Source organism: Actinomadura sp. 21ATH (assembly GCF_041951345.1).
In the GTDB taxonomy this organism is placed as follows: domain Bacteria; phylum Actinomycetota; class Actinomycetes; order Streptosporangiales; family Streptosporangiaceae; genus Spirillospora.
Genome location: NZ_JBGNUR010000007.1, coordinates 222805 through 278259, shown reverse-complemented (window position 1 = coordinate 278259; position 55455 = coordinate 222805). Strand labels below are relative to the sequence as shown.

The window sequence follows — 55455 nt, the reverse complement described above, 5'->3', positions numbered from 1 at the left end:
CGCCAGGTCGACGGCGCCGACCGCGAGCGGCTGCTGCCCGCCGTCGCCGACGTCGACGCGCTGATCGTGCGCAGCGCGACCAAGGTCACCGCCGAGGTGTTCCAGCACGCCAAGCGGCTGCGCGTGGTCGCGCGGGCCGGCGTCGGCCTGGACAACGTCGACGTCGAGGCCGCCACCAAGGCCGGCGTCATGGTCGTGAACGCCCCGACCTCCAACATCGTCACCGCCGCCGAGCACGCGATCGCGCTGCTGCTGGCCACCGCCCGCAACGTGCCGCAGGGCCACGCGGCGCTCAAGCAGGGCGAGTGGAAGCGCTCCAAGTACACCGGCGTCGAGCTCCAGGGCAAGACGGTCGGCGTGCTGGGCCTCGGCCGGATCGGCGTCCTGGTCGCGCAGCGGCTGGCCGCCTTCGACATGAACGTGGTCGCCTTCGACCCCTACGTGCAGGCCGCCCGCGCCGCCCAGCTGGGCGTGAGACTCGTCACGCTGGACGAGCTGCTGGCGCAGAGCGACTTCATCACCGTGCACCTGCCCAAGACGGCCGAGACGCTCGGCCTCATCGGCGACAAGGAGCTGCACAAGGTCAAGCCGGAGGTGCGGATCGTCAACGCCGCCCGCGGCGGCATCGTCGACGAGGCGGCGCTCGACCTGGCGATCAAGGACGGCCGGGTGGCCGGCGCCGGCATCGACGTGTTCAGCACCGAGCCGTGCACCGACAGCCCGCTGTTCGTCCACGACAACGTGGTGGTCACCCCGCACCTGGGCGCCAGCACGCACGAGGCGCAGGAGAAGGCCGGCACGCAGGTGGCCCGCTCGGTCAAGCTGGCGCTGTCGGGCGAGTTCGTCCCGGACGCGGTGAACGTCCAGGGCGGCGCGGTCGCCGAGGACGTCAAGCCGGGCCTGCCGCTCGCGGAGAAGCTCGGCCGCATCTTCACCGCGCTGGCCGGCGGCGTGCCGGTCCGGCTGGAGGTCGTGGTCCGCGGCGAGATCGCCGAGCACGACGTCAAGGTGCTGGAGCTGGCCGCGCTCAAGGGCGTGTTCGTGGACGTGATCGAGGAGGCGGTGACGTTCGTCAACGCCCCGCTGCTGGCCCGCGACCGCGGTGTCGAGGTCACCCTGTCCACCACCGAGGACAGCCCCGACTGGCGCAACGTCGTCCAGGTGCGCGGCACGATGGCGGACGGCTCGGTGGTGTCGGTGTCCGGCACCCTCACCGGCCCCAAGCACATCGAGCGGATCATCGAGGTCAACGGCTACCAGATGGAGCTGGTGCCGACCGAGCACATGGCGTTCTTCGTCTACTCCGACCGGCCCGGCATCGTCGGCGTGGTCGGGCGGCTGCTCGGCGACGCCGGGGTCAACATCGCCAGCATGCAGGTCGGCCGGGACGCCAAGGGCGGCCGCGCGCTGATCGCGCTGACCGTCGACTCGCCGGTGCCCGCCGACCTGGTGGACGCCATCAAGGCCGAGGTGGGCGCCGAGAGCGGCCGCCGGGTCGACCTGGAGGGCTGACGCCCCGCCCGCTGTGATCCGCTTCGCCGCCGCCGTGGTCCCGTCCGGGGCCACGGCGGTGGCGTCTCACCATGTGGGAAGTTCGGCCACGGGTCAAGACAGGCGCCTTGACATGCGGGTAACGTGGCCGGTGACATGCGGCGCTTCGTAGTGATCCTTCGCTGCCGCGACGGGGCCTGACAGGCGGGCCACCCCCGTCGCGGAGTCAGCGCTCGGCCGTAAGCCCTTCGATCTTCTCGCTTCCGCGAAGCCTTGGAGTACGCATGAACACCCACGTTTCCGCCACGCCCGACGACGCCGCCGAAGAGGCCGCCCGGGCGCTGCAGACCGCCCTGGACCGCCGCGACAACGGCGGCCGCCCCGCCAAGTGACCCCCGGGTCGACTCGTGGCGTGTCGCCCCGCGGCGCCCCCTCCGCGGGGGCAACACGCCACGAGTGAACGGCTAGGGTGGCGCGGTGGCCGGAGTCGAACGGATCGGGACGCGGGACGTCGCCGGGGTGCTGGGCGAGGTCGCCGCGCTCGGGGCGTTCTTCGAGATCAGGACCGATCCGGCCGAGGAGGCCGATCCGACCTGGCGGCCGCTGCCCGAGCCCGACACCGCCCGGCTGGACGGGCTCGTGGACGCCTACGGGCGGCGGCTCGGCACCGGTGAGCGGCGCGTCGCGGCGTCGATCCTCTTCCAGGGGCTCGCGTCGCGGCTCTGGTCGCCGGTGATCGCGGCCGCCGCGCTCGGGACCGTACCGGACCTGTCGGGCCTGCACTGGCGGTGGGCGCCGGGCGCGCCGATCGCGCTGTGGCTGGCCGATCCCGCGGGCCGTCAGGCCGCCGGTCCGGCCGCGCTCGCCGATCTCGTCCACGCGGAGGTCGTGCGGCGGCACCTCGAACCGCTCCGCGCGGCCCTGTGCGAGGTCGTCCGGCTGGCGGACGGGCTGATGTGGGGGAACGCCGCGTCCGCCCTGGCCGGCAGCCTGCGCCCCGGCGTCGCCGCGCCGGCCGCCGCCCTCGTCCGCGAGCTGCTCGCGCGCGAGCCGCTGAAGGGTACGGGGGAGTTCGGCCGGCACGGCTTCGTCCGGCGCAGCTGCTGCCTCTACTACCGGGTGCCGCCCGGCGGCGAGATGTGCGGCGACTGCGCCCTGCTACGCCGCTAGCGGCTCCTTCCGCGAAGCCGCCTCCCGGCGGTGCGACCGTTCCGTCAGGGCGCCGAACAGCAGGCCCAGCGTGGCCCACAGGACGACCTGGACGCCGAGCGAGGCGATCCGGAAGTCCCACAGCACCGTGCCGGGGAACCCGTCGGCGACCGCGTCCGGCCGCGGCGTGAGCCGGAAGACGGCCGCGACCACGACCGCGAACCCGGCGGCCGTGGCGGTCGCCGCGTTCCAGCCGCCCAGCCGCGGCGCCAGCCGGGTGAAGACGACCACCGCGGCGGCGGTGGCGAGCACGCCCAGCGCGACCATGCCGAAGTACAGCGCGGTACGGCCCCCGATCGTCTCGGGCGCGCCCACGGCGGGCGGCGTCGGCGGATACTTCAGGAACGGCACCAGCACGAGAGCCGTGAAGCCGCCCAGCGCGACCAGGGCCGCCGTGGCGCGGGCGCCGAGCGCGCCGATCCGGCCGTACGCGAAGGCGAACGCGATCGAGAACAGCCCGCCGACCGCCACGCCGTAGAACGCCATGGCCGTGATGAGGCCGCTCGTCCGCTGGACGGTGCGGCTCACCACCACCTCCTCCTCGGCGCCGTGCCCCGCGTGCGCGTGCGCGGCCCGCGCCTCCTCGAACGCGATCGCCTTGTCCGCCTGCGGCTCGCCGTAGATCCAGGCGACCAGGAGGCCCGCCGCGGCGGCGGCCAGGCCGGCGAGCAGGCCGCGGATGAGAAGCGCCCGCATCAGTGGCAGGGGAAGCCGAGCAGGTGCCGGCCGTCGTGCGTGAACTCGTGCACCCACGTGCCGCCGAAGAGGGAGGTGGCGCCCTGCTCGGCGCCGGTGAAGTAGAGCAGCGCGGCGCCCAGGACCAGGGCGAGGACCGCCCAGGGAAGGATCTCGCGCACGGGTACGCGCCGTACGGGCGGCGCCTCGGGAACGGCCTGCCGTGCCATGTCGGCCTGCGACATCGGGGTCTCCTCACGGGGTGCACTCGCCCCGGTAGCGGGAGGACGACGGGTCAGTCTCCTGACTCCCAGATCATCGCCACCCTCCGACCTTCCAGCCGGGTACGGCCGTGGTCGCGTGCGGGGGAGGCTCCCTGGTCACAGTGGCGGGACCGTCCTGGAATCGCACCAGGTTCCTGCGCACCGTCGCCTCGAATGTGAACTTGTCGCCCCGAGGTTCCCTTCGCCGGGCTTCCAAGTCAAGCGCGGTGCGCACAGGTGAGACATATGTGGGAGGGGGCGCCACCCGTATCTCCCCCCGCTGGAGATGCGGACGGTGCCCCCTCCCGCCCCGGCGGCGGCGTTGTTTCGGCCGGCCGCCGCCGGTGCCTCGCGCGGCCGTTCCGGAAGCTCCCACGTCCCGGAAAGGTCCCGCACCATCGAGAGTGCCGCGACGGCGCCGGGTGTGCATGAGTAGCCCCTACTCAATTCCCTGAGCGATTCCCCGGGCGGTCCCGCGCGCATCGTCTGGTGGCGCGCGGTGAGCGTCCGTACGATCCCTGTTGTGCGGACCTCATGGCCGTTCACCGGCCGTACGTCGACGCTCGACGAGATGGGCGCCCTGCTGAGCGCGCGCGAGGCGCGGGGCGTGGTCGTCGCGGGGGACGCCGGGGTGGGCAAGACCCGGCTGGCCGGCGAGGCGCTGCGGCGCCTTGAGCCGGCCCGGTTCACCGTGCTGCGGCTCGGCGGGAGCACTGCGGAGGCGGCGATCCCGTTCGGGGCGTTCGGGCACGTCCTGGCCGTGGAGGCGCTGGACCTGGCGGTCAACCCGATGCGGCGGGCCGCGGAGGCGGTGCGCGCGCTCGCCGGCGGCCGCCCGCTGCTGGTGGCGGTCGACGACGCGCACCTGCTCGACCCGGCGTCGGCGGCGCTGGTGCACCACCTGGTGCTCCAGCGGGACGCGCGGGTGCTGGCGACGGTGCGCGCCGGCGAGCCGGCCCCCGACCCCGTGACGGCGCTCTGGAAGGACGATCTGGCCCGCCGGCTGGACCTGGTCCCGCTGACCCTGGCCGAGAGCCAGGCGGTCGTGGAGGCCGCGCTGGGCGGCCAGCTCGCCGAGTCGACCGCGCGGCGGCTCCACCACAGCACCCGCGGCAACCTGCTGTTCCTGCGCGAGCTGGTGCAGGCGGGCCTGGACCAGGGGCGGCTGGAGGCGGCCGGCGGGGTCTGGCGGTGGCACGGCGACCTGCCGCTGAGCCCCCGGCTGCGCGGGCTGGTGGAGGAACGGCTCGGCACCCTGGCCGCCGCCGAGCGCGACGTCCTGGAGTACGCGGCGCTCGGCGAGCCGCTGGGCGCCGCCACGCTGGCCGCGCTGACGTCCGAGGAGGCGATCGAGCGGGCCGAGGCGCGGCACCTGGTCACCTCGGCCGCCGCCGGCCACCGGCTGGAGGTGCGCCCGGCGCACCCGCTGTACGGGGAGGTTGCGCGGCAGCGGGCGGACCCGGCGCGGATCCGGGACCGGAAGGCCGCGCTCGCGTCCGCGGTGGAGGCGACCGGCATGCGGCGGCACGGGGACGTGCTCAAGGTCGCGCTGTGGCGGCTGGACGCCGGCGTGCCCGCCGATCCCGGCCTGCTGCTGGCCGGCTGCCGCCAGGCGTGGAGCCTGCACGACATCGACCTGGCCGTGCGGTGCGCCGAGGCGGTGCTGGCCGCGGGCGCCGACCCGGCGGTCACCGTCCTGGTCGCGCCCGTGCTGCTCATGGCGGGCCGGCACCGGCAGGCCGAGGAGCGGCTGGCCCGGGTGGCGGACGCGCCGATGGACGAGGCGACCCGGGCGTCGCACGCCGCCGTCCGGGCGTTCAACCTGGGCATGGGCCTGGGCGAGCCGGACCGCGCGGACGCGCTCCTGGCGGAGGGCCTGGCGCGGACGGCCGCCGCCGAGCACCGCCAGGAGATCATCGCCTACCGGTCGCTGGCGCGCGTCTACTCCGCGCGGTTCGGCGAGGCGGAGCGCGAGGAGGCCGCCGCGGGCGGCGAGCCGGTCCAGCGGGCGGCGCAGCTGATCGCGGCGGGCCGGGCGCTGCGGCTGATGCTGACCGGGGCGTACGGCGAGGCCGTCGCGCTGTCGAACGCGATGCTCCGGGAGCCCTCCGCGCTGCTGCGGGAGATGCCCACGCTCGTGGCGGCCTTCGGCGACGCGCGCGCGGGCGCGTCGCTGTTCGCGGGCTACCTGGACGCGGCCGACGCGTTCATCGCCTACGGCGAGGCCCTGTTCACCGAGGAGCACCTGTCGCCGGTGGCGGCGACGACGTGCCGCTCGCTGCGCGTGGAGTACTGCCTGCTGCGCGGGGACCTCCGCGGCGCCGTGCGGTGGGCGCACGAGGCGGCCGCGCACGGGTCCGGGGCGATCCGGGCGATCTCCGGGCACGGGTACGAGCTGCTGGCGTACGCAGCCGCCGTTGCCGGGGACGCGGCCACGGCGGCCACGGCGATGCGGGAGGCGATGCGGCGCCGTACCCCGGCGGGACGGATCTTCCACTTCCGCGCCGACCTGGCCCGCGCCTGGATCAGGGCGGCGGCGGGCGACCACGCGGGCGCGGCCGGGCTGGCGCTGGACCTGGCCCCCGGCTACCGGGAGCGGTCGCTGCGGGCGTACGAGATGTTCGCGTTGCACGACGCCGTACGGCTGGGCGCGGCCGGGCGGGCCCGCGACGGGCTGGAGCGGCTGGCGGGGGAGACCGGCGGCCGGCTGGCGGGCCTGTTCGCACGGCACGCGGCCGCCGCGGCGGCGGGGGACGGCGCGGGGCTGGACGCGGCCGCGCTCGCGTTCGCCGACCTGGGCATGCCGCTGTACGGGGCGGAGGCGGCCGCGGCCGCGGCGGCGGCGCACGGCCGTGCCGGGCGGGCCCGCGAGGCGAACGCCGCCGCGACCCGCGCCCGCGCGCTGGCGGCGCGCTGCGCGGGCGCCCGCACCCCGGCGCTGGCCGGGCTGGCGGCGCCCGGCCTGACCGCCCGCCAGCTGGAGATCGCCCGGCTGGCCGCCGAGGGCCTCGGCAACCGCGAGATCGCCGACCGGCTCGTCCTGTCGGTCCGCACGGTCGCCAACCACCTGCACGCCGTGTACGACCGCCTCGGCGTCACCGACCGCGACGGCCTCGCCGAACTCCTGCCCGGCCGGCCCCGCTAAGGCCGGTAGAGCTCGGCCAGCTCGTCGCGGCCCGTCACGCCGAGCCGCTCGTAGATCGTCACCAGGTGGTTGCCGACCGTCCGCATCGAGATGTCCAGCCGCGCGGCGATCTCCCGGTTGCTGAGGCCCTGCGCGGCCAGCCGGGCGATCTGCCGCTGGCGGCCGGTCAGCTCGGGCGCCGCCAGCGCGGCCAGCGCCGGGGTGCGGGCGCCCGGGCAGCGGCCGGCGAGGGCGCGGGCGCCGGCCAGGGCGGCGGCGGCCGGGCGGTCCCGTCCCGCGGCCTCGTACGCGCCGGCGGCCTGCGCGGCGGCCTCGGCGGCGTACAGGAGCGTCCCGAGCCGCTCGAACTCCCCGGACACGGCCATGAGGGCGTCGCCGTCGCTGGCGGCGGCCGCGCCGGCGTGCCGGGCGCACAGCGGCGGCAGCGGCCCGTCCATCTCCGCCGCGAGCGCCCGCAGCCGCTCCGGTACGGTCCCCGCCGCGCCCAGCCGCACGGCGTCGTGGAGCGCGAACATCGTGTAGCCGCGCAGCCCGTGCCGCTCGGCGTCCTCGGCCGCCGCCAGCGCGGCGGTCACCGCCGCGGCGTCGTCGCCGCGCGCGGCCAGCACCCAGGGCCGGGCCAGGACCAGCGAGAAGTCCACGCCGTGCCAGGCCGGGCGGGCCAGCGCGGCGGCCCGCTCCAGTGCCTCCTCGGCCGCGGCGGCCCGGCCCAGCTGCGCCTCGGCGCAGGCCAGCTCGCCCAGGCACAGCCCGGCGAACATCGCCGGCCGGCCGGCGAGCTTGGCGACGCCGTCCCGCGACCAGCGCGCCGCCTCGTCCAGCTCGCCGCGCAACCGGTGCAGCTGGGCCCGCCAGCCGCTGAACGAGGCGGCGATCCGGGCCCGGCCGGTCTCCTTGACCAGCTCCAGCCCCCGCTCGGCGGCCTCCAGCCCGGCGCCGGCCCGGCCCGCGAACAGGTGCCCGACCGTCCGCGCGTGGGCGAGCGTGGTCTGCACGATCGGGACCTCGTCCCGCCACGCGTCCACGTCCGCCAGCCGCGCCCGCACGGTCTCCTCGGCCCGGTCGCCGAGCCCGCGGTACGCGTCCAGGAGCGCTCCGGCCGCGTCGGTCTCCGCGGTGATCGCCGGGGGCGCCTCCCCCTGGGCGCGGGCCCGTTCCACGGTCTCCCGGGCCTCGGCGACGCGCCCGGCGAACAGCGACACCCAGGCCGACAGCGCCAGCACGTGCCGCCGCCAGGCGCCGTCGGTGATCGCCGCGGCGGCCCCGGCCAGGACCTCGCCGGCCGCCCGGTCACGGGCCAGGCCCCAGGCGAGCACGAGCCCGCGCGCCCCGGCGTGCAGGGCCCGCTCGCGGTCGTCGCCGAGCCGGCCGGCCACCTCCCGCAGCGCGGCCTCGGCCTCCTCGTCGCGGTCGGCGAAGTGCAGCACGGTCGCGAGCAGCGCCGCGGCCTGCCCCGCGCCGCCGGGCCGCCGGTCCGGGCGGGCCAGGTACCCGTGCAGCGCCGCCCCCGCCAGCCGCGCGGCCAGCTCCAGGTCCAGCGCGGACCAGGCCAGCCAGGCGGCCCGCAGCAGCGGTCCCGGCCCGGTCTCGCCGCCCGAGTCCAGCCGCCAGGTCGCCACCCGCAGGACGTCCTCGCGCCGCCGCCGCCCGGTCGCCTCGACCGCCTCGGCCATCCGGCGCAGCCGGGCGCGGGCGGGCAGCGGGCCCGTGGCCGCGCGCACCACCTCGCCGTACAGGGGGTGGGCCAGCCGCAGCTGCCGGCGCCGGCCGTGCGGGTCGGGCGCGACCGCGACGAGCTGCCGCGCCCGGACCCGGGCCACCGCCTCGGACCCGGCCAGCTCGCGCAGCATGGCCTCGCAGAGCGGCTCGCCGAGGGCCAGGTACTCCAGGACGAGGCGCTCCTCGTCGTCCACCGCCCCGATCCGCGCCTCGATCAGCTCCCGCAGGCGCGGCGTCAGCGGCGGCCCCGCGGCGCAGCGCCACACCCCGCCGCTCTCGGCCAGCATCCCGGCCAGCACCAGCTCGCGCAGGAAGAGCGGGTTGCCGCCGGCGACCCGCCACAGCCGCCGCGCCCCCGCGTCCTCGACCTGCCCGCCGAGCACGGTCTCCAGCAGCCGGACGGTCTGGGCGTGCCCGAGGGGCCCCAGCTCCAGCCGGTGCAGGGTGCCGTTCCCGTGCAGGGCCGCGAGCGGGGCCGGCAGCGCGGACCCGGTACGGGCCGTCGCCAGCAGCCGGGCCTCGCCGCGCTCCAGCAGCTCGCCGACCAGCGCGGCGGACGCGGGATCGAGGCTGTGCGCGTCGTCCAGGGCCAGCACCAGGCGCCGCCGGCCGGCCGCCGCGACCGCGTCGGGCAGCAGCCGCGGGCCGGAGCCGGGGACCCGCTCGGCGGGCAGCAGGTGGGCCAGCGCGCCGTACGGGATCCGCGCGGCGGCCTCGGTCGCCTTGGCACGGACGACCAGGGTGCGCGCCGGGTCGAGGTCGGCGGCCACCTTGGCGGCCAGCCGGGACTTGCCGACCCCGGCGTCGCCGATCACGATCACCCCGGCGGCGTGCGCGTCGAGCAGCGCGGACCGTACCGCCGCCAGCTCGGTGGTCCGGCCGACGAACGGCCACGCGGGCGCGGTCCCGGGCGGGGAGCGGTCAGCGGGCCCGGGCGGGTCGGGGAACGGGCGCGACTCGGCCACGCGCGCATCGTACGAGCGCGTCCCGGCCCCGCCAATCCCGCCACGCGGTGAGGATCGGGTTTCTCAGACGGTCACGTCTGTCAGACGGGCGCCCCCAGGTAGGCCGACACGCGGTGCACGACCGCGCGGTCCGGGCCCGTCAGCAGCGCCGGGTCCTCGCCCGGCAGCAGCTCGGTCGAGTTGACCGCCTTCTCCGCGCGCGCCAGCGCCTCCAGGGACGTTCCGAGCGAGACGACGGCCGAGGAGCGCTCCTCCGGGTCGTACAGCGAGATGCCGCGGACGAGGCCGGAGACGGTCCGCAGCGCGGGCCCGATCCGCTCCCGCTGGGCGAACCTGGCCGATTCCAGCCACGCGTCGTCGTGCGGGCCGTCGAAGAACAGGAGCACCGCGGCGCCGGGCGGCAGCTCCGCGTCCGGGCCCTCCTCGGCCGACTCCACCTCGTAGATCCGGTCGCTGTGCAGGGTGACGGGCCGGGGCCCGCCGCGCGCGGCCTCGGTACGGTCCACCGCCAGCCGGGCGTCCTCGGCCGTCCGCCACAGCGTGAGCAGGGCCCCGGCCGCCGTCTCCTCGACGGCCTCCATCAGGCACAGCCCGGCGAAACCGGGATGGCCCGCGACGATCTCGACCAGCCGGCGCACGGCCCCGGCGGGCGCCGGCATCCCGCCGACGGTCTGCAGCCTGGCGTACAGCATCCTTCCGCTTCCCTTCCCCCCAGGGCGGCTCGCCCCTGCGCCCGCCCCTTGGGCACAGCCTGCTCTTCCGGCCTGCCGGACGCCTGAGTAACCCCTACTCAAGTGGCCCTGCCCGGCCGCCTCGCCGGCCGAGACGTCGATATCGAATCCTGAGACGGATGCTCAGGAACTGAGACGTTTGCAGTAGAGTGCGCCCATGGCATCCCGCAGCATTCGACTGGCCGTCATCCCCGGTGACGGGATCGGCCCCGAGGTGGTCGCCGAGGGGCTGAAGGTCCTCGACGCCGTGGCCCCCTCGTCCGGCCTGGTGTTCGAGCAGACCCCGTACGACCTCGGCGCCGCCCGCTGGCACCGTACCGGCGAGACGCTCCCCGACTCGGTCCTCGAGGAGCTGCGCGGCCAGGACGCCATCCTGCTCGGCGCGATCGGCGACCCCACCGTGCCGAGCGGGACGCTGGAGCGGGGGCTGCTGCTGCGGACCCGGTTCGAGCTCGACCACTACGTCAACCTGCGGCCGGTCAAGCTGCTCCCCGGGGCGGCCACCCCGCTCGCGGGCGTGGGCCCCGGCGACATCGACATGGTCGTCGTCCGGGAGGGCACCGAGGGCCCGTACACGGGCGTCGGCGGCGTCCTGCGCAAGGGCACCCCGCACGAGGTCGCGACGCAGGAGAGCGTCAACACCGCCTTCGGCGTCGAGCGGGTCGTCCGGTACGCCTTCGAGCAGGCCGCGAACCGGCCGCGCAAGAAGCTCACCCTGGTCCACAAGGACAACGTCCTGACCTTCGCCGGCGACCTCTACCAGCGGATCCTCAAGAAGGTCGCCGCGGAGTACCCGCAGGTCAGCACGGACTACTGCCATGTCGACGCGGCCACGATGTTCTTCGTGAACGACCCGGGCCGGTTCGACGTGGTCGTCACCGACAACCTGTTCGGCGACATCATCACCGACATCGGCGCCGCCGTCGCCGGCGGCATCGGCCTGGCCGCCTCGGGCAACGTCAACCCCGAGGGCGCCGCCCCGTCGATGTTCGAGCCCGTCCACGGCAGTGCCCCCGACATCGCGGGCCAGGGCAAGGCCGACCCGACCGCCACGATCCTGTCGGTGGTCATGCTGCTGGACCACCTCGGCGCCGCCGAGGCCGCCCGCCGCGTCGAGCGGGCCGTGTCGGACGACCTGCTGGAGCGCGCGGGCCAGGGCGCCCGCACGACCGCGCAGGTCGGCGACGCCATCGCCAAGCGAGTATCCGGCTAGCGGCGCGTCTGCTCATGACCGGGCGCGCCCACGTGGCGCGCCCGGTTTTTCGGCGTGCGCCAAGTGGAGGAGTGAGCTGGATGAAGTACGACAATAAGGACTAAAGGAATGCTGAGCGGCAACGGGGCCGCGGCGGCGATCCGGGAGAGGACCCCACGATGAGCACCCTGGACTTCGACATCACGCTCAACGAGCGGCCCATGCCGGCCGCCGAGCGCGACCGCGTCCTGGCCGACCCCGGATGGGGCCGCCACTTCACCGACCACATGGTCACGATCCGGTACTCGGCGGACGAGGGCTGGCACGACGCCCGGCTCGAACCGTACGGGCCGATCCCGATGGACCCGGCCAGCCAGGTCTTCCACTACTCCCAGGAGCTGTTCGAGGGCCTCAAGGCGTACCGGCAGGCCGACGGGACGATCGTGACGTTCCGCCCGTACGCGAACGCCGCCCGGATGAACCGCTCGGCCCGGCGGATGGCGATGCCGGAGATCCCCGAGCAGCTGTTCGTGGACGCGCTGGAGCTGCTGGTCCGCACCGACCGCGAGTGGGTGCCCACCAAGGAGGGCTACAGCCTCTACCTGCGGCCCTTCATGTTCGCCACCACCCGTGCCCTCGGCGTCAACCAGCCGGCCGACGAGTTCCTCTTCGCGGTCATCGCCTCCCCGTCCGGCAACTACTACGCCCGCGGGATCAAGCCGGTGTCGGTCTGGCTGTCGACCGACTACACCCGCGCCGCCCCCGGCGGCACCGGCGAGGCCAAGACCGGCGGCAACTACGCCGCCTCGTTCGCGGGCCAGGCCCAGGCCGTCGAGCAGGGCTGCGACCAGGTCGTCTGGCTCGACGCCGCCGAGCGCAAGTGGGTCGAGGAGGTCGGGTCGATGAACCTGATCTTCGTGTACGGCTCCGGCCCGGAGACCCGGCTGCTCACCCCCGCGCTCACCGGCACGCTGCTCCCGGGCATCACCCGCGACAGCATGCTCAAGCTGGCGCCCGACCTCGGCATCCCGGTCGAGGAGGGCCGGATCAGCGTGGACGAGTGGGAGTCCGGCTGCGCCTCCGGCGAGATCACCGAGGTCTTCGGCTGCGGCACCGCCGCCGTGATCAGCCCGGTCGGGCACGTCAAGGGCGCCGACCGCGAGTGGCGCATCGGCGACGGCGAGCCCGGCGAGGTCTCGATGCGGCTGCGCGAGGAGCTGATCGGGATCCAGTACGGCACCCGCCCCGACCCGTACGGCTGGGTCCACAAGATCGTCTGACCGGCGGACCCGCCCCGCCCGCCCGAGCGGCGGGCGGGGCCGACACGCCCGGCGTTCCACATCCTGAGACGTTCGTCCGAGCATCGGCACCGGTATGGCAGACTGATGGGCATCATGCGCCACAGCCTCGTGATTATCGGCTGGCGCGCCGGCTGACAACGGGACACCGCCGGCGCGCAGACCTCTCACGTCCGTGAGGGGTCTTTCTGCATTTCAGAGCAGGGTGCTACAGCAGTCCAGGACTCGCGGAACCGGCGCAAGGGCGCGGCGGCCCAGACCCTTGAGGGAGACCAACGATGCAGGGTGACGACGCCTTCCACGTGTACGACACAACGCTGCGGGACGGCTCGCAGCAGGAGGGGCTCAACCTCTCCGTCACCGACAAGCTCGCCGTCGCGCGGCACCTGGACGACCTCGGCGTCGGCTTCATCGAGGGCGGCTGGCCCGGCGCCAACCCCAAGGACACCGAGTTCTTCAGGCGGGCTCTGACCGAGCTCGACCTGAGGCACGCGCAGCTCGCCGCGTTCGGCGCGACCCGCCGGGCCGGAGTGAAGGCCGCCGACGATCCCCAGGTGGCCGCCCTGCGCGAATCCCGCGCGCCCGTCGTGACCCTGGTCGCCAAGAGCCACGACAGGCACGTAGAGCTGGCCCTCCGGACGACCCTGGCGGAGAACCTCGCGATGATCCGCGACACGGTCTCCCACCTCGTCGCGGAGGGCCAGCGCGTCTTCCTGGACGCCGAGCACTTCTTCGACGGCTACAAGGCCAACCGCGCGTACGCGCTGGAGGCCGTCCTCACCGCCGCCGAGGCCGGCGCCTCCGTCGTCGCGCTGTGCGACACCAACGGCGGCATGCTGCCGGACGAGCTGGCCGACGTCGTCCACGAGGTCGTCTCCGCCGGTGCCCGCGTCGGCATCCACTGCCACGACGACTCCGGCTGCGCGGTGGCCAACTCGCTGGCCGCGGTGAAGGCCGGCGCCACCCACGTCCAGGGCTGCGCCAACGGGTACGGCGAGCGCAGCGGCAACGCCAACCTCTTCACGGTGATCGGCAACCTCCAGCTCAAGCGCGGGATGCGGCTGGTCACCGACGACCAGATGGCCGAGATGACCCGGATCGCGCACGCCGTCTCCGAGGTCACCAACGTCACGCCCAGCTCCCAGCAGCCGTACGTCGGGGTGTCGGCGTTCGCCCACAAGGCGGGCCTGCACGCCTCGGCGATCAAGGTGGACCCCGACCTCTACCAGCACATCGACCCGGCCCTGGTCGGCAACGACATGCGGATGCTGGTGTCCAGCATGGCCGGGCGCGCCTCGGTCGAGCTCAAGGGCCGCGAGCTCGGGTACGACCTGTCCGGCGAGAAGGCCAAGGACGTCGTCGCGAGGGTCAAGGAGCTGGAGTCCACCGGCTACACCTTCGAGGCCGCCGACGCCTCGTTCGAGCTGCTGCTGCGCGAGGAGCTGACCGGCGTCCGGCAGCGGCACTTCGAGGTCGAGTCCTGGCGCGCCATCGTGGAGCGCCGCCCGGACGGCTCCATGATCAGCGAGGCGACCGTGAAGCTGCACGCCAAGGGCGAGCGGATCATCGCCACCGGCGAGGGCAACGGCCCCGTCAACGCCCTGGACAACGCGCTGCGCGTCGCGCTGGAGCGGCTCTATCCCGAGCTGGCCCGGCTTGAGCTGGTCGACTACAAGGTCCGGATCCTGGAGGGCTCGCACGGCACCGACGCCCGGACCCGCGTCCTGATCGAGTCCAGCGACGGCGAGCGCGAGTGGGGCACGGTCGGCGTCGAGGACAACGTCATCGCCGCGTCCTGGCAGGCCCTGGAGGAGGCGGTCACGTACTGCCTGCTGCACGCCGGCTACGAAGCGGGCTGATCCGGCCGATCGTGAAATACCCGCGCCGCGGCGGGCATTGACCGGACATGAGCAAAGAGATCAGCGACAACGCCGAGGCGAGCCGGTACGAGATCCGGGTGGACGGGGAGCTGGCCGGGTTCGCCGAGTACCGGACCCGGCCCGGCAAGATCGTCTTCACCCACACCGAGGTCTTCGACGCGTTCGAGGGCCAGGGCGTCGGCGGCGCCCTGGCCCGCGGCGCGCTGGACGGCGTCCGCGCCAAGGGCGGCCTCGCGGTGGTGCCGCTGTGCCCGTTCATCAAGGGCTGGATCGACCGGCACCCCGACTACCAGGACCTCGTCGGCAGGGAAGGCGCCTGAGAACGGGGAACGGGCGGGCGCGCCGATCGCGCGCCCGCCCGTTCCGTACCGGCTTCAGTCCTTCGGGCCGGTGCTCTCGATCACCTCGAACGACCACTGCTCGGAGCCGGTCGCCGCGGGGCCGCCGTGCCCCTTGTTCGGCTCCTTGCCCTCCTTGGCCTCCTGCTCGTCCTTCATGGAGCGGGAGTGCCCGCGCTGGAACGCCTGGCCCTCCATCCACGCCTTGAAGGACGCGTCGTCGCGCCACCGGGTGTAGACGAGGTACCGGTCGGTGCCGTCCACCGGGCGCAGCAGCTCGAAGTACTCGAACCCGTCGGCCTCGTCGACCAGTCCGGCCCGCTTCGCGAACCGCCGCTCCAGCTCCTCGCGCATCGGCTCGGGCACGGTCAGCACGTTGATCTTCACCACGGACACGTCGGCCTCCTCGTCGTCTCGTTCTGGGACGACCCTATCCAGCCCCCTCCGGCGGTCCCGGAGCGGCCGCCGGCGCGCCCCTGACAGAGTCTGATGACTCAGGTAAGCGGTTAACTGGAAGAAATTCGGCGAATGCGTCCCAAACAAGTGGCGAGTGCGTCGCCGGGGCGCCATGATGTGTAACCCGTGCGGCGCGGGGGGTCCCGCGCCGTTCCCGATGTACCCGAGCACGGAGTGAGCGCATGTCTGTCCGACCCTGGAGCCCCGAGACCGCTCGGCGCTGCGTCGACGGGGCATGGGCCGACATCGCGTTCGAGCTCGGACTGCTGTACGAGCGCGAGGGCGACCTCGACCAGGCGGTCCGGTGGTTCCGGCACGCCGCCGAGTGCGACCGGCCCGGCGCCGCGGTACGGCTCAGCTCCGCGCTGACCCGGCTCGACGACGAGCGCGCGGCGGGCTCGGGCGAGGAACTGCTGGCCGAGGCGAGCCGCTGGCTCAGCGAGGGCGTGGACGCCACCCGGCCCGACTCGATCCGCCTGATCACCGACATGCTGGACCGGCACCAGCGGGCCGCCGCCCGCCGCGGCCTGGAGGCCGCGGGCGCGGGCTGACCCGCGCCGCACGGCGAACCCGCCCGGAGCGTGAACCTGATCGGCCTCGCCATCGTCGGAGTCCATAGGCCGGCACACGGGCCGACGCGATGGAGAAGGTGACGAGTTGAGCGGCGAGGAGCCCGGGTACGTCCCCCCGGACCACAAGACGACCACCGAGTTCGCGATCCCGGCGGTCAAGGGCGATCCCGAGGACACCGTCCAGGAGACCGCGGCCGGGGACGACGCCCCGGACGAGATCGGCGAGCGGACGATCGTGGACCGCCCCGCGGCGGACCTGACCCTTCAGGACGCCGCCGTCGACGACCTCGGCGGCGCCCCGGCGGAGAACACCGTCGTCGAGGCGGCCACGGGCCCGTCCACGCTGACGGACGCCACCATGTCCGACTTCACCGTCGACACCGGCGAGACCGGCGGCGGCGCGCCCGCGTCGACCACGTCCGTACCGCTGCCGCCGTACGCGCTGGCCAAGGAAAGCCCGGCACCCCCACCGGCACCCCCGGCGCCCGCGCCGGCCGCCGAGCCGGAGCAGCCGCCCGCGGTGCCCGAGCAGGGCCCCTGGACGGCCCAGTTCGGCGCCGAGGAGGCCACCGGCGGGCAGCCCGCCGCGTTCGCCCAGGAGGCGCCGCCGGCCCCCGAGGCCGAACGCCCCTCCCTCCCGCAGGCCGCCGCCGCGGCCCCCATGGCCGCCCTCACGCCCCCGGCCGCCCCCGAGGCCGCGGCCCCCGCCGCGCCCCACCAGCCGGCACCGCCCGCCGGGGCCGCGCCGCCGCCCGCACCGGCCGCCGGGCCCGAGGCCCCGACCCCGCCCACCGGCGCCCCGCCGCCGCTCCCCGCCGGCTTCGCGCAGCCCGCGCCGCCCGCCGCGGCGCCCGCCGGCGGACCGCCGCCGGGACAGCCGCCGGTCGCGTCCCCGACCGGAGGCGTGCCGCCCGCGGGAGCGTCCCGGAGCAAGGGCAGGCGGCCGCTCCTCCTCGCCGCCGCCATCGCCGCGATGCTGATCGTGGGCGCCGGCGCCATCGTCGCCGCCATCGTCCTGTCCGGCGAGGACGACCCCGCCGGCGGCAAGGGCCCCGCCGCCGCCAGCCCGCCGGCGTCCTCCGCGCCGCCCGCCACGCCCACCGGCACGGCCACGCCGACGCCCGCCGCCTCACCGGGCGCCACCGCCCCCGGCGCGGCGCCCGCGCCGTCCCAGACCCCGGGCGCCCCCGTACCGGCGCCCACCACCGCCCCCGTCGGCCCCGTCGTCCCGGGCAAGGGCATCAGCTACCAGCTCGTCCAGCGCGACCCCGGCTACTACGAGGGCAGGTTCGTCATCACCAACCGGTCGAGCCGGCCGCTGACGGACTGGAAGATCACCTTCACCGCCCCGGGCGGCAACGTGAAGAACATCTGGGGCGCGCGGCTCGTCCGCAAGGGCGGCAAGGTCGAGATCCGGCCCCTGGAGAACGCCCCCGCGATCCAGCCCGGCGCCACCTGGGACGTCCAGTACGGCGCCGAGGGCGCCGCGGCCGACCCGAAGGACTGCGAGCTCAACGGCAAGCCCTGCGGCTTCTGACCAACGACACCCGTACTAGGCTCGACGCCATGCGTATCGCGAGGTTCTCCACCGACGAGGGCATGTCCTTCGGGGTGGTGGAAGAGAACACCATCGCCGCGGTCGCGGCCCACCCCTTCGGGGAGCTGACGTTCACCGGGCAGCGGTTCCCGCTCGCCGACGTGCGGCTGCTCGCCCCGATCCTGCCCAGCAAGGTCATCGCGATCGGCAAGAACTACGCCGATCACGCCCGCGAGATGGGCGGCGAGCCGCCGGCCGAGCCGGTGATCTTCAGCAAGCCGTCCACCGCGGTGATCGGCCCCGGGGAGGCGATCGCCTACCCCGAGAAGCTCAGCGAGCGGGTCGACTTCGAGGGCGAGCTGGCCGTGGTCATCGGCCGGATGTGCCGCGAGGTCCCCGCCGCCCGCGCCGCCGACGTCATCCTCGGCTACACCGTCGCCAACGACGTCACCGCCCGCGACCTGCAGAGCAGGGACGGGCAGTGGACCCGGGCCAAGGGCTTCGACACCTTCTGCCCGCTCGGCCCCTGGATCGAGACCGAGGCCGACCCGGCCGACCTCGCGATCACCACCACGGTGAACGGGGAGACCAGGCAGGACGCCCGCACGTCCCTGCTCCTCCACGACGTGCCCGCGCTCGTCGAGTACGTCAGCCAGGTCATGACGCTCCTGCCCGGCGACGTCATCCTGACCGGCACCCCCGCCGGAGTCGGCCCCCTGGAGATCGGCGACGAGGTCACCGTCACCGTCGAGGGCATCGGCGACCTCACCAACCGCGTCGTCGCCCGCGACTGAACCGGCCGCCTCCGGCTCCGTGCCTCCTGCTCCGCCCGCCGTGCGGCCTCCCTACCCTGGTACGGAGGCCGCACGGCAAGGAGAGACCATGGCATTCGCGGGTTTCAGCGACGAGACCTTCGCCTTTTACGAAGGACTGCTCGCCGACAACTCCAAGAGTTACTGGACCGCGCACAAACCCACCTACGAGAGCCGCGTCCGCGCGCCCCTGGCCGAACTGTGCGCCGAACTCGAAGCCGAATTCGGCCCCGCCAAACTGTTCCGCCCGTACCGCGACGTCCGGTTCTCCCACGACAAGACCCCGTACAAGACCCACCAGGGCGCCCACGCCCTCGGCGGCCTGTACGTCCAGGTCGACGCCGACGGCCTCATGGTCGCCGGCGGCATGTTCGCCCCCGACCCCGAACGGCTCCGCCGCTACCGCGCCGCCGTCGACGCCGACTCCAGCGGCAAGGAACTGGAGGCCATCGTCGACCGCCTCCGCGCCCAGGGCCTGGAGATCGCCGGCGACCGGCTCAAGACCCGCCCGCGCGGCACCGACCCCGGCCACCCCCGCCTCGACCTGCTGCGGCACCGCTCCCTCTACGCCCACGAGGGCTGGCCCGCCGACCCGTGGATGCACACCCGCGAGGTCGCCGACCGCGTCCGCGACTCCTGGCGCCGCCTCCGCCCCCTCGTCGAGTGGGGCAACGCCCACCTGGACCCGCCCGGCGACCCCGCCTAATCGTTTTGGCCGAACTCCCAAGGTCCTGTATTCTCTTCGAGGCGCGAGCGACCCGGAGGATCCCGATCCGAAGGGCCCGCTTACCGCACTGGGGTATGGTGTAATCGGCAGCACGACTGATTCTGGTTCAGTTAGTCTAGGTTCGAGTCCTGGTACCCCAGCTGTTCCGGCCGCTTGACGGCCGGACACGCCCCCGTCGTCTAGTGGCCTAGGACGCCGCCCTCTCAAGGCGGTAACGGCGGTTCGAATCCGCTCGGGGGTACGTGGCGGGACCACCCTGCTCGTCGCCCTCGTGGGCGACTTCGCCGGGGCCCGCTGTGTTTGCCCAGGGGGGCGACCCCCTGGAACCCCCGATGTGAAGGCTTCGCCTTCACGCGCGGGGTTGCGCAGGTCGTTTGAGGCTGGTCTCGGTGTCGTGCTGAGGTCGGTTGCACGCCCCCGTCGTCTAGTGGCCTAGGACGCCGCCCTCTCAAGGCGGTAACGGCGGTTCGAATCCGCTCGGGGGTACAGGAAGAAGGCGGGTCAGGTTTTCCTGACCCGCCTTCTGGCGTTCGCGCACCGGGTCAGGACAGGTACGCGGTGATGGCCTCCGAGAGGCCGCGGCGGGACTCGTCCACGTCGGTGAAGGTGCTCAGGTTCTGCTCGTCGCGCAGGCCGCGCAGGGCCGCGGGGAGCAGGCCGCGGACGCGGGTGACCTTGGTCCTGTCCACCGGGACGCCCTCGAACGCCCGGTCGCAGGTCGCCGACCACTCGGCGTCCCAGGCGGCCAGGGCGGACGCCGTGCGCGGGAACGCGGCCGCCAGGTCCACCGGACGGTGGGGGAGCGCGGTCCGCAGGTTGGTGATCGCCTTCGAGGCCGGGCGTTCCAGGGCGTTCCAGAGCATCTCGACCACGGCGTCCACGCGGGCGGCGAGGGAGGCGCCGTCGGGGACCTCGGGGAGGACCGTCTCCCATTTGGTGCCGATGTACTCCAGCATCGCCGCCCACAGGCCGTCCGCGTCGCCGAACTGGTGCTGGATCGTGCCCCAGGTGACGCCCGCCTCGCGGGCGACCAGGTTGGCGCTGACGGCGTCGGGGCCGCCCTCCGCCAGGCAGCGGATGGCGAGCCGGAGCAGCTGCTCCCGGGTCTCCAGGCCCCGGCGGTTGAGTCTGGTGCCCTTGGCGCTCAGCGTCATCGGACTCGGCCGGCGAGGCGGCCGATGAAGGCGGTCACCTCGTCGGGGGACTTGTCGGGCAGGCCCCAGATGACGTCGGTCACGCCGGCGTCCGCCCAGCGGGCGATCTCGTCGCGGTCGGGACGGGTGGTGGCCAGGAGGGCGATGTCGGGGGCGCCCGTGCGGCCGGCGGCCGCCCATGCCTTGTGGAGGTCGGCGGCCTTGGCGGGGACGTCCTGCTCGATCGGCGTGGTCATCCAGCCGTCGGCACTGGCGGAGATCCACTCGAAGGTCTTGGGACCGGCTCCCGCGCCGATGAGGACGGGGACGTGCGGCTGGACGGGCTTCGGCCAGGCCCAGGAGGGGCCGAAGCTCACGAACTCGCCGTCGTAGGCGGCCTCCTCCTGCGTCCAGAGGGCGCGCATGGCCTCCAGGTACTCGCGCAGGACCGTCCTGCGCTTCCTGGCCGGTACGTGGTGGTCGGCGAGCTCGTCGGTGTTCCAGCCGAAGCCGGCGCCGAGGGTGACGCGGCCGCCGGAGAGGTGGTCGAGGGTCGCGATCGCCTTCGCCAGCGTGATCGGGTCGGACTCGACGGGGAGGGCGACCGCGGTGGCGAGCCGGATCCGGGTGGTGACGGCGGCGGCGGTGGCCAGCGACACCCAGGGGTCGAGGGTGCGGGTGTAGCGGTCGTCGGGGAGCGTCTCGTCGCCGGTGCCGGGGTGGGCGGCGTCGCGGCGGACGGGGATGTGGGTGTGCTCGGGGACGTAGAAGGTGTCGAAACCGGCGTCCTCGGCCGCCTTGGCGGCCTGGGCGGGCGCGATGCCGCGGTCGCTGGTGAACAGGACGATTCCGTGGCGCATGGTTCTCCCTAGAAGTGGCCGCGGGCCCAGCGGGGGACGATGAAGACGCCCTCGGCCTCGACGGTGGGGCCCTCGGCGTCGGCGATGGAGGCGGTCACGTAGCTCTTCAGGCCGTCGACGCGGTCGACGCGGCCCTCCGCCCGGAGGGGGCCCAGCGGCGTTCCCCGCAGGTAGCGGAGCGTCAGCGTGCCGGTGGCGGTCGGGCGGCCGCCCTGGCTGGCGGTCTCGCCCATGAGGTGGTCGAGGATCATGGCGAGGACGCCGCCGTGGACGTTGCCGGGCGGGCCCTCGTAGGCGGCGCCGAGTTCGAACTCGGCGCGGGCCCCGGCCGGGGTGTGCTCGATCACCAGCGGCGGCGCGATGGCGTTGCGGAGCCCGATGACCGCGTTCCCCCAGGACCAGCTGCGGCCCGACCGGTTGAACCTGATGCCGAACGGGCCGTCGGTCTGCCGTTCCCTCAGGCGGGCGGTGACGGCGTCGATCTCGGCGCGGGCCCGCTCGATCGTCGCGTCGTCGACCTGGGTGCGGATGACGGCGTCCATCAGCTCCCGGACGCTGCCGGCCAGGGGGCCGTAGAGCGCCTCCAGCCGGTCGACCTCCTCGGAGGGGATGTCCTCGACGTGGAAGCCGCTGCCGCTGAGCGCGCTCAGTTCCTGCTCTGTCAAGTTCATGGTCCGAGCATCATCACATTGAACCCTCGATGTGAAAAGGGGGACAAGTGAGGAAGTCTCAGGAGAGCAGGCCCTTGGCGGCGGCGAGGTCCAGGGCGGCCCGGGCGGCGGGGGCCAGCAGGGCGCGGTCGGGCGAGCCGACGTAGCGGAACTCGTCCACCTCGCCGGCGGCCCTGATCTCGCCCGCGTACGCGGCGGTGAAGCAGGCCATCCGGACGTGGGTGTGGGCGGGCTGGTCGTGGGCCGCGGCGCGGACGACGCCGAGTTCGCGGAACGAGCCGCGGTCGAGTTCGAGGGCCAGTTCCTCGCGCACCTCGCGGGACAGCGCCGACCAGTCGTCCTCGCCGGGCTCGCGCTTGCCGCCGGGGAGGTAGAGCAGGTCGCGGCCGCGGGAGCGTACGGCGAGCATCCGGTCCCGGGTGACGTGCACCCAGGCGACGACGTCGAGATCCATGTGATCAGTCTGCCCGGCGGAGGGTGAGGGCGGCGCCGGCGGCCAGGCCGTAGCGGTCGGCGGCGGAGCCCCGGTTGACCGCCAGGCCGAGCTGTCCCGAGGAGTCCGCCCAGATGAGCGGGGCTCCGGCGGGGACGTCGCCGTAGGTGGTGACGAAGGGGATCGTCTCGGTGGCGGCCAGGGGCGTGCCGGGCGCCACCGGGCCGAGGGCCCGCTGGAGGTCGCCGGGCGTCGCGGAGAGGATCAGGCTGCCGAAGCGGTCGGTGTAGAGGACCGCCGTGCGGAGTTCGCCGTCGCCGATCTCGGGGGCCGGGATGCCGGGGCGTTCCAGCTCCTCCGCCCTGGGGCCGAGGTCGGCGATGCCGGCGCCCGCGGCGAGGTGGGCGGCGGCGGGGGAGAAGATGTCGCGGCCGTGGAAGCTCGCCGAGACCTCGGGCAGCCGGTACGCGGGGTTCGCCAGGACGTGCGCCCGTTCCAGGCCGCCGAGCCGTTCGGCGGCGGGCACGAGCAGGCCGTTGTCGGGGCCGACGAGGGTGTCGCCGCGCCCGGTGCGGACCGCGACGGGCCGGCGCGGCGTGCCGACGCCGGGGTCGACGACGGCCACGTGGACGCCCACGGGCAGGTAGGGGAGGGACTGCCGCAGCAGCAGCGCGCCCTCGACGATCGCGTACGGGGTGACCTCGTCGCTCAGGACCAGGACGGTGGCGCCGGGGGCGATCCGGTGGATCACGCCGGCGCAGATCGCCGTGTACGCGTGGCCGAAGTCGGTGGTAAGGCTGACGAACATGGCCCCAGGGTCTCAGGCCAGGGCGAGGAGCAGGCCGGTGAGGCCCAGCAGGACGGTGACGGCCGTGGCCAGGGCGATCGAGGCGGGGTCCACGGCGGGCGGGGCGGTGGTGCGCCTGCGGTGCTGCTTCTGGGTGCGCCGGAGCTGGAGGGAGACGGCGCCGCAGACGGCCGCGGCGGCCAGCGCGGCGCTGGGGGCCGTGGGGGCGAAGCGGACGCAGAACAGCCCCGCGACGATCAGCGAGAGGGTGGTGCGCGACCAGGCCAGCGCGGTCCGCTCGGGCTGGGCGCCGGGGTCCCAGAGCCTCATCGGGTGGCCAGCACGGCCACCAGCAGCACGACGGCGGCGACGGCCAGCCCGTACGACATGAGCGGGGCGAGCCGGGGCGGCGGCAGCGTCTGGCCGCGGCGCAGGGCGCGCTCGGTGCGCAGCCACCGGCGGAACGCCAGCGCGGCGATCAGCGCGCCGGTGGCGGAGAACGTGATCGCCAGGCCGTTGCGGAGCGGGGCGGCGAGCGCGTCGCCCGCCACCGCCAGCCCGATGCCGCCGGCGATCACGGCGAGCGCGGTACGGATCCAGGCGAGGAAAGTGCGCTCGTTGGCGAGGGTGAATCGGGGATCGGGATCCTCGCCCTCGCTGAGCAGCCGTGCGGTCCATCGGGTTTCGGTCATCGCCGATATTTTATGCGACCCAATTCCGACTAATCCGGGTGAAATTCTTAATTCTCATCAAAGTGCCTCGCGGCGGCGTCCTCCTGGGCCAGCCGGTGCAGGGCGGTGAGCACCTGCTCGTACAGGACGGTGGAGACGAGCATCGCCTGCACGGAACGCGCCCGCGGGCCGTCGCGGACGATCCGCCCGATCTCGTGCTCGGCCATGTCGGCGGCCGCCCGCACGTACGGCCGCAGGTCGGTCAGGGTGATCGGGAAGCCGAGCCGGCGGAGCGCCACGAACGCGCGGGCGAGCAGGTCGCGGGCCGGGGCGCGCTGGCCGACCTGCCAGCCGAGCTCCCGGACGAGCGCGTCCACGTCCTGCCGCGCGGCCCGCCAGTGCGGGTCGTCGGGCACCGCCACGTGCGGCCCGATGGCGTGCTGGGTGGTGCCGAACAGCTCGTGCAGTCCCACGCCGTCGTTCTCCATCGCCGCCAGGATCCGCCGGATCGCGGCGACCGGAAGGTCGCCGACCTCCCGCAGCGCGCGGATGAGCCGCAGCCGCTCCAGATGCCCCGCGCCGTACTCGGCCCGCGTGGCCCCCGCGGCCGTGCCCCTGGGCAGCAGCTCCTCGCGGATGTAGAACTTGATCGTCTGAACGGTGAGCCCGCTGCGGTCGCTCAGTTCCGAAATCTGCATGCCCGAGCACCCCCTTAGGGGACATTCCTAGCGCCATTCCGGTGCTCGGTACCTGGACTATCCAAAGGGGGTTCTAGCGGATCCTCTCAACGGACGGTGGTGCGGCGCATCGAATCTGAGATCTTCTCGGCGGCGGCCATCACCGGCCCGGCGTGCATCCGGCCGGGCGAGCGGGACAGCCGTTCGAGCGGGCCGGAGACCGAGACCGCCGCGATCACCCGGCCGCCGGCGCCGCGGACCGGCGCCGAGACCGATCCTACTCCCTGCTCACGCTCGCCCACGCTCTGTGCCCAGCCGCGCCGCCGGACGGACGAGAGCGTCGTGGCCTCGAACTTGGCGCCGCGCAGGCCCCGGTGCAGCCGGTCGGGCTCCTCCCAGGCCAGCAGGATCTGCGCGGCCGACCCGGCGGTCATCGGCAGCGCCGCCCCGACCGGGATCGTGTCGCGCAGGCCGCTGCTGCGCTCGGCGGCGGCCACGCAGACCCGCACGTCGCCCTGGCGGCGGAACAGCGAGGCGCTCTCGCCCGTGAGATCGCGCAGCTGTGCCAGGACGGGCTGCGCGATGGCGAGCAGCCGGTCCTCGCCGGCCGCCACGGCCAGCTCGGCCAGCCGTGGGCCGAGGACGAACCGGCCCTGGCCGTCGCGGTGGACGAGGCGGTGGTGCTCCAGCGCGACGGCGAGCCGGTGGGCGGTCGGCCGGGCCAGCCCGGTGCTCTGGACGAGCTGCGCGAGCGAGGCCGGACCGGCCTCCAGCGCGTTCAGAACGAGAACGGCTTTGTCAAGTACGCCGACTCCGCTAGAGTTGTCCATGCCTTGATATTGTCGTCTCGCAGATTGAGATGCAAGCCGAGGTGACCGAGACCACGGAGCCCCGGCGAGCCAGGGCGCCGGGGACGAACACATCCCGAACGACAGATCTCAGTACAGATCTCAAGCAGACGAGGTGGGAGCGATGGGCCGCACACTGGCCGAGAAGGTGTACGACGCGCACGTCGTACGACGTGCCGAGGGCGAACCGGACCTCCTCTACATCGACCTGCACCTGGTCCACGAGGTCACCAGCCCGCAGGCGTTCGACGGGCTGCGGATGAACGGCCGCAAGGTCCGCCGCCCCGAGCTGACGATCGCCACCGAGGACCACAACGTCCCGACCACCGACCTGCTCAAGCCGATCGCCGACCCGGTGTCGCGCACCCAGGTCGAGACGCTGCGCAAGAACTGCGCCGACTTCGGCATCCGGCTGCATCCGATGGGCGACGACGGCCAGGGCATCGTGCACGTCATCGGCCCGCAGCTGGGGCTGACGCAGCCGGGCATGACCGTGGTGTGCGGCGACTCGCACACCTCCACGCACGGCGCGTTCGGCGCGCTGGCCCACGGTATCGGCACCAGCGAGGTCGAGCACGTCCTGGCCACCCAGACGCTGCCGCAGGTCAAGCCCAAGATGATGGCCGTGACCGTGAACGGCGCGCTGCCCGAGGGCGTCACCGCCAAGGACCTGATCCTGGCGATCATCGCGCGGATCGGCACCGGCGGCGGCCAGGGCCACATCATCGAGTACCGCGGCGAGGCGATCAGGTCGCTGTCGATGGAGGGCCGGATGACGGTCTGCAACATGTCCATCGAGGCCGGCGCCCGGGCCGGGATGATCGCCCCGGACGAGACCACGTTCGAGTACCTCAAGGGCCGCCCGAACGCCCCGCAGGGCGAGGACTGGGACCGCGCCGTCGAGTACTGGAAGTCGCTGCGCACCGACGACGACGCGGTCTTCGACAAGGAGGTCGTGATCGACGCGGCCGAGCTGACGCCGTTCGTCACCTGGGGCACCAACCCCGGGCAGGGCCTGCCGCTGGGCGAGTCCGTGCCCGACCCCGCCTCGTTCGCCGACCCGGTCGACCGGCAGGCGGCCGAGCGGGCGCTGGAGTACATGGACCTGGCCGCCGGCACCCCGCTGCGCGACATCAGGGTCGACACCGTCTTCGTCGGGTCCTGCACCAACGGCCGCATCGAGGACCTGCGCGCCGTCGCCGGGATCCTGGACGGCCGCAAGGTCGCCGACGGCGTCCGGATGCTGGTCGTCCCCGGCTCGATGAAGGTCAAGAAGCAGGCCGAGGCCGAGGGGCTGCACGAGATCATCTCCGCGTCCGGCGCCGAGTGGCGCGAGGCCGGCTGCTCGATGTGCCTGGCGATGAACCCCGACAAGCTCACGCCCGGCGAGCGCAGCGCCTCGACGTCCAACCGCAACTTCGAGGGCCGGCAGGGCCCCGGCGGCCGCACCCACCTGGTGTCGCCCGCCGTCGCCGCCGCCACCGCCGTGACCGGCACCCTGACCGCGCCCGCCGACCTCTGAGGGATTCCACGACCATGGAAGCGTTCACCAGCCACACCGGCCGCGGCGTGCCGCTGCGCCGCAGCAACGTCGACACCGACCAGATCATCCCGGCCGTCTGGCTCAAGCAGGTCAGCCGCACCGGCTTCGACAAGGGGCTGTTCTCGGCCTGGCGCGAGGACCCGGAGTTCGTGCTCAACAAGCCCGAGTACGCGGGCGCGAGCATCCTGGTCGCCGGGCCCGACTTCGGCACCGGCTCGTCCCGCGAGCACGCCGTCTGGGCGCTCCAGCAGTACGGCTTCAAGGCCATCATCGCCCCGCGGTTCGGCGACATCTTCCGCAACAACTCCACCAAGATGGGGCTGCTGCCGGTGATCCTGCCGGGCGAGACCGTCGAGGCGCTGCAGGCCCGCGCCGAGGCCGACCCGGCCGCCGAGATCACCGTCGACCTGGCGGCCCGCGAAGTGCGGGCCGGCGACATCACGGCGCCGTTCGAGATCGACGACTACACGCGCTGGCGGCTCATGGAGGGCCTGGACGACATCGGCCTGACCCTCCGGTACGCCGACGACATCGCCGCGTACGAGCAGGACCGCGCGCCCTGGATGCCGGTCACCGCGGACCGGTAGCACCCCCGCCCGCACGAGCGTGTCTCCGCACAGAGGACAATTCCTGTAGTGCGGAGACACGCTCGACGCTTTTTTGGAGGGTTGCATTGAGCACGGTCCCGTGGACCGGACCCCAGTACGACGATCCGGCGCTGGCGTGGCTGGCGGAGCAGCTGAAGGTCGCCCACCGGCTGGTGGCTCCGCTGCCGCCGGAGCCCCGGCGGCGGCTGATCCGGCAGCTCCTGGCGATCACCGATCTGGCCAAACGCGACCCCGCGCTGGCCTCCCGCAGGCTGGAAACATTCCTCGCCGATTTCCGCAGGGCGCCGGAAGGCCGCTAGCGTGCGCAGTGGCCGGATCCGGTCCGGCGCCTGGCGAGACGGGGGCGAGACCGAACAAAACGCCTGCGACACGGCAACTATTGCTTGCAGGTGATTGTGTCGGTGCTATGGGTCCCTTAGTTTCGTTCGGGCAAGGGGGGAACTAGAGGAGTAACCCATGAACAAGCGTGAGCTGGTCGACGCCATCTCTGACCGGCTGGGCAGCAAGAAGGCCGCAGCCGAGGCCGTCGACGCGATCCTGGAGACGATCCAGACCGCCGTCGCCAAGGGCGACAAGGTCGCGATCACGGGGTTCGGTTCGTTCGAGAAGGCCGACCGGCCTGCCCGTACGGCCCGGAACCCCGCAACGGGCAAGACCATCGACGTTCCCGCGACGTCCGTGCCCAAGTTCAAGGCGGGCGCGGACTTCAAGAACCTCGTGGCGGGCAAGAAGTAACGCCCTCGTCAGCGCCCGGGGCCGCATCGCGCGGCTCCGGGCGCTTGCGTATGCCGGGAGCGCGTATGCCGGAGCGCGGATGCCGGGACCCGCCCGGGCGGCCTCCGCGGTCACTCGGGGAGCGGGAACGTCGACAGGGTGATCGCGGCGATCCGCCCGTCGTCCTCGCGCACGGCCAGGTTGACGCGCTGGCCGAAGCGCAGCAGCCGCAGCCCGCCCGCGGCGAACGCCGCCGCGTCGAAGGGCAGCTCGGTCCCGTCGTCGAGCAGGACGCTGCCCGAACGGGTCTCCGCGTCGTAGGTGCGCACCGTCCCCTGCATGCCGGCCAGCCTAGCCGGGCGGAGACCGGCGGCGCGGCCTCACGCCGAGGTGCGCAGCGCGGGCAGCAGCCCGGCGACCGCGGCCGTCCGCGGGCCGGTGCCCAGCTCCAGCGCGGCGCGCAGATCGTCCAGGGTGTCCACGTCGCGGCGCACGCTGTCGATGCCGGCCGGCCGCAGCTCCCGCGCCCCGCGCGCCCGGTGCGCGGCCCGCGAGTCCCCGCCGAACGCGGGCGCGAACGGGACGCCCGGCCGCGTCGCGTACAGCGTGGTCCCCACCCCGGCGGCGTCCGGCACGAACGATTCGGGCGCGCGCGCCGCCTCGTCCAGCACCCGGGCCAGCTCGCCGGGGCGCAGCGCCGGCAGGTCCGCGGAGATCGCGCCGATCCCCGTCGCGGGGTCGGCCTCGCGGGCCCGGCGCGCCCCGTACACCAGGGCCGGGTTCAGCCCCGCGTCCGGCTCGTCGGGGACGATCCGCGCCCCCAGCGCCCCCAGCTCGGCGGCCGGCACGGGGTCGTCGGTGACAACGATCACATGCCGGACCCGGTCGCAGCGCAGCGCCGCGGCCACCGTGTCGGCCGCGACCGCCAGGGCCAGCGCCGCGCGGTGCGGGCCGGCGGCGGCCGCCAGCCGGGACTTCGCCCTGGCCAGGACCTTGACCGGGACGACGAGCGACCACTGGGGACGAGGCCCGCCGCGCTCTGCTGTAGAACTGCGCTCTGCTGTAGACATGGCGACTCGACACTATGCGCAGTCGAGCACGACACTTGAGGACGCCCCACGCACACGTGGGCCCGACCGAGGAGGGATGGGCATGAGCCACGCGTATTCGCCTGCCTGGCGGAGGTTCACCATCGTCATCCTTCGCCCCCTGCTCCGCGGGCTGCTGAAAAGGGACTGGAGGGGGCACGAGAACGTGCCCAGGGAAGGCGGGATCATCATCGCCGCCAACCACATCTCCGAGGCCGACCCCCTCGCGCTGGCCCACTTCGTGTACGAGTCGGGCCGCTACCCGGTCTACCTGGCGAAGTCCACGCTGTTCGACGTGCGGTTCATCCGGGCGGTGCTGCGCGGCACCGGCCAGATCCCGGTCTACCGGGACCGGGCGGACGCGGCGCTCGCGCTGGAGGACGCCGCCGAGGCGCTGCGCAACGGCCAGTGCCTGATGTTCTACCCGGAGGGCAGTTGCACCCGCGATCCGGAACTGTGGCCGATGACCGGGCAGACCGGCGCGGCGCGGATGGCGCTGACCACCGGCGCCAAGGTCGTTCCGGTGGCGAGCTGGGGCGCGCACGAGCTGCTGCCGTACAAGAAGGCCGAGCAGCGCGGGCTTGCGGGTAGTTTGAAGAAGGGCTTCCATCCGTTCCCGCGCAAGCGGATGCGGGTGATCGCCGGTCCGCCGGTGGACCTGTCGCGGTTCGAGGGCAGGCCCCTCAGCAAGGAGACCCTGCGCGAGGCGACCGACGAGATCATGCGTGCGATCGCCGGGCTGCTCGGGGAGCTGCGCGGCGAGACGCCGCCCGAGGAGCTGTACGACCACCACCGGGTTCTCGAGCAGCGCCGCGGGACGGCGGGAAGTGGAGGGGAGGCGCTGTGAGCCTGGCATCCCGGCCGGCGCGGACGGCCGTCATGGGCGCGGGTTCGTGGGGGACCACGTTCGCCAAGCTGCTGTGCGACGCCGGGGGCGAGGTCACGCTCTGGGGCCGCCGGCCCGGCCCGGTCCGGGCGGTGAACGAGCGGCACGAGAACCCCGACTACCTGCCCGGCGTCGAGCTGCCGGCGAGCCTGCGCGCCACCACCGACGCGGCCGAGGCGCTCGCCGGCGCCGACTTCGTGGCGCTGGCCGTGCCCGCACAGACGCTCCGGGAGAACCTCGCCGCCTGGGTGCCGCTGCTGCCGCCCGAGTCGGTGCTGGTCAGCCTGATGAAGGGGATCGAGCTCGGCACGTCCCGCCGGATGTCGGAGGTCATCGGCGAGGTCGCGGACGTGCCCGCCGAGCGGGTGGCGGTCTTCAGCGGCCCCAACCTGGCCCGCGAGATCGTCGCCGGGCAGCCCGGCGCCGCGGTGGCCGGCTGCGCGGACGAGGACGCCGCCCGCCGCCTCCAGGCGGCCGCGATGACGCCGTACTTCCGCGTCTACACCAGCACCGACGTGGTCGGCTGCGAGCTGGGCGGCGCGGTCAAGAACATCGTCGCGCTGTGCGTCGGGATGGCGGTCGGGCTGGGCTTCGGCGACAGCACCCAGGCGGTGCTGATGACCCGCGGGCTGGCGGAGATCACCCGGCTGGGCGCCGCGCTGGGCGCCGACGAGCACACCTTCGCCGGGCTCGCCGGGATGGGCGACCTGGTCGGGACGTGCAGCTCGCCGCTGTCGCGCAACCGCACGTTCGGCGAGAACCTCGGCCGCGGCATGACGCTGGACGAGGTGATCGCGGTGACCAAGCAGACCGCCGAGGGCGTCAAGTCGTGCACGCCGGTGCTGGAGCTGGCCCGCAAGCACAACGTGGAGATGCCGATCACCGAGGCGGTGGTGTCGGTGCTGTACGGCGGCGTGCCGCTCAGGGACGCCGCGCTGGCGCTGATCTCCCGTGCGCCGAAGGCCGAGCGCTATGGCATGTGAGCCGCAGGCGGGGCGCTCGTGGCCGATACCGGCTGGGCACCGGTAGGGTCGGGCGTCATGGCGCCTTCATCCAAGATCCGAGTGGCCGTGGTGTTCGGCGGGCGCAGCTCCGAGCACGCCATCTCGTGCGTGACCGCGGGCGCGGTCATGGCGGCGATCGACCGGGACCGCTACGAGGTGGTGCCCGTCGGGATCGCCCGCGACGGCCGCTGGGTGCTGGCCCCGGCCGACCTGCGGCTGGCGATCGAGGACGGCCGGCTGCCCGAGGTGACCGGGGAGGGCGAGGCCCTCGCGCTGCCGTTCGACCCCGACAGCCGCGGCCTGATGGTCGTCGAGCCGGGGCGGGTGCCCCGGACGCTCGGCGAGGTCGACGTGGTGCTGCCGCTGCTGCACGGCCCGTACGGCGAGGACGGCACCATCCAGGGCATGCTCGATCTGGCCGGGGTCCGCTACGTCGGCGCGGGCGTGCTGGCCAGCGCGGTCGGCATGGACAAGGGCTTCATGAAGCTGGTCTGGCAGTCGCGCGGGCTGCCGGTCGGCCCGTACGTCCTGGTCGGCGACCGGGAGTGGCGGCGCGAGCGCAAGCGCAAGATCGACGAGATCAAGGAGCTGGGCCGGCCGGTGTTCGTCAAGCCCGCCCGCGCCGGCTCCAGCATGGGCATCACCCGGGTCGTCCGCGAGGAGGACCTGGAGGCCGCGGTCGAGGCCGCCCGCGAGCACGACCCCAAGGTGATCGTCGAGGCGGCGATCGAGGGCCGCGAGATCGAGTGCGGCGTGCTGCAGGGCCTGGACGACGGCCCGCCCGAGGCCAGCCTGCCCGCCGAGGTCGTGATCAGCGGCGACCAGGGGTTCTACGACTTCGAGACCAAGTACCTCGACAGCTCGCTGCGGCTGGACATCCCGCCGAGCCTCGACCCGGCCGCGATCGAGGAGGTCCAGCGGCTGGCGGCGCAGGCGTTCGATGCGCTGGACTGCGAGGGCCTGGCCCGCGTCGACTTCTTCCACACGCCCGACGGCCGGTGGATCCTGAACGAGATCAACACCATGCCGGGCTTCACCCCGGCGTCGGCGTTCCCGCAGATGTGGGCCGCGAGCGGCGTGGACTACCCGGCGCTGGTCGACCGGCTCATCCAGACCGCGCTCCAGCGCCCGACGGGCCTCCGCTAGCCGTCCCGGCCCCCGGCCTGCCCCGGACTCGTGCCGTGCTCGGCCCGGTCCCCGGCACCCCCACGGGCCGGGGACCGCGCCGGGTCAGGTGGCGACCATGTCAGAACTCCACCCCGCCGCGGTCGGCCAGCGTCGCGGCGTCATCGGCCCGCGCGCCGCCGTCCGACAGCGTCCACAGGGTGTCGCCGACGATCAGCGAGCGCCGGATCCCGCCGGTGAGGCCGCCGTCCGGATGCTCGATCGCGCCGACCTGGTGGACGCCCGTGCCGTCCACCCGGAGCACGAGGGCGTCGCCCGTACCCGCCCGGCGGGTGACGGGGACGACCGTCAGGCCCGTCTTCGGCCAGTGGAGGAAGGCGTGCGGGTCGAACTCGGCCGCCGCGCTGGAGCCCGGCAGCCGGAACGACCCGACCCGCCTCGGGGCGCCGGCGACGTCGAAGAGCGACACCTGCGTGCCCTTCGTGCGGCCCTGGCCGTCGGCGTCCTGCCCGACCCCGATGAGCCGGCCGTCGGCGGTGGGGTGCAGGTACGCCGAATAGCCGTTGATCTTGAGTTCGCCGGTCACCCGCGGCCGCCGCGGATCGCGCAGGTCGACCACGTACAGCGGATCGACCTGCCGGAACGTCACCACGTACCCGGTCGGGCCGATGAAGCGCACCGAGTAGACGCGCTCGCCCTTGCCGAGCCCGTCCACGCCGCCGATCCGGTCGAGCCGGGGGCCGCGCCGGGCCAGCACGTACACGCCGCTGTGCGAGGACCGCGCCTCCGCGGTGCCGTCCGAGGACGTGGTGGCGACGCGGAGGTTCCCGCCGTGCTCGGACAGCGAGTACTGGTTGAGGAGCAGGCCGGGCACCGATCCGGACGCCTCGTACCGGGGACGTCCCGGGCCCGCCGTCGCGAACCTGTGCACGTCCGTGCTCGACACCGGCCCGCCGGGCCCGCCGGGCCGGTGGCCGGTGACGTACAGGCTGGGGCCCGTGCCGTAGACGGTCTGGCCGTCCGCGGCGACGCTGACCGCGGCCGGGTCGCCGAGCCCCTTGGCCAGGTCGAGGGTGAGCACCGACAGCATGGTGGTGCCGGTGTACGAGGCGGGCCTGCTCACCTGCTCGCACGGCGTCCGGTACGACCTCGCCGGGGCGGTCCCGTTCCGGACCTCGAAGGACGGGAGCCAGGCGTCGAGCGGCGCCGACCGGACGATCTTCCGGTTGCGCTCGGCCGCGAGCCGCTCGGAGTCCGGTCCCTCGGGCGGCATGGGGAAGTCGATGCGGGGCGGGGAGGTGACCACGACGCGGGCGATCGAGCCGGACTGCCGGGCGTCGAGGTAGCCGGCGGACGTGGTCAGCGTGCCGACGACCTTCGGTTCGGCGGCCAGGTCGACCAGCGTCAGCTCGGTCCGGCGCGAAGGGAGCACGGGCTTGCTCCTCGCGGTGAGGCCCGGTTCCGGCAGCGGCCCGCCCTGCGAAAGGACGAGCGCGCGGTCGCCGCTGAGCAGGAGCCGCTTCTCGCCGGGCTGCCCGGCGAGGTCGAGGCTGTGCACCAGCTCGCGGGAGGCCGCGTCGATGACGTGCAGCCGCCCCTTGGCCAGCGCGACGATGCGGCGCCCGTCGGTCTTCACCAGGTCGGGCTCGTCGGCGCCCGCCTCGTGCGCGTTCGTCCGCGAGTGCTCGGGCGCCTTCTCCGCCGCGGCGGGGCCCGGCGCCCGGTCAGCGGAGAGCGCGCGCTCCTGCCCGTTCCCCGCGTCCGGGACGGCGCCGGGCAGCGGGCGGTGCCCGCCGAGGCCGTACGGGCCGGCCCTGCGTTCGGCGGCGGCGCGCAGGCCCGCCAGCAGGTCGGCGCAGCCGTCGTACGCGACCAGGCGCATGGGCGGCGGCTCCGGATCCGGTGCGGACACCGGCTCGCCGGAGCAGGCCGTGAGGAGGACGGCCAGCGGCGCCGCCGCCGTCGCCCATCGGGCACGCATGGGCCTTGGATGCCCGGGCGCCGCGAAAGGTTCCCGCGATTCCGGTGATCCGGTCCTAACCCGTTCGTCAGCGCTCGGAAACCGGTGTGAAACAGCCCCCACGCAAGATCATCCTTGTCAGCAGCCGATCGTTCCCGGAAGGACCCGCCTTGGCGCCCACGCTCGCCGCCGTCCCGCCCGTGCTCGCCGACACGGAACACTGGCATCCCGACGTCCCGGCCACCCGCGCGGTCCCCGGCCACGACCGCTGGCATCCGGACATCCCGCCCGTCGCCGAGGTCATCACCGGCGGCTCGGTGCGGCTGGAGTGCGAGCGCGCCCGGCCGGGGGAGGAGCCGGTGCTGTGCGGGCCGCTGGCCGTGGTCGGCGCCGAGCCCGGAGACGTGATCGTGGTCGACGTGGTCGGCATGGGGCGCTCGGACGGCGTGTACGCCCCGTACGGCCACCCGGGCGTCATCGGCTGCGCGCCCGCCGCCGGCTCCCTCCGTCCCCCGCACGGACGGCCCGCGGCGGGGGCGCGGCTCGGCCGGATCGAGCCCGGCCATCCCGCGTACCCGCGGGTCGCGGCGGAGTCGATCGTCACCCGCGCGCGCGGCCGCGACGTCGGCGGCTGCGGCATCGCGCCGCTCGGCCCGGGCGCGCGCATCCTGCTGCCCGTGCACGTCCGCGGCGCCAAGCTGTCGGCGGGCGACCTGCACTTCCCGGAGAGCGGCGCGGCCGACTGCCGCACCGAGGGGCGGGCGGGCTGGATCGACCTGCGGGTCAACCTCACCCGGCAGGGCGTCGCCCGCTTCGGCGTCGCCGGCCCGCTGCTGATGACGGGCCCGACGTGAGCCGGAACGGCGCGCGCCGAAACGCGTGCCACCAGGGGCAGCGCCGGACGGGCACGGTCGCCTAGGGTGGCACTGTGATCGTTCGCCCGGCCGGCGCCGCCGACATCCCCGAGCTCACGCGCCTGCGCGAGCTGCTCTTCCGGCGCGCCCTGGAAAACACGGCGACCACGACGACGACCGAGCCCGCCGTCGGCGGGGACTGGCGCGAGGAGTTCGCCCGCGACGTCAAGGAACGGCTCGGCGACTCCCTCGGCGTCTTCGTCGTGGACGGCGACGAGGGCGGGCTGGCGGCCTGCGGACTCGGCGTCCTCGAGTACCGGCTGCCGGGCCCGTACCAGGGCGGCGCGCTGGCCGGGTACGTGCTCGGCATGGTCACCGACCCGGCCTACCGGGGCCGCGGCTACGCCCGCATGATCATGCAGGAGCTGCTGGCCTGGTTCGGGAACCGCGGCGTCACCCGGGTCGACCTGCACGCCCCCGCCGAGGCGGCCGCGCTGTACCGGTCGATGGGCTTCCGGGAGCACCAGGTGGCCCTCACCTGGCACGCGTCCTAACCCTTGCCCTCGCTCCCTTCCTCCCCGTTCTCCTTCTGCGCCTTCTTGCGCTGCGCCTTCTCGTGCTTGGCGATCAGCGTGTCGATCTGCACGCAGAGCTTGGAGCCCAGCGGCCAGCCCACGTAGTGCAGCAGGAAGATCCCGATCTCGCGCAGCTCGTCCGCGGACACCTCGCCGTTGGCGAGCGCGGCCGGGATCTGGATGTCCAGGACGTCGTTGAGGCCCTGCCCGGCCAGCATCCCGATGAGCAGGAGCCGCCGGTCCCGCAGGCTCAGGCCGGGCCGCGTCCAGATCTCGCCGAACAGGTGGTCGGCGGTGAGGGCGAAGAAGTCGCCGTGCCCGTCGCCGACCTCCCAGCCGTACACCTCGCCCATCATGTCCAGGCCGCGCCGCCGCCGCTCGTCCACGCTCAGCTTCCCTTCTCGTCGGTGTCCCCGGCGGGGAGGCCGAGGCCCGCGGCGAACCGGTCCAGGGCCAGCCGCGCGAACGGCGCGTCCACCCCCAGCTCCTCGGCCAGCTCGATCGCCAGCGACAGGTCCTTCTCGCCGAGGCCGCGCACGTTGGCGAGGATCCCGTACAGCTCGTCGTCCGGTTCCATCGGCGCGGTGGTGCCGCGCAGCATGATGGAGCCGGGCCCGCCGGTGATCGCGTCGGTGTGCCGGACGACCCGGCCCAGCTTGCGCAGCGACACCCCGGACGCCTCCGCCAGCCGCTGCGCCTCGGCCGCCGCCGTGAACGCCACGAAGTGCAGCAGGTTGCGGGCCAGCTTCGTGCGGGTGCCGGAGCCGACCGGGCCCATGTGCAGGACCAGTTCCGCCCACGTCCCGAACGGCTCGCGGCACTTCTCGAACGCCGCGTCCGTGCCGCCGACCATGACCGCCAGCGTCCCGGCGCTCGCGCCCATGAACCCGCCGCTGACCGGCGCGTCCACCACCTCGATGCCGTACGGTCCGGCGCGCCCGGCCAGCTCCTCCGCGGTACGGGCGCCGATCGTGGAGTGGATCGCCAGCACGCTGCCCGCGCGCGCCGACGCCAGGATCTCCGCGCCGACCTCGCGGACCTGCGCGTCGTCCCGCACCATCACCGAGATCAGGTCGGCGTTCCGGGCGACCTCGGCGACGCTGCCCGCAGCCCGCGCGCCCGCCTCGACCAGCGGCCGGGTCGCGTCCGCCGACACGTCGTACACGACCAGCCCGCGCTCGACCAGATGCCGCGCCATCGGCGCGCCCATCTGGCCGAGCCCGACGAACCCGACCGTCATGCGCGGAACACCTCGCCGCCGTCGACGTTCACGATCTGCCCGGTGATCCAGCCGGCCGCGTCCGACAGCAGGAACAGGCAGGCGCCCACGAGGTCCTCGGGGGTGCCCATCCGCTTGATCGCCATCTTGTCCCGGACGATCTTCTCCGACATCCCGTCGGGTACCGCCCTGCGGTTGCCGGGGGTGTCGATCGGGCCGGGCGCGATCGCGTTCACGCGGATGTTCATGCTGCCCAGCTCGTGCGCGAGCTGCTGGGTGATCCCGTTGACCGCGACCTTGGCGAGGCCGTAGAAGCCGGAGTACTGCCACGCCGCCGTGGACGACTGGTTGACGATCGAGCCGCCGCCGCGCGCCCGCATGTGCGGGTAGCAGGCCCGCGCGCACAGCAGCGCGCCGTCCATGTTGACCGCCATGAACTTCCGGTAGTAGTCCCAGTCGACGGTGAACAGGAAGTCCAGCTTCATGCCGCCGAAGATGGCCGCGTTGTTGACCAGGTGGTCGATGCCGCCGAAGGCGTCCACGGCGGCCCGCGCCATCGCCTCCACCGACTCGGGGTCGGACACGTCGGTGCGCACGAACAGGCCCTTGACCTCCTCGGCGACCTCGCGGCCCGTCTCGTCGACGTCCGCCACCACCACCGACGCGCCCGCGTCCGCCAGCGCCCGCGCGTAGGCCGCGCCGATGCCCTGCGCGGCCCCGGTCACGACCGCGACCTTCCCCTCGAACCCCTCGTTCACTGAACACCCTCCGCGATCGACTTGATCTCCAGGTACTCCTCGAAGCCGGCCGCGCCCATCTCGCGGCCGATGCCCGACTGCTTGTAGCCGCCGAACGGGACGTCGGCGCCGTACCAGACGCCGCCGTTCACGCTGACCGTCCCGGTGCGGAGCCGCGCCGCGACGCCGCGGGCGCGCTCCACGTCGGTGCCGTACACCGCGCCCGACAGGCCGTACGGCGAGTCGTTGGCGATGCGGACCGCGTCGTCGTCGCCGTCGTGCGGCAGCAGCACCAGGACGGGACCGAAGATCTCCTCGCGCGCGGTGCGGGCGTCGTTGGTGAGGCCGGTGATGAGCGTCGGCTCGATCCAGAAGCCCCGGTCGCGGCCCTCGGGCCGGCCGCCGCCGCACGCGAACGCGCCGCCCTCCTTGAGCGCGAGCTCCAGGTAGCCCTCGATGCGGTCGCGCTGCCGCGCCGAGATGACGGGCCCGCACATCGTGGCCTCGTCGTTCGGGTCGCCGGCGCCCACGGACCGCAGCGTCCGGGAGATGATCTCCGTGGCCTCCTCGTACCGGTCCCGCGGCACCAGGATGCGGGTGGTGAGGGCGCAGCCCTGCCCGGCGTGCGCGACGCTGGAGAACGCGGCGTACGAGCAGGCCGCCCTCAGGTCCGCGTCGTCCAGCACCACGAACGCCGACTTCCCGCCGAGCTCCAGGAAGACCTTCTTCAGGGTCGCGGCGGCGGAGGTCATGACGGCCCGGCCGGTCGCGGTGGACCCGGTGAACGACACCAGGTCCACCCGCGGGTCCTCGGCGAGCTGCGCGCCGAGCGCGTGGTCGGACGAGGTCACGATGTTGACGACGCCGGGCGGGATGTCCGTCTCGGTCGCGATGAGGACGCCGAGCACGGCCGCGCACCAGGGGGTGTCGGGCGCGGGCTTGAGCACCACGGTGTTGCCGGCGGCGAGCGCGGGCCCCAGCTTGGCCAGGTTGATCTGGTGCGGGAAGTTCCACGGCGTGATGGCGCCGACGACGCCGACCGGCTCGCGGACGACGCGGCGGGCGCTGGGCATGCCCATCGGCTCGGCGCGGCCGAGGTCCCGCGTCCACTCGTACGACTCGGCGAGGTCGGCGAACCAGCCCAGGTCGGCGACGGGGCCGTCGAGCTGCGCCCCGGCCGTCAGGAAGCGGGGCGCCCCGACCTCGGCGATCGTCATCTCGCGCAGCTCGTCGGAGTGCCGCCGGAGGGCGTCGCGGAGCTGCCGCAGGCAGCGGACCCGGAGCGCGACGTCCCGCGGCCATCCCGTCTCGTCGAACGCCCGCCGGGCCGCGGCGATGGCCTCGTCCATGTCGGCGGCGGTCGCGTCGGCGGCGGCGCCGAGGACCTCGCCGGTCGCGGGGTTGAGGGTGTCGAACGTGCCGCCGGACCCGTCGGTCAGCCGCCCGTCCAGGAGTAGGGGGGAGGGGTGGGGAAGCAAGCGATCGGTAGTTCTGGACACTTGTCCAGACTACAGTTCAGTCCCGCCCGGAACGCAAGGGACCGCTCGGTGCGAATCGCCCCGGACGTTCCGGCGGAGTGAGTAGCGTCACGGGGGCGGGTCCGCGGGTCGGTGCTACCGTGTTGGACGAAGTGTCAATAACCCCCGGGGAGGTCTCGTGTCCCTCGCCGAGCCGGAGAACATCGTTCTGCGCGCCCGTGACGTCCGCTTCGACTGGTCGGACGTGCCGCTGCACTGGATCCCCCGCGATCCCGCGGCCACCCACCTGATCAACGTCCTGCACCTGCTGCTGCCCGCCGGCGAGGAGTGGTTCGTCCGGGTGTTCACCCAGGCGCTGCCCTACGTCCGGGACGAGCGCCTCAAGCAGGACGTGCTCGGCTTCATCGGCCAGGAGGCCGTGCACGCCGCCTCCCACGACGCCGTCCTCGACCACCTGGTGGAGCAGGGGCTGGACGTGCGGCCGTTCGTCCGGCAGGTGGAGTTCCTCTTCGAGGGCCTGCTCGGCGACCGCGACCTCGACGGCGACCGCGCCCGGGTGTGGCTGAACGAGCGGATCGCCATCATCGCGGCCATCGAGCACTTCACCGGCGTGCTCGGCGACTGGATCCTCAACGCCGCGGCGCTCGACCGCGCCGGCGCCCACCCGATGATGCTCGACCTGCTGCGCTGGCACGGCGCCGAGGAGGTCGAGCACCGGCACGTCGCCCACGACATGTTCATGCACCTGGACGGCTCGTACCTGGCGCGGGTCCGCGCCATGGCGCAGGTCTGCGTGATGTTCGCGAGCCTCTGGCAGCGCGGGCACCGGTTCATGATGGCCCGCGACCCGCTGGTGAAGGGCCGGCCCAAGGGCGGCCTCCGGCACCTGCGCCGCACCGGCCCGGCGGGCCTCACACCCGACCGGAGGATGGTCGCGGCGTCGGTCGTGCGGTACCTCAAGCGCTCCTACAGCCCTCTCGACGAGGGATCCACCAGCCAGGCGCTGGCGTACCTGGCCTCCTCCCCGGCGGCGCGCGGATGATCCCGCCCGACCTGCGCGGGCGGCGCGCCCGCGACCCGTTCTGGGTGACGGTGAACGCCGTCTTCAACGGCATCCAGCGGGTGCGGTCGGTGCGCGCCCCCGTGATCCCGTACGTGCGGCCCGTCGACCGGACGTTCCCGCTGGCCGTGCGGGAGATCAGGGCGGAGGCGGCGGACGTGGTGAGCCTCCGGCTCGCCGCGCCGGACGGCCGGCCGCTGCCGCGCTGGCAGCCCGGCTCCCACCTCGACCTGCGGCTGCCGTCCGGGCTGCGCCGCCAGTACTCGCTGTGCGGCGACCCCGCCGACCGCCGCGCGTACCGGATCGCCGTGCGGCGGATCGCGGCCGGCGGCGGCGGATCCGTCGAGATGCACGGGCTGGAGGAGGGTGCGGCGCTCGTCGCGGAGGGGCCGCGGAACGCCTTCCCGTTCCTCGCGAGAGACCGCTACCTGTTCATCGCCGGCGGCATCGGGATCACGCCGATCCTGCCGATGGTGAAGGCGGCACGGGCGCTGGGCGCCGACTGGCGGCTCGTCTACGCCGGGCGGACGCGCGCGTCGCTGCCCTTCCTGGACGAGCTGCCCGCCGGCCGCGTCACCGTCCGCACCGACGACGAGCACGGCGTCCCCGGCCCGGAGGAGCTGCTGAAGGACGCGCCGGGCGCGGCCGTCTACTGCTGCGGGCCCGCGCCGATGATCGACGGCGTCCGGGCGGCGTTCGACCACGCGAGCGCGACCCTGCACTACGAGCGGTTCGCGCCGTCCGCCGTCTCCGGCGAGCCGTTCGAGGTGGAGCTGCGGCGCACCGGGCTGACGCTGGCGGTGCCCGGCGACCGGTCCGCGCTCGACGTGATCAGGGAGGCGCTGCCGGACGTCCCGTACTCCTGCCGCCAGGGCTTCTGCGGTACGTGCCGCACCGGGCTGCTGGAGGGCGCGACGGACGCCCCCGGCGAAGAGGGCTCCACGCTGATCTGCGTGTCGCGGTCCCGCGGCGGGCGCCTGGTCCTCGATCTGTAGGCGGACCGGTCCGTGGCGACACGGCATCGATCCGCGGAAGGCGCGGCGTCCGGGACACCGCTGTCCCTCCGGTATGCGAACCTTGTGATGCTTGCTGCGCGCCGACCAGGAGGAGAACGCATCGTGCCGGGCCCGTCGTACCAGGAACGCCTGCCGGCGCGCATCGGCCCGTACGAGGTCCGGGACCGCCTGGGCGAGGGCGGCATGGGCACGGTGTACCTGGGCGCCGACGAGTCCGGCCGCAAGGTCGCGATCAAGGTGATCCGGAGCGAGCACGCGGCCGACCCGATGTACCGGGCGCGGTTCGAGGCCGAGGTCGCGGCGGCGCAGCGCGTCCGCCCGTTCTGCACCGCGCCGGTCCTGGACGCCGACCCGCACGCCGACCCGCCGTACCTGGTCACGGAGTTCGTCGCCGGCTCCAGCCTCAAGGACGCCGCGCCGCTGCACGGCGCCGACCTGGAGGCGCTCGCGGTCGGGATGGCCTCCGCGCTGACCGCGATCCACGACGCCGGCGTGGTGCACCGCGACCTCAAGCCCGCGAACGTGCTGCTGTCGCCGTACGGGCCGCGCGTGATCGACTTCGGTATCGCGCGGGGCGTCGAGTCGACCCGGCTGACCATGACCGGCGGGCTGGTCGGCACCCCGGCGTTCATGTCGCCCGAGCAGCTCAACGGCAAGGACGTCACCGCCGCCTCCGACGTCTTCTCCTGGGGCGCCACGCTGGCGTTCGCGGCCAGCGGCACACCCTGCTTCGGCGGCGACACGCTGCCCGCGGTCATCCACCAGATCATGAGCGGCGAGCCGAACCTCAGCGGCCTGGACGGCACCCTGCTGACCGTCGTCAAGGCCGCCCTGGCCAAGGAGGCCGCGGACCGCCCGACCGCCCAGCGGCTCCTGGAACGCCTCGTCTCCAGCGCCGGCTCGCAGCACGACGGGAACGGCGCGGGCCCGAGCACCGAGCCGCAGCGGCGGCGGGACACCCACCCCGGCACCGGGCCGGGCACGGCGTCGTTCCAGGCGGGGCCGCCGCTGCCGCCGCCCGCGATGGGGTCGGACGAGTCGGCGGCGCTGGTCGAGCGGCAGTACCGGCTGGCCGCCGAGGCGGGCGACATGGCGGCCATGTACAACCTGGGCGTCCTGCTCAACTGGCGCGGCCAGACGGCCGAGGCCGAGTACTGGTACCGGCGGGCGGCCGGGGCCCAGACGTACGGCGGCCACGGCCACGCGCAGCAGCCGCCGTACGGGCGGCAGCCGTTCGGCGGGCAGACCCCCGCCCCGCAGGGCTACGCGCAGCAGGCGTACAACCCGCCGTCCTTCGCCCAGCACTCCCAGCTTTCCCAGCACCCGCAGCGTCCCCAGCAACCGCAGCGGTCCCACGGGCCCGCCTACCAGCCCGCGCACGCCCGCCCCGCGGCCGCCTACGACCAGCGGCAGGCCGCGGACCCGTACAAGCCGGTCCGCACCAACAGCTCCGCCGTCTACGCCCTCACGTTCGGCATCGTCGGGCTCGTCACGTGCGGCCTGCCCTCGATCCCGGCGATCATCGCCGGCCACATCTCGTGGGGCCAGATGAAGCGCAACGGCGAGAAAGGCATGGGCCTCGCCGCGACCGGAATCGCGCTGGGCTATGTCATGGTCGCGTTCTGGCTGCTGATCCTCATCGGCGTGCTGACCGACGACGGCAGCAGCAATTGATTCCGATTGATCCGGGAAAAGGGATTGCGCTCGCGGGCCCGGGCTGGCACTGTAGATCACGTCAGCCCGGAGAACCGGGGCGACGGAGTCTCAGTGAGACAGATTCTTCCGAGAGGAGGCCGGCCGTGAAGCGACTTCTATATCGACTGCCCGAGGCGTCGCTCGCCCTCCCCGGCCGGTATCCCACCTCCTGAGCTCCACCCGGCCGCGCGCGGATCGCAGTGACGCCCTACCTCGATCGCTGGCATGCGCGGCTCTACTCCAACAGGCAGAGAGACCACTCTCAGGAAGTGGATGTTCCGGGTTCGAATCCCGGGAGCCGCACCATGCCCCCGTCGCCCAATTGGCAGAGGCGCCTGCCCGAGGAGCAGGAATGGTGCGGGTTCGAATCCCGCCGGGGGTACTGACGCGCATTCCCGGAATAGCTTTATGGAAATGCGCGGCAAATGAATGCAAGGGGCGGCGCCGAAGCCGGAGAGTCGGGCCTGGCTGTAAACCAGGTGCCTCGCGCTGAGTGGGTTCGAATCCCACCCGCCCCACCTTTCCCGGACTGACCACGATCGGTCAGGGACCGGATGCCCGCCGCCCGGTGCGCGATTCTTGGACCGCCGGACGAGGTCGCGGGGGGTCTCTGTTGGATGTCGAGGACGGCGGGCACCGGTTCGCCGGTACGGGGCTTCCGCCGGACGGGGTGTCCGTCATCGTCGTGACGTACCGCAGCACCGCCCACCTGGAGGAGTGCGCGGCCGCGCTGCGGCGGGCGGTGGCCGGCGAGCCCGCCGAACTGATCATCGTGGACAACGACTCCGGCGACGGCACCGCCGACGCGGCGCGCAAGGTCGCGCCCGACGCGCTGGTCGTCGAGAGCGGCCGGAACGGCGGCTTCGCGTACGGCTGCCACGAGGGCGCGGCCCGGGCGCGCGGCGAGTGGCTGGTGTTCGTCAACCCCGACGCCGTCCCCGCGCCCGGCAGCATCGCCGCGCTGGCCGCCGCCGCGCGCGCCGACCCCCGCGCCGGGATCGTCGGCGGGCGCTGCGTGACCGCGGACGGCACGACGGACCCGCGCGGCTGGTGGGGCCGGCCGACGCGGTGGTCGGCGTTCTGCTTCGCGACGCTGCTCGGCTCGGCGTTCCCCGGCAACCGGTTCCTGGACCCCGAGTCGCCCCGCCCGTGGTCGGCGGAGACGCGGCGGGTGCCCGTGGTGACGGGCGGGTTCATGCTGGTGTCCAGGCGGGCGTGGGACGAGACCGGCGGCTTCGACCGGTCGTTCTTCATGTACGGCGAGGACGCCGACCTGTGCCTGCGCGCGGCGGAGCTCGGCTACCGGCCGATGGTCACCGGCCGGGCCGTGTTCCGGCACGAGGGCGGCGGGTCGTCCACGAGCACGGGGAAGCTCGTGCTGCTGTTCACGGGCAAGGCCACGGTGATGCGGCGGCACGCGGGCGCGGGCGCGGTGCGGCTGCTCGCGATCGGCGTGTTCGCCCGGGCCGTGCTGAGCCGCCTGCTGAGCGCCCGTCCCGAACGGCAGGGCAGGCCGACCGCCAGGAGCGAGGACTGGCGCGTCCTGTGGAGCCGCCGCCGGGAGTGGACGAAGGGCTGGCCGAAGGCGGGGGACGAGAGGGAGGCGGGGGAGACCCATGCCGGATAGGGCGGGTTCAGGCGCGGCTGCTCTCGTCCCGCTGCCAGCCGGCGGCCGATCCGGCGCGCGCGGCGCGGCGCCGGGCGACGACCGCGACGCCGAGGAAGACCGCGAGGTGCGGCAGCAGCCACGGCTCGCGGCGCGCGATGGCGGCGAGGTCGGCCGGCCCGGTGCGGGCCGACCCGCCTGGCTGGTCGAGGCCGGCCGCCTCAAGCTGGCCGGTGCCCGCGGCGGCGCGCTCGCGGCGGCGCAGCAGGTCCCCGAACGTCCGGGGCGGATGCACGACCACCGCGGCGGCCCCGACGACGGCGCGCTCGGCGGGCGCGAACGCCAGCGACGCGGCCAGGTCGTCGGCGGTGACCCGGGGCAGCGCCGCCAGCCGGGCGTGCCCCTCGGCGCCGACGGCGATGACGCCGCGCCCGAACAGGCCGCGGCGGATCTCGGGCAGCCGCGTCCACACCGCGTAGTAGGCCCGGACGGGCCACGGGCGGCCGGACATGGCCAGCCGGCGGGCCGGGGCGGCGGCCAGCGTGCCGGGACGCTCCAGCGCGGCGGCCAGGGCCCGGACGTCGCGGGTGCGCAGCTCGACGTCGGCGTCCACGTACAGGCGCGGGAAGCCGCGCGCGGCACCGTCCCCGAGCCGGAGCGCGGCGGCCTTGGACGCCTCCGGCGCCGCCACGACCCGGACCGCGGCGCCGAATGACGCGGCGACGTCCGCGGTGGCGTCCGTGCAGCCGTTCGGCACGACGACGATGTCGAGCTCGCCGGGCCGCGCCGATTCCAGCAGCCCGCGCAGCAGCCGCCCGAGGACCCGCTCCTCGTCCTGCGCGGGGATCACGATGCTCACCACAGTGCTCTCACCACGACAGGTGAGTATGGACCACGGAGGTGCCCCGATGGGTGTCCGGATTCAGCCGAGCGCCGACGTCGACGAGCGCGCGGAGATCGGCGACGGGACGGCGGTGTGGCATCTCGCGCAGGTGCGCGAGGGCGCCGTGCTGGGCCGCGACTGCATCGTCGGGCGCGGCGCGTACGTGGGGCCCGGGGTGCGCCTCGGGTACGGCGTCAAGCTGCAGAACCACGCGCTGGTGTACGAGCCGGCCGTGCTGGAGGACGGCGTCTTCATCGGCCCGGCGGCGGTGCTGACCAACGACCTGTACCCGCGGTCGCTGGACGTGGACGGCAGGGTGAAGCGGCCGGACGACTGGGACGCGCTGGGCGTGACGGTGCGCGAGGGCGCGTCGGTCGGGGCCCGCGCGGTCGTGGTGGCCGGGGTGACGATCGGGCGCTTCGCGCTGGTGGCGGCGGGCGCGGTGGTGGCGCGGGACGTCCCGGACTTCGCGCTGGTCGCCGGCGCTCCGGCGCGGCGGATCCGGTGGGTGGGCCGGGCCGGGGTGCCGCTGGAGGACACGGGGGACGGGCCCGGCGGCGGGCGGGGCGAGGCCGTCTGGAGGTGCCCGCGGACGGGCGAGGAGTACGCCGAGCGCGGCGGACGCCTGGCCCCGGTGGCCAGATGACGGGGTAGGCCGGGACCGGCCAGACCGCCGACGAATGCCCGGCAGGCACTTATAGTCGAAATGCTTTCGGTACGGGGTGCTTTTATCGAGCTCGGTATTCGGGGCGGGGCCGGTCCTTCCCGGGTAGCCGGTGGTCCTGCTCACGGTGGGATCACAAGGGGGCACGCTGTGAGGTCGCGGTCGTCATGAAAGCGCGCCGTAATCGTGTCCGTATTCGGGTACGCATCCGGGCGAGACTGGCGCTGCTTCTGGGGTTCGCCCTGGTGGCGGGTGCCCTGGCGGCCCTGTCGACGCCTTCCGTGCGGGCCGCGGCGGGGCCCTGCGACCCCGGCGGCAATCCGGTGGCCTGCGAGAATTCCAAGCCCGGCGCGCCGCCTTCGGAATGGGAAAAGGCGTCCGGTGCCGGACAGACGATCGAGGGTTTCACGACCCGGTTCAGCGTGAACGTCGGCGAGACGGTGCGGTTCAAAATCAACACGCCGGCCACCGGATACTCGCTCTCCATTTACCGTATGGGTTATTACGGCGGTAATGGTGCGCGTAAGGTCGCCGCCGTCTCACCCGCCGTGACGCTGCCGCAGCGGCAGCCGGCGTGCCTGACCGACGACGCGTCCGGGCTGGTCGACTGCGGCAACTGGGGCGTGTCGGCGAGCTGGGCGGTCCCGCAGGACGCGGTGTCGGGCGTGTACTTCGCCCACATCGCCCGCACCGACGGCGAGGACGACGACAACCACGTCGTGTTCGTGGTGCGCGACGACGCGAGCCGCTCCGACATGGTGTTCCAGACGTCCGACACGACGTGGCAGGCGTACAACAAGTGGGGCGGCAACAGCCTGTACGCCGGCGACAGCACGGCCGCGCCGGGGCGCGCGGTGAAGGTGAGCTACAACCGGCCGTTCGGCACCCGCGAGGACACCCCGTGGGGCCGCGACTTCGTCTTCGCGAACGAGTACCCGATGGTGCGCTTCCTGGAGGCCAACGGCTACGACGTCTCGTACATCGGCGGCCTGGACGCGGACCGGCGCGGGCAGCTGATCAAGAACCACAAGGTGTTCCTGTCGGTCGGGCACGACGAGTACTGGTCGGGGCCCCAGCGCGCCAACGTGGAGGCGGCCCGCGACGCCGGGACGCACCTGGCGTTCTTCAGCGGCAACGAGGTCTACTGGAAGACCCGCTGGGAGAACGGCATGGGCGGGGCGGCCGAGGCCGACCGGACGCTCGTGGTCTACAAGGAGACCCGCGCCAACGCCAAGATCGACCCGGATCCGGAGTGGACCGGGACCTGGCGCGATCCCCGCTACACGCAGCCGCCCAACGGGGCCAGCCCCGAGAACGCCCTCACCGGGACGATCTTCACGGTGAACTGCTGCGGCGTCGCCCTGAAGGTGCCGGCCGCCGACGGGAGGATGCGGTTCTGGCGAGATACCCAGGTGGCCCGCCAGGCCGCCGGGGGGACGATGACGCTGGTCGACCAGACGGTCGGCTACGAGTGGGACGAGGACCTCGACAACGGGTCGCGGCCCGCCGGCCTGTTCCGCATGTCGACGACCACCGCGGACGTCCCCGAGAAGCTCATCGACCACGGCTTCGAGGTGGCCCCGGGAAGGGCCACGCACTCGCTGACGATGTACCGCGCGCCCAGCGGCGCCCTGGTCTTCGGCGGCGGCACGGTGCAGTGGTCGTGGGGGCTGGACGCCGTCCACGACGGCCCGTCCGACGCGCCCACCTCGCCCGACCCCAACATGCGGCAGGCGACCGTCAACCTGTTCGCCGACATGGACGCGCAGCCGTTCACGCTGCAGAACGGCCTGACCAGGGCCGCCAGGTCGACGGACACGGCGCCGCCGGTGTCGGCGGTGACCGCGCCCGTCGCGGGGACCGACGTGGTGAACGGCCGCACCCTCACGATCACCGGGACGGCCGCGGACGCGGGCGGCGGCCAGGTCGGCGGCGTCGAGGTGTCGGTGGACGGCGGGCACACCTGGCGGATGGCCAAGGGCCGGGCGAACTGGTCGTACACCTGGGACGCCACCGGCAACGGGCCCGTGACGGTCAAGTCGCGGGCGGTCGACGACAGCGGCAACATCGAGACGCCGGGCGCCGGCGTGACGTTCGACGTCGGCTGCCCGTGCCGGCTGTTCGGCGACTCGGCCTCCCCGGCGCGCCCGGCCGACAGCGACACCACGCCCACCGAGCTGGGCGTGAAGTTCAGGGCGGCGTCGGACGGCTGGATCACGCAGATCCGCTTCTACAAGGGGCCGGGCAACACCGGCACGCACGTCGGCAGCCTGTGGGACGAGGACGGGAACAAGCTCGCGGCCGCGACGTTCACCGACGAGACGGCCTCCGGCTGGCAGACGGCGTCGTTCCCGACGGCCGTCCGCGTGGACGCGGGCACGACCTACGTCGCGTCGTACTTCGCGCCCAACGGCCGGTACGCGGCCGATCCCGCCTTCTTCGCCCTCGCCGAGCACCGGGCGCCGCCGCTGACCGGGCTCAGGTCGGACGTCCCCGGCGGCAACGGCGTCTACCGCTCCGGCTACACGGGCTTCCCGACGTCGACGTTCCGGGGCGGCAACTACTACGTGGACGTCACGTTCGTCACGGTCAAGCCGCCGGACACGATGCGGCCCGCGGTGGTGGACGGCACCCCGCTCAACGGCTCGTCCAGCGTCAGGACCTCGGCCAGGCCGACCGTCACGTTCAGCGAGCCGGTGCGGCCGGGGACGCCCGCGTTCACGCTGAAGAACGGGGCGGAGACGATCCCGGGGAGCGCGAGCCTGGACGAGTCCCGGACGGTCCTGACGTTCACGCCGTCGTCGCCCCTGCCGTACGGCACCCGGCTGGCGGCCTCGGTGAGCGGGGCGTCGGACGAGGCCGGGAACACGATGCAGGACTTCGGCTACACGTTCACGACGGCGCGGCGGACCGTGCCGGGGCAGTGCCCGTGCAGCATCTGGCCCGACGACGCGGCCCCGGCCGTGGAGGGCGTGCACGACGGCGGCAGGGAGATCGAGCTCGGCGTGCGGTTCACCGCCGACCGGGACGGCACCATCAGCGGGATCCGCTTCTACAAGGGGCGCGACAACGGCGGAACCCACGTCGGCACGCTCTGGGACGGCGACGGGAACGAGCTGGCGATGGCGACGTTCGGGAGCGAGTCCACGATGGGCTGGCAGGAGGTCGAGTTCGCCGTTCCGGTCCAGGTGCGGGCGGGGCAGCGGTACGTGGCCTCCTACCACGCGCCCGGAGGCTGGTACTCGGCCACGTACAACGGGCTCGGGAGCGCGGTCGACAACCCGCCGCTCCGGGCCGCCGCGAACGGCGACGGTGGCGGGAACGGCGTCTACAGGTACGGGCCGCGCGGCTTCCCGAACCAGTCGTACGGGGCGACGAACTACTGGGTGGACGTGCTGTTCGCCCCGCCGCCCGACGAGACGCCACCGAAGGTCGCCAGGAGCGGCCCGTCGAACGAGGCGACCAGCGTCCCGACCGGGGCGAAGGTGTCGGTGACGTTCGACGAGCCGGTGCGCGCGGGCACGCCGGTGCTCACCCTGGCCGGGCCCAGCGGGCAGGCCGTGGCGGGCACGGCCGCGCTGGACGCCACGGGCCGGACGGTGACGTTCACGCCGTCCGCCGGGCTCGCGGCGGCGACGCGGTACACCGCGAGCGTGTCCGGCGCGCGGGACGCGGCGGGCAACACGATGACCGGCACCGCGCAGTGGTCGTTCACCACGTCCGGCGCGTGCCCGTGCACGATCTTCCCGAGCGACGCGGTGCCCGGGACGGAGGCGGAGAACGACGGCCGCGCGATCGAGGTCGGCGTCAGGTTCGTCCCCGCCCGGGCCGGGTGGATCTCGGGCGTCCGGTTCTACAAGGGGCCGGGCAACACGGGGACCCACACCGGATCCCTGTGGACCGACGCGGGCGGCCGGATGGCGCAGGGGACGTTCACGAACGAGACCGCGACGGGCTGGCAGACGCTGACGTTCTCGGCGCCGGTGCCCGTCGAGGCGGGGAAGACCTACGTCGCCTCGTACCACGCGCCCAACGGGCGGTACGCGGCCGACGCGGGCTTCTTCGCGGGGCCCTACGACAACGCGCCGATGCGGGCCCCGGCCACGGCGGGCGTCCCCGGCGGCAACGGCGTCTACGCGTACAGCGCGACGTCGCGCTTCCCCGCGAGCACGTGGGGCGGCGCCAACTACTGGGTGGACGCGGTCTTCACCGACGCCGACCCGGGCGACTCCACCCGGCCGGCCGTGCGGTCCGTCGACCCGGCGGACGGGGCGACCAGCGTGCCGCGCGCGGCCCGGCCGAGGGTGACGTTCGACGAGCCGATACAGGGCGGCACCGTCCGGTTCACGGTGACCGGGCCGGGCGGCGCGCCCGTCGACGGCACGGTCGCGTACGACCCGGCGAGCCGGACGGCCACGTTCACGCCCGCCGCCCCGCTGGCCTGGACGGCGGAGTACACCGCCACCGTCCAGGGGGCGCGGGACGTCGCGGGCAACGAGATGGCGTCCCCGGAGACGTGGTCGTTCACGACGGCGAAGCGGCCCGGGACTCCAGGGCAGTGCCCGTGCTCGATCTGGCAGGACGAGGCGTCGCCGCGGATAGCGAGCGTGGACGACGGCGGATCGGTCGAGCTCGGCCTGAAGTTCCGCACCGACACCGCCGGCTGGATCACCGGGGTGCGCTTCTACAAGGGGCCGGGCAACACCGGCACCCACACCGGCAGCCTGTGGGACAAGGACGGGAACCGGCTGGCGACCGCCACGTTCGCGGACGAGTCGGCGGCCGGCTGGCAGGAGGTCAGGTTCGCCACGCCCGTCCAGGTGGCGGCGGGCACGACGTACGTCGTCTCCTACCTCGCCCCGAACGGCCACTACTCGGCGGACGTGGACGGCCTCCAGAACCAGGGCGTGGACGCGCCGCCGCTGCACGCCCTCCGGTCCGGAGCGGACGGCGCCAACGGCGTCTACCGGTACGGCGCCGGCGGCTTCCCCTCCAGCGCGTCCACGTCCAACTACTGGGTCGACGTCGTCTTCACCACCACGGAACCGTGAGGAGCAACCCGCCTTGAGACAGAGCAACCTGGCACGGGGCGCCTTGGCACGGGGCGAGACGCCCGTCGGCCTGGCGGTGATCGGCGCCGGCTACTGGGGCCCGAACCTCGTCCGGACCGCGCAGGCCACCCCGGCGCTGCGGCTGGAGTGGCTGTGCGACCTGGACGTGGAGCGGGCGCGGGCCGTCCTGGGCAGCTACACGACCGTGCGCGCGACGGCCTCGTACCAGGACGTCCTGGACGATCCGGCCGTCGGCGCCGTCGCCGTCGCCACCCCGGCCGCGACGCACTTCGACCTGGTCCGGGCCGCGCTGGAGGCCGGCAAGCACGTCCTGGTCGAGAAGCCGCTGACGCCGACCGTGCACGAGAGCGCCAAGCTCGTGGACCTGGCGCGGCGGTCCGGGCTGGTGCTGATGTGCGACCACACGTACTGCTACACCCCGGCCGTACGGAAGATCCGCGAGCTGGTGCGCGGCGGCGAGATCGGCGAGATCCAGTTCGTCGACTCGGTCCGGATCAACCTCGGGCTCGTCCAGCCCGACGTGGACGTGCTGTGGGACCTCGCGCCGCACGACCTGTCGATCCTCGACCACGTGCTGCCCGAGGGCGTCACGATGGACGCCGTCGCCGCCAGCGGCGCCGACCCGATCGACGCGGGCCGGCTGTGCATGGCGCACCTGTCGGTGTGGCTGTCGACCGGCGTGATGGCGCACGTCCACGTCAACTGGCTCAGCCCCACCAAGATCCGCACCACGGTGATCGGCGGGTCCCGGCGCACGATCGTCTGGGACGACCTCAACCCCGTCCAGCGGCTCGCCGTGTACGACCGCGGCGTCGACCTCGCCCCGGCCGGCTCGCTCGACCCGGCCGCGCGGCACCAGGCGCTGATCTCGTACCGCGTCGGGGACGTGCTGGTCCCGGCGCTGCCCGAGCGGGAGGCGCTGCGCGAGGTGATGGCCGAGTTCGCGGCGGCGATCGGGGAGGGCCGCCCGGCCCGTACCGACGGCGGCGCGGGCCTGCGGGTCGTCGCGCTGCTGGAGGCCGCCAGCCGCAGCGCCGCCGCCGGCGGCCGGCTCGTCCCGGTCTCGGAAGTGAGCGCGCACGAGAAGCACCGGCCCCTCATCGAGGAGAACGCATGATCGCAGGATCCCGCTGCCTGGTCACCGGCGGCGCCGGCACGATCGGCTCCACCATCGTCGACCGGCTGCTGGCGGCGGGCGCCGCCGAGGTGATCGTGCTCGACACCTTCACCCGCGGCCGGCGCGCCAACCTGGCCGCCGCGGTGGCCGCCGGCGGCGGCCGGGTCCGGGTGGTCGAGGGCGACATCCGCGACCGCGCGCTCGTCCGGGCGCTGCTGGAGGGCGTGGACGTGCTGTTCCACCAGGCCGCGATCCGCATCACCCAGTGCGCGCAGGAGCCGCGGCTCGCGCTGGAGGTGCTGGTCGACGGCACGTTCGAGGTGGTCGAGGCGGCCGCCGACCGCGGCGTCCGCAAGGTGGTGGCGGCGTCGTCGGCGTCGGTGTACGGCATGGCCGACGCGTTCCCCACGGCCGAGACCCAGCACCCGTACGCCAACGACACCTTCTACGGGGCCGCCAAGGCGTTCAACGAGGGCATGCTGCGCAGCTTCCACGCGATGCGCGGGCTGGACTACGTGGCGCTGCGCTACTTCAACGTGTACGGGCCGCGGATGGACGTGCACGGCCTCTACACCGAGGTGCTGATCCGCTGGATGGACCGCATCGCCGCGGGCGAGCCGCCGCTGATCCTCGGCGACGGCCTCCAGACGATGGACTTCGTCTACACCGAGGACATCGCCCGCGCGAACCTGCTCGCCGCCGAGAGCGACACCACCGACGCGGTCTTCAACATCGGCACCGGCACCGAGACCAGCCTCCGCGAGCTGGCCGAGGCGCTGCTGCGCACGATGGACGCCAAGGACCTGGGCCTGGAGTTCGGCCCGGCCCGCGCCGTGAACGGCGTCGAGCGGCGGCTCGCCGACGTGTCCGCCGCCCGCGAGCGGCTCGGCTGGAAACCCCAGGTCGGGCTGGACGAGGGGCTGCGGCGGCTGGTCGAGTGGTGGCGGGCCGAACGGGCGGCGGGCGGCGGCCCGGGGACGGCCGGCACGTGATCGTCTACTTCGGCGGCACGGCGTACGACGGCGTGGCGGGCACCGACCGGCAGCTGGCCGAGCGGCTCGCCGCGATGGCGCCCGTCCTGTACGTCGATCCGCCCGTCTCGTTCCTGACGCCGGTGCTGCGCCCGCACCTGGCGGCGTCGCTGGAGGGGCCGGCGCTGCGCAGGGAGGCGCGCGGCCTGTGGCGGCTGATCCCGCGGGTGCCGCCCGGCGCGTACCGGCCGGGGATGCGCCGCGTCGCGGCCGCGCTGACGCGGCGCGCGGCCCGGAAGGCGGCGAGCGGTCTCGGGCGGCGGGTGACGGCCGCCGTCATCGCCCGGTACGACGGCGGCCTGCTCGGCGCCGCCCCGGGCGCCCGCACGGTCTTCTACGCCACCGACGACCTCGTGGCGGGGGCGGACCTGGTCCGGCTGCCCCGGCGGCGGCTGGAAAGGGACCGCGACCGGCTGCTGGCGGGCGCGGACGCGGTCGTGGCCGTGTCACCGCCGCTGCGGGACGACTTCCGCGGCCGCGGCCGGGACGCGGCGCTGATCCCGACCGGCTGCGCGCCGGCCGCCTACGGCGGGATCGGGTCGGCGCCGTGGCCGCCCGACGTCCCCCGCCTGGACCGGCCCGCCGCCGGGTTCGTCGGCCACATCAACGCCCGCATCGACCTCGCGCTGCTGGAGGGCGTCGCGGCGGCCGGGCACCCGCTGGTGCTGGTCGGCCCGCACGACCCGGCGTTCGAGCCGGCCCGCTTCGCGGCGCTGGCGGCCCGCCCGGACGTGCACTGGACCGGCCGCAAGGGCTTCGCCGAGCTGCCCTCCTACATGCGGACGATCAAGGTCGGGCTGACACCGTACGCCGACGGCGCGTTCAACCGGGCCAGCTTCCCCATCAAGACGCTGGACTACCTGGCCGCCGGCCGCGCCGCCGTCGCGACCGACCTGCCCGCCAGCCGCTTCCTGCGCGCCGACCCCGAGGGCGCCGAGCTGATCCGCTCCGCGGGCACGGCCGCCGGGTTCGTCCGCGCGGTCGGCGCCGAACTGGCCGCCGAGACCGCACCGTCCCTGGCCGAACGGCGGCGCCGGTTCGCCGCCCGGCACGACTGGGACCACCGCGCCCGGGCCCTCGCCGAGATCCTCGGCATCCGGCCCGCCGCCGACAAGGAGAGGGTGTCCGCGCCGTGATTCCGGTGATCAGGCCCGTGCTGGGCGAGGAGGAGGCCGCCGCGGTGGCCGAGGCCGTACGGTCGGGATGGGTGGCCCAGGGGCCGCGCGTCGCCGAGTTCGAGAGCGCGTTCGCCGCCCGCGCCGGCGCCGGGCACGGCGTCGCCACGTCGTCCTGCACGACCGCGCTGCACCTGGCGCTGCTGCTGGCGGGCGTCGGGCCGGGGGACGAGGTCGTCGTGCCGTCGCTGTCGTTCATCGCGACCGCCAACGTCGTCCGGCACGCGGGCGCCGAGGTCGTGTTCGCCGACGTGGACCCCGCCACCGGCAACCTGACCGGCAAGACCGTCGAGGTCGCGCTGACCGGCCGGACCCGCGCCGTGATCGCCGTCGACCAGGCGGGCGTGCCGGTCGACCTGGACGGGATCCGCGCCGCCTGCGACCCGCGCGGCATCACCGTGATCGAGGACGCCGCCTGCGCGGCCGGCTCGGTCTACCGGGGCCGCCCGGCCGGCGCGGGCGCGGACCTGGCCGCGTGGTCGTTCCACCCCCGCAAGCTGCTGACCACCGGCGAGGGCGGCATGCTCACCACGCCCGACGCGGACCGGGCGCGGCGGGCGCGGCGGCTGCGCGAGCACGGCATGAGCGTGAGCGCCGCCGAGCGGCACGCCAGCGCCGAGGTGGTGATCGAGGAGTACGCCGAGACCGGCTTCAACTACCGGATGACCGACCTCCAGGCCGCGGTCGGGCTGGTCCAGCTGGCCCGGCTGGACGCGATCGTCTCCCGCCGCCGCGCCCTGGCGGCCCGCTACCACCGGCTGCTCGCCGGCGTGCCCGGGCTGGAGTGCGCGCGCGACCCCGACTCCGGCCGCACCAACTACCAGTCGTTCTGGATCCTGCTCCCCGACGACTTCCCGCTGGGCCGCGACGACCTGCTCCGCCGCATGCTGGCCTCGGGCGTCTCCGCCCGGCGCGGCATCATGGCGGCGCACCGCGAGCCCGCGTACGCCGGCGTACCGGCCGACCTGCCCGTCACCGACCGGTTCACCACCCGCTCCCTGATCCTGCCGCTCTTCCATGACATGACGGAGGAGCAGCAGGACCAGGTGGTTGAGACGATCACGGCGGTGTGAGGTGAGGATCCTGGTCTACCCGCACGACATGGCCATCGGCGGCAGCCAGCTGAACGCCATCGAGCTGGCCGCCGCGATGCGCGAGCTGGGCCATGCCGTCGGGATCGTCAGCGAGCCGGGCCCGCTGGTGGACCGGGTGCGCGCCGAGGGCATCGAGCACTTCCCGCTCGACGCCGGCCGCC

53 protein-coding genes, 6 tRNA genes and 1 riboswitch (2 of these 60 cut by a window edge) are annotated in these 55455 nt (G+C 74.4%); of the genes, 37 read left to right on the top strand and 22 right to left on the bottom strand.

Features of this window, described 5'->3' with window-relative positions:
• Both serA and ACA361_RS22750 read left to right on the top strand, forming a co-directional pair.
• A protein-coding gene (serA, locus tag ACA361_RS22755) for a phosphoglycerate dehydrogenase (protein ID WP_375014745.1) crosses the window boundary here: on the top strand, positions 1-1512 show its 3' portion. 78 nt of this gene lie to the left of the window's left edge; the window shows 1512 of its 1590 coding nt (coding positions 79-1590); the start codon falls outside the window, past its left edge; it ends in the stop codon at positions 1510-1512.
• A gap of 456 nt (positions 1513-1968) precedes the next feature.
• A complete protein-coding gene (locus ACA361_RS22750) occupies positions 1969-2661 on the top strand; it encodes a (2Fe-2S)-binding protein (protein WP_375014743.1) in 693 nt (230 codons plus the stop codon).
• Here the strand turns inward: ACA361_RS22750 and ACA361_RS22745 are convergent.
• The gene (locus tag ACA361_RS22745; protein ID WP_375014741.1) at positions 2650-3396 is read right to left on the bottom strand and encodes a CbtA family protein; all 747 of its coding nucleotides are present in this window, start codon (positions 3394-3396) and stop codon (positions 2650-2652) included. The two genes, ACA361_RS22750 and ACA361_RS22745, sit on opposite strands and share 12 nt — an antisense overlap.
• Positions 3396-3620, bottom strand: a complete 225-nt coding sequence (locus tag ACA361_RS22740; RefSeq protein ID WP_375014739.1) for a CbtB-domain containing protein — start codon at positions 3618-3620, stop codon at positions 3396-3398. Before ACA361_RS22740 ends, ACA361_RS22745 begins: the two co-directional genes overlap by 1 nt.
• 30 nt (positions 3621-3650) lie before the next feature.
• A riboswitch (cobalamin riboswitch) is annotated at positions 3651-3839 on the bottom strand.
• Positions 3840-4161: 322 nt separating this feature from the next.
• Here ACA361_RS22740 and ACA361_RS22735 point away from each other — a divergent pair.
• Positions 4162-6783, top strand: a complete 2622-nt coding sequence (locus tag ACA361_RS22735; protein WP_375014737.1) for a LuxR C-terminal-related transcriptional regulator — start codon at positions 4162-4164, stop codon at positions 6781-6783.
• Here the strand turns inward: ACA361_RS22735 and ACA361_RS22730 are convergent.
• Together ACA361_RS22730 and ACA361_RS22725 are read right to left on the bottom strand one after the other, a co-directional pair.
• Positions 6780-9467 carry a LuxR C-terminal-related transcriptional regulator gene (locus ACA361_RS22730; protein ID WP_375014735.1) on the bottom strand — a complete coding sequence of 896 codons (2688 nt, stop codon included), beginning with the start codon at positions 9465-9467 and terminating at the stop codon, positions 6780-6782. The genes ACA361_RS22735 and ACA361_RS22730 overlap by 4 nt on opposite strands.
• Before the next feature lie 80 nt (positions 9468-9547).
• Positions 9548-10159 (bottom strand): hypothetical protein, encoded by a 612-nt coding sequence (locus tag ACA361_RS22725; protein WP_375014732.1) that lies wholly within the window; start codon positions 10157-10159, stop codon positions 9548-9550.
• 196 nt (positions 10160-10355) lie between these two features.
• Between ACA361_RS22725 and ACA361_RS22720 the strand changes: the two genes are divergently transcribed.
• The 4 genes from ACA361_RS22720 to ACA361_RS22705 all read left to right on the top strand — a co-directional run bounded on the left by ACA361_RS22720 (position 10356) and on the right by ACA361_RS22705 (position 14888).
• The gene (locus ACA361_RS22720) at positions 10356-11411 is read left to right on the top strand and encodes a 3-isopropylmalate dehydrogenase (protein ID WP_375014730.1); all 1056 of its coding nucleotides are present in this window, start codon (positions 10356-10358) and stop codon (positions 11409-11411) included.
• A 158-nt stretch (positions 11412-11569) separates the two neighbouring features.
• A complete protein-coding gene (locus tag ACA361_RS22715; protein ID WP_375014728.1) occupies positions 11570-12670 on the top strand; it encodes a branched-chain amino acid aminotransferase in 1101 nt (366 codons plus the stop codon).
• Between the two features lie 296 nt (positions 12671-12966).
• Entirely contained in the window at positions 12967-14547 is a 1581-nt protein-coding gene (gene cimA / locus ACA361_RS22710) for a citramalate synthase (RefSeq protein WP_375014726.1), read from the top strand.
• A 47-nt stretch (positions 14548-14594) separates the two neighbouring features.
• Positions 14595-14888: a GNAT family N-acetyltransferase gene (locus ACA361_RS22705; RefSeq protein ID WP_375014724.1), complete on the top strand. Its 294-nt coding sequence runs from the start codon at positions 14595-14597 to the stop codon at positions 14886-14888.
• A gap of 54 nt (positions 14889-14942) precedes the next feature.
• Here ACA361_RS22705 and ACA361_RS22700 read toward each other — a convergent pair whose 3' ends face one another.
• Complete coding sequence (locus tag ACA361_RS22700; protein ID WP_375014722.1) at positions 14943-15302, bottom strand: antibiotic biosynthesis monooxygenase family protein; 360 nt, start codon at positions 15300-15302, stop codon at positions 14943-14945.
• A gap of 242 nt (positions 15303-15544) precedes the next feature.
• Here ACA361_RS22700 and ACA361_RS22695 point away from each other — a divergent pair, with 242 nt between their 5' ends.
• The 7 genes from ACA361_RS22695 (at position 15545) to ACA361_RS22665 (ending at position 19496) form a co-directional block, all read left to right on the top strand.
• Positions 15545-15913 carry a hypothetical protein gene (locus ACA361_RS22695; protein ID WP_375014721.1) on the top strand — a complete coding sequence of 123 codons (369 nt, stop codon included), beginning with the start codon at positions 15545-15547 and terminating at the stop codon, positions 15911-15913.
• A gap of 106 nt (positions 15914-16019) precedes the next feature.
• Positions 16020-17471 (top strand): cellulose binding domain-containing protein, encoded by a 1452-nt coding sequence (locus tag ACA361_RS22690; protein ID WP_375014719.1) that lies wholly within the window; start codon positions 16020-16022, stop codon positions 17469-17471.
• A gap of 29 nt (positions 17472-17500) precedes the next feature.
• On the top strand, positions 17501-18265 hold the full coding sequence (locus ACA361_RS22685) for a fumarylacetoacetate hydrolase family protein (protein WP_375014717.1): 765 nt from the start codon (positions 17501-17503) through the stop codon (positions 18263-18265).
• An 88-nt stretch (positions 18266-18353) separates the two neighbouring features.
• Positions 18354-18989 (top strand): DUF2461 domain-containing protein, encoded by a 636-nt coding sequence (locus tag ACA361_RS22680; protein WP_375014715.1) that lies wholly within the window; start codon positions 18354-18356, stop codon positions 18987-18989.
• An 89-nt stretch (positions 18990-19078) separates the two neighbouring features.
• Positions 19079-19150 (top strand) — tRNA-Gln (locus tag ACA361_RS22675).
• 28 nt (positions 19151-19178) lie between these two features.
• Positions 19179-19251: transfer RNA gene (locus ACA361_RS22670), tRNA-Glu, on the top strand.
• Positions 19252-19423: 172 nt separating this feature from the next.
• Positions 19424-19496: transfer RNA gene (locus ACA361_RS22665), tRNA-Glu, on the top strand.
• A 56-nt stretch (positions 19497-19552) separates the two neighbouring features.
• On the opposite strand, the gene ACA361_RS22660 is transcribed toward ACA361_RS22665, so the two are convergent.
• The 9 genes from ACA361_RS22660 to ACA361_RS22620 form a co-directional block, all read right to left on the bottom strand.
• Complete coding sequence (locus ACA361_RS22660) at positions 19553-20164, bottom strand: TetR/AcrR family transcriptional regulator (protein WP_375014714.1); 612 nt, start codon at positions 20162-20164, stop codon at positions 19553-19555.
• Positions 20161-21003 carry an LLM class F420-dependent oxidoreductase gene (locus tag ACA361_RS22655; protein ID WP_375014712.1) on the bottom strand — a complete coding sequence of 281 codons (843 nt, stop codon included), beginning with the start codon at positions 21001-21003 and terminating at the stop codon, positions 20161-20163. The genes ACA361_RS22660 and ACA361_RS22655 overlap by 4 nt, the downstream gene beginning before the upstream one ends.
• A gap of 8 nt (positions 21004-21011) precedes the next feature.
• A complete protein-coding gene (locus tag ACA361_RS22650) occupies positions 21012-21674 on the bottom strand; it encodes a PaaI family thioesterase (protein WP_375014710.1) in 663 nt (220 codons plus the stop codon).
• A gap of 58 nt (positions 21675-21732) precedes the next feature.
• Complete coding sequence (locus ACA361_RS22645; protein ID WP_375014708.1) at positions 21733-22128, bottom strand: NUDIX domain-containing protein; 396 nt, start codon at positions 22126-22128, stop codon at positions 21733-21735.
• A 4-nt stretch (positions 22129-22132) separates the two neighbouring features.
• Positions 22133-22915 (bottom strand): S-adenosyl-l-methionine hydroxide adenosyltransferase family protein, encoded by a 783-nt coding sequence (locus ACA361_RS22640; RefSeq protein WP_375014706.1) that lies wholly within the window; start codon positions 22913-22915, stop codon positions 22133-22135.
• Between the two features lie 12 nt (positions 22916-22927).
• Positions 22928-23224, bottom strand: a complete 297-nt coding sequence (locus tag ACA361_RS22635; protein WP_375014703.1) for a DUF202 domain-containing protein — start codon at positions 23222-23224, stop codon at positions 22928-22930.
• The gene (locus ACA361_RS22630) at positions 23221-23586 is read right to left on the bottom strand and encodes a YidH family protein (RefSeq protein WP_375014701.1); all 366 of its coding nucleotides are present in this window, start codon (positions 23584-23586) and stop codon (positions 23221-23223) included. Before ACA361_RS22630 ends, ACA361_RS22635 begins: the two co-directional genes overlap by 4 nt.
• A 47-nt stretch (positions 23587-23633) precedes the next feature.
• A complete protein-coding gene (locus tag ACA361_RS22625) occupies positions 23634-24263 on the bottom strand; it encodes a MerR family transcriptional regulator (protein WP_375014699.1) in 630 nt (209 codons plus the stop codon).
• 86 nt (positions 24264-24349) lie between these two features.
• Positions 24350-25072 carry an IclR family transcriptional regulator gene (locus ACA361_RS22620; RefSeq protein WP_375014697.1) on the bottom strand — a complete coding sequence of 241 codons (723 nt, stop codon included), beginning with the start codon at positions 25070-25072 and terminating at the stop codon, positions 24350-24352.
• A 142-nt stretch (positions 25073-25214) separates the two neighbouring features.
• Between ACA361_RS22620 and leuC the strand changes: the two genes are divergently transcribed.
• From leuC to ACA361_RS22600, 4 genes are all read left to right on the top strand, one after another.
• Entirely contained in the window at positions 25215-26612 is a 1398-nt protein-coding gene (gene leuC, locus ACA361_RS22615; protein WP_375014695.1) for a 3-isopropylmalate dehydratase large subunit, read from the top strand.
• 14 nt (positions 26613-26626) lie between these two features.
• Entirely contained in the window at positions 26627-27220 is a 594-nt protein-coding gene (leuD, locus tag ACA361_RS22610; protein WP_375014693.1) for a 3-isopropylmalate dehydratase small subunit, read from the top strand.
• A gap of 86 nt (positions 27221-27306) precedes the next feature.
• On the top strand, positions 27307-27540 hold the full coding sequence (locus ACA361_RS22605; RefSeq protein WP_375014691.1) for a hypothetical protein: 234 nt from the start codon (positions 27307-27309) through the stop codon (positions 27538-27540).
• A 157-nt stretch (positions 27541-27697) separates the two neighbouring features.
• The gene (locus tag ACA361_RS22600) at positions 27698-27976 is read left to right on the top strand and encodes an HU family DNA-binding protein (RefSeq protein ID WP_131758296.1); all 279 of its coding nucleotides are present in this window, start codon (positions 27698-27700) and stop codon (positions 27974-27976) included.
• A gap of 110 nt (positions 27977-28086) precedes the next feature.
• Here ACA361_RS22600 and ACA361_RS22595 read toward each other — a convergent pair whose 3' ends face one another.
• Entirely contained in the window at positions 28087-28296 is a 210-nt protein-coding gene (locus ACA361_RS22595; RefSeq protein WP_375014689.1) for a hypothetical protein, read from the bottom strand.
• Positions 28297-28335: 39 nt separating this feature from the next.
• The gene (gene cofC, locus ACA361_RS22590) at positions 28336-29025 is read right to left on the bottom strand and encodes a 2-phospho-L-lactate guanylyltransferase (RefSeq protein WP_375014687.1); all 690 of its coding nucleotides are present in this window, start codon (positions 29023-29025) and stop codon (positions 28336-28338) included.
• A gap of 82 nt (positions 29026-29107) precedes the next feature.
• On the opposite strand from cofC, the gene ACA361_RS22585 reads away from it, so the two are divergent.
• The 3 genes from ACA361_RS22585 to ACA361_RS22575 are packed head-to-tail and all read left to right on the top strand — an operon-like array spanning position 29108 to position 32079.
• Positions 29108-29890 carry a lysophospholipid acyltransferase family protein gene (locus ACA361_RS22585; protein WP_375014685.1) on the top strand — a complete coding sequence of 261 codons (783 nt, stop codon included), beginning with the start codon at positions 29108-29110 and terminating at the stop codon, positions 29888-29890.
• A gap of 32 nt (positions 29891-29922) precedes the next feature.
• Complete coding sequence (locus ACA361_RS22580) at positions 29923-30912, top strand: NAD(P)H-dependent glycerol-3-phosphate dehydrogenase (protein ID WP_375014892.1); 990 nt, start codon at positions 29923-29925, stop codon at positions 30910-30912.
• Positions 30913-30969: 57 nt separating this feature from the next.
• A complete protein-coding gene (locus tag ACA361_RS22575) occupies positions 30970-32079 on the top strand; it encodes a D-alanine--D-alanine ligase family protein (RefSeq protein ID WP_375014683.1) in 1110 nt (369 codons plus the stop codon).
• A 100-nt stretch (positions 32080-32179) separates the two neighbouring features.
• Here the strand turns inward: ACA361_RS22575 and ACA361_RS22570 are convergent, their stop codons facing one another.
• Positions 32180-34039, bottom strand: a complete 1860-nt coding sequence (locus ACA361_RS22570) for a beta-propeller domain-containing protein (protein ID WP_375014681.1) — start codon at positions 34037-34039, stop codon at positions 32180-32182.
• 149 nt (positions 34040-34188) lie between these two features.
• Between ACA361_RS22570 and ACA361_RS22565 the strand changes: the two genes are divergently transcribed.
• Together ACA361_RS22565 and ACA361_RS22560 are read left to right on the top strand one after the other, a co-directional pair.
• Positions 34189-34872 (top strand): acetamidase/formamidase family protein, encoded by a 684-nt coding sequence (locus tag ACA361_RS22565; RefSeq protein WP_375014679.1) that lies wholly within the window; start codon positions 34189-34191, stop codon positions 34870-34872.
• Between the two features lie 74 nt (positions 34873-34946).
• A complete protein-coding gene (locus ACA361_RS22560; RefSeq protein WP_375014677.1) occupies positions 34947-35426 on the top strand; it encodes a GNAT family N-acetyltransferase in 480 nt (159 codons plus the stop codon).
• Here ACA361_RS22560 and ACA361_RS22555 read toward each other — a convergent pair.
• The 4 genes from ACA361_RS22555 to ACA361_RS22540 are packed head-to-tail and all read right to left on the bottom strand — an operon-like array spanning position 35423 to position 38881.
• Entirely contained in the window at positions 35423-35833 is a 411-nt protein-coding gene (locus ACA361_RS22555; RefSeq protein ID WP_375014676.1) for a carboxymuconolactone decarboxylase family protein, read from the bottom strand. The two genes, ACA361_RS22560 and ACA361_RS22555, sit on opposite strands and share 4 nt — an antisense overlap.
• 2 nt (positions 35834-35835) lie before the next feature.
• Complete coding sequence (locus ACA361_RS22550) at positions 35836-36687, bottom strand: NAD(P)-dependent oxidoreductase (RefSeq protein WP_375014674.1); 852 nt, start codon at positions 36685-36687, stop codon at positions 35836-35838.
• Entirely contained in the window at positions 36684-37424 is a 741-nt protein-coding gene (locus tag ACA361_RS22545; protein ID WP_375014673.1) for an SDR family oxidoreductase, read from the bottom strand. The genes ACA361_RS22550 and ACA361_RS22545 overlap by 4 nt, the downstream gene beginning before the upstream one ends.
• Positions 37421-38881, bottom strand: coding sequence for an aldehyde dehydrogenase (locus ACA361_RS22540; protein WP_375014671.1), 1461 nt, complete (start codon positions 38879-38881; stop codon positions 37421-37423). The genes ACA361_RS22545 and ACA361_RS22540 overlap by 4 nt, the downstream gene beginning before the upstream one ends.
• A gap of 178 nt (positions 38882-39059) precedes the next feature.
• On the opposite strand from ACA361_RS22540, the gene ACA361_RS22535 reads away from it, so the two are divergent.
• The 7 genes from ACA361_RS22535 to ACA361_RS22505 all read left to right on the top strand — a co-directional run bounded on the left by ACA361_RS22535 (position 39060) and on the right by ACA361_RS22505 (position 44279).
• Positions 39060-39923 (top strand): metal-dependent hydrolase, encoded by an 864-nt coding sequence (locus ACA361_RS22535; protein WP_375014669.1) that lies wholly within the window; start codon positions 39060-39062, stop codon positions 39921-39923.
• Positions 39920-40936 (top strand): PDR/VanB family oxidoreductase, encoded by a 1017-nt coding sequence (locus tag ACA361_RS22530; RefSeq protein WP_375014667.1) that lies wholly within the window; start codon positions 39920-39922, stop codon positions 40934-40936. Before ACA361_RS22535 ends, ACA361_RS22530 begins: the two co-directional genes overlap by 4 nt.
• A 123-nt stretch (positions 40937-41059) precedes the next feature.
• Entirely contained in the window at positions 41060-42631 is a 1572-nt protein-coding gene (locus ACA361_RS22525) for a protein kinase (RefSeq protein ID WP_375014665.1), read from the top strand.
• A gap of 250 nt (positions 42632-42881) precedes the next feature.
• Positions 42882-42958 (top strand) — tRNA-Leu (locus tag ACA361_RS22520).
• A 1-nt stretch (position 42959) separates the two neighbouring features.
• Positions 42960-43034: transfer RNA gene (locus ACA361_RS22515), tRNA-Leu, on the top strand.
• Positions 43035-43087: 53 nt separating this feature from the next.
• Positions 43088-43170: transfer RNA gene (locus tag ACA361_RS22510), tRNA-Tyr, on the top strand.
• Between the two features lie 95 nt (positions 43171-43265).
• Complete coding sequence (locus ACA361_RS22505; protein WP_375014663.1) at positions 43266-44279, top strand: glycosyltransferase family 2 protein; 1014 nt, start codon at positions 43266-43268, stop codon at positions 44277-44279.
• Positions 44280-44286: 7 nt separating this feature from the next.
• On the opposite strand, the gene ACA361_RS22500 is transcribed toward ACA361_RS22505, so the two are convergent.
• Entirely contained in the window at positions 44287-45117 is an 831-nt protein-coding gene (locus tag ACA361_RS22500; protein ID WP_375014661.1) for a glycosyltransferase, read from the bottom strand.
• Between the two features lie 49 nt (positions 45118-45166).
• On the opposite strand from ACA361_RS22500, the gene ACA361_RS22495 reads away from it, so the two are divergent.
• From ACA361_RS22495 to ACA361_RS22465, 7 genes are all read left to right on the top strand, one after another.
• On the top strand, positions 45167-45787 hold the full coding sequence (locus ACA361_RS22495; RefSeq protein ID WP_375014659.1) for a DapH/DapD/GlmU-related protein: 621 nt from the start codon (positions 45167-45169) through the stop codon (positions 45785-45787).
• 185 nt (positions 45788-45972) lie between these two features.
• Positions 45973-50856, top strand: a complete 4884-nt coding sequence (locus ACA361_RS22490; RefSeq protein WP_375014657.1) for a DUF4082 domain-containing protein — start codon at positions 45973-45975, stop codon at positions 50854-50856.
• 13 nt (positions 50857-50869) lie between these two features.
• Complete coding sequence (locus ACA361_RS22485; protein ID WP_375014655.1) at positions 50870-51994, top strand: Gfo/Idh/MocA family protein; 1125 nt, start codon at positions 50870-50872, stop codon at positions 51992-51994.
• Positions 51991-52986 carry an SDR family NAD(P)-dependent oxidoreductase gene (locus ACA361_RS22480; protein ID WP_375014653.1) on the top strand — a complete coding sequence of 332 codons (996 nt, stop codon included), beginning with the start codon at positions 51991-51993 and terminating at the stop codon, positions 52984-52986. The genes ACA361_RS22485 and ACA361_RS22480 overlap by 4 nt, the downstream gene beginning before the upstream one ends.
• A complete protein-coding gene (locus ACA361_RS22475; RefSeq protein ID WP_375014651.1) occupies positions 52935-54161 on the top strand; it encodes a glycosyltransferase in 1227 nt (408 codons plus the stop codon). Before ACA361_RS22480 ends, ACA361_RS22475 begins: the two co-directional genes overlap by 52 nt.
• Complete coding sequence (locus tag ACA361_RS22470) at positions 54158-55273, top strand: DegT/DnrJ/EryC1/StrS family aminotransferase (protein ID WP_375014649.1); 1116 nt, start codon at positions 54158-54160, stop codon at positions 55271-55273. Before ACA361_RS22475 ends, ACA361_RS22470 begins: the two co-directional genes overlap by 4 nt.
• 1 nt (position 55274) lies before the next feature.
• On the top strand, positions 55275-55455 hold the start of the coding sequence (locus ACA361_RS22465) for a glycosyltransferase family 4 protein (protein ID WP_375014647.1). 1052 nt of this gene lie beyond the right edge of the window; 181 of the gene's 1233 nt are visible here — the first part of the coding sequence; it begins with the start codon at positions 55275-55277; its stop codon lies off the right edge, out of view.

What these genes read in the sequence shown, in the direction of transcription:
- ACA361_RS22745 (WP_375014741.1), bottom strand. Translation starts at nt 3,396, where the DNA reads ATGCGGGCGCTTCTCATCCGCGGCCTGCTCGCCGGCCTGGCCGCCGCC.
- ACA361_RS22740 (WP_375014739.1), bottom strand. Translation starts at nt 3,620, where the DNA reads ATGTCGCAGGCCGACATGGCACGGCAGGCCGTTCCCGAGGCGCCGCCC.
- ACA361_RS22725 (WP_375014732.1), bottom strand. Translation starts at nt 10,159, where the DNA reads ATGCTGTACGCCAGGCTGCAGACCGTCGGCGGGATGCCGGCGCCCGCC.
- ACA361_RS22720 (WP_375014730.1), top strand. Translation starts at nt 10,356, where the DNA reads ATGGCATCCCGCAGCATTCGACTGGCCGTCATCCCCGGTGACGGGATC.
- ACA361_RS22715 (WP_375014728.1), top strand. Translation starts at nt 11,570, where the DNA reads ATGAGCACCCTGGACTTCGACATCACGCTCAACGAGCGGCCCATGCCG.
- cimA (WP_375014726.1), top strand. Translation starts at nt 12,967, where the DNA reads ATGCAGGGTGACGACGCCTTCCACGTGTACGACACAACGCTGCGGGAC.
- ACA361_RS22705 (WP_375014724.1), top strand. Translation starts at nt 14,595, where the DNA reads ATGAGCAAAGAGATCAGCGACAACGCCGAGGCGAGCCGGTACGAGATC.
- ACA361_RS22695 (WP_375014721.1), top strand. Translation starts at nt 15,545, where the DNA reads ATGTCTGTCCGACCCTGGAGCCCCGAGACCGCTCGGCGCTGCGTCGAC.
- ACA361_RS22685 (WP_375014717.1), top strand. Translation starts at nt 17,501, where the DNA reads ATGCGTATCGCGAGGTTCTCCACCGACGAGGGCATGTCCTTCGGGGTG.
- ACA361_RS22680 (WP_375014715.1), top strand. Translation starts at nt 18,354, where the DNA reads ATGGCATTCGCGGGTTTCAGCGACGAGACCTTCGCCTTTTACGAAGGA.
- ACA361_RS22660 (WP_375014714.1), bottom strand. Translation starts at nt 20,164, where the DNA reads ATGACGCTGAGCGCCAAGGGCACCAGACTCAACCGCCGGGGCCTGGAG.
- ACA361_RS22655 (WP_375014712.1), bottom strand. Translation starts at nt 21,003, where the DNA reads ATGCGCCACGGAATCGTCCTGTTCACCAGCGACCGCGGCATCGCGCCC.
- ACA361_RS22650 (WP_375014710.1), bottom strand. Translation starts at nt 21,674, where the DNA reads ATGAACTTGACAGAGCAGGAACTGAGCGCGCTCAGCGGCAGCGGCTTC.
- ACA361_RS22645 (WP_375014708.1), bottom strand. Translation starts at nt 22,128, where the DNA reads ATGGATCTCGACGTCGTCGCCTGGGTGCACGTCACCCGGGACCGGATG.
- ACA361_RS22640 (WP_375014706.1), bottom strand. Translation starts at nt 22,915, where the DNA reads ATGTTCGTCAGCCTTACCACCGACTTCGGCCACGCGTACACGGCGATC.
- ACA361_RS22635 (WP_375014703.1), bottom strand. Translation starts at nt 23,224, where the DNA reads ATGAGGCTCTGGGACCCCGGCGCCCAGCCCGAGCGGACCGCGCTGGCC.
- ACA361_RS22630 (WP_375014701.1), bottom strand. Translation starts at nt 23,586, where the DNA reads ATGACCGAAACCCGATGGACCGCACGGCTGCTCAGCGAGGGCGAGGAT.
- ACA361_RS22625 (WP_375014699.1), bottom strand. Translation starts at nt 24,263, where the DNA reads ATGCAGATTTCGGAACTGAGCGACCGCAGCGGGCTCACCGTTCAGACG.
- ACA361_RS22620 (WP_375014697.1), bottom strand. Translation starts at nt 25,072, where the DNA reads ATGGACAACTCTAGCGGAGTCGGCGTACTTGACAAAGCCGTTCTCGTT.
- leuC (WP_375014695.1), top strand. Translation starts at nt 25,215, where the DNA reads ATGGGCCGCACACTGGCCGAGAAGGTGTACGACGCGCACGTCGTACGA.
- leuD (WP_375014693.1), top strand. Translation starts at nt 26,627, where the DNA reads ATGGAAGCGTTCACCAGCCACACCGGCCGCGGCGTGCCGCTGCGCCGC.
- ACA361_RS22600 (WP_131758296.1), top strand. Translation starts at nt 27,698, where the DNA reads ATGAACAAGCGTGAGCTGGTCGACGCCATCTCTGACCGGCTGGGCAGC.
- ACA361_RS22595 (WP_375014689.1), bottom strand. Translation starts at nt 28,296, where the DNA reads ATGCAGGGGACGGTGCGCACCTACGACGCGGAGACCCGTTCGGGCAGC.
- cofC (WP_375014687.1), bottom strand. Translation starts at nt 29,025, where the DNA reads ATGTCTACAGCAGAGCGCAGTTCTACAGCAGAGCGCGGCGGGCCTCGT.
- ACA361_RS22585 (WP_375014685.1), top strand. Translation starts at nt 29,108, where the DNA reads ATGAGCCACGCGTATTCGCCTGCCTGGCGGAGGTTCACCATCGTCATC.
- ACA361_RS22580 (WP_375014892.1), top strand. Translation starts at nt 29,923, where the DNA reads ATGGGCGCGGGTTCGTGGGGGACCACGTTCGCCAAGCTGCTGTGCGAC.
- ACA361_RS22575 (WP_375014683.1), top strand. Translation starts at nt 30,970, where the DNA reads ATGGCGCCTTCATCCAAGATCCGAGTGGCCGTGGTGTTCGGCGGGCGC.
- ACA361_RS22570 (WP_375014681.1), bottom strand. Translation starts at nt 34,039, where the DNA reads ATGCGTGCCCGATGGGCGACGGCGGCGGCGCCGCTGGCCGTCCTCCTC.
- ACA361_RS22550 (WP_375014674.1), bottom strand. Translation starts at nt 36,687, where the DNA reads ATGACGGTCGGGTTCGTCGGGCTCGGCCAGATGGGCGCGCCGATGGCG.
- ACA361_RS22530 (WP_375014667.1), top strand. Translation starts at nt 39,920, where the DNA reads ATGATCCCGCCCGACCTGCGCGGGCGGCGCGCCCGCGACCCGTTCTGG.
- ACA361_RS22495 (WP_375014659.1), top strand. Translation starts at nt 45,167, where the DNA reads ATGGGTGTCCGGATTCAGCCGAGCGCCGACGTCGACGAGCGCGCGGAG.
- ACA361_RS22490 (WP_375014657.1), top strand. Translation starts at nt 45,973, where the DNA reads ATGAAAGCGCGCCGTAATCGTGTCCGTATTCGGGTACGCATCCGGGCG.
- ACA361_RS22480 (WP_375014653.1), top strand. Translation starts at nt 51,991, where the DNA reads ATGATCGCAGGATCCCGCTGCCTGGTCACCGGCGGCGCCGGCACGATC.